This window comes from Candidatus Poriferisocius sp., assembly GCF_965214065.1.
GTDB lineage: Bacteria > Actinomycetota > Acidimicrobiia > Acidimicrobiales > Bin134 > Poriferisocius.
The window spans coordinates 56,396-114,066 of the sequence record NZ_CBDCAT010000024.1; the positions used below are offsets into that span (position 1 = coordinate 56,396).

Consider the following 57,671-nt stretch of genomic DNA (forward strand, 5'->3'; position numbering starts at 1 on the left):
ACCACCGGGCGCCCCGAGCGGGCAGCCTCGTCGGTCTCCACCGCGTTCGCCGCGATCACCGCGGTCGGCGCTGTGGAGGTCACCCCCTCGAACAGAGCCGCCGTCACCCACTCCGCGACCTCGTCGTCGATCTTGTGGTCCCGAACCAACAACAGCATCAGCCCGCCCCCTCAGTCGCCTCGGAATCGCTCTGGGGCCCGGCGCTCCCCCCCTCGGCGCCTGCCTCACCGGTATTAGAACCTGCTTCGGGGTCAGCCTCATCGGGGTCTGCTTCGGGGTCTGCTGCCTCGGCGGGGCACCGGTCTTCCCAGCCCGCCGCGGGGGAGGCCCACACGGTCCACGGCTCGCCCTCGACCAGCGCGGCGAACAGGGCGGGGCCGGCCTCGACGGCTACCTGGCCGGTCTCGACGTCGACCAGCTCCAGCTCCAGGGCGGCGCAGCCGGCGGGCTCGAACGCGAACACGGCCAGCTCCCCCGCTGCGGGACCGCCGTGCCACCGCCCGGTGTCCGCGGCCACCCAGACCGTGGACGCGGTGTCGTCGGCGATCCCGGCACCCGGCGGGCGCAGCATCTCGGCGGTGACGATCGTCCCGGCGGGCAAGTCGAAGGCGGCGATCCTTTCGACGCCCAACTCGGCGGGGGCCGCGGCGAAAGCCGCCGCCTCGGCGGGAACCTCGACGGGCACCCACCCGCCGGCTTCCCGACCGGCCTGCCATTCCTCGGTCGTGACGGGCACCGGCGCGCGCTGCACGCCGCCCCCGCCGCCGGTTGCAACCAGCACGACCACGACCGCAACCAGCACACCTGCGGCCCCGGCGAGCCGCAGCTTGAACGGGAGAGGCCAGTCGTTCATCGGACAGCTCCAGCGGGTGTCGGCCACGTGGTCACAGAAGGCACCTTCCTCGTCTCGCACTGGGTTCAAAGGCCCGTCGGGGCGACAGGCCTGCCCGCCTCTTGCAAGCGAGCGGAGAGAACATATTGCAAGCGGGCGGAAGAATGCAAAATCGTCGACCGCACCGGGCGGAAACCACCTTTCCGGTATCTAGGCAGGTCATTGGCTTTTCTTTCTCGCACATCGCTCGAATATGTCAAGCGAGCGAACCTTTTGTGATGTTCCGCTCGCTTCCAGGGCCGCGGAGTTGGGGTGCCCGGGCGGCTCATAGCCCGATGCCCGCACCGCCCGTGGAGACCCCGCGGCCGCGGCTGGTGGCCGACAGGCCCTCGGCGGCGGCGGAGCCGTCTGCGCTGAGGCCGTTGTCGCCGGGGCTGTCTGCGCTGAGGCCGTTGTCGCCGGGGCTGTCTGCGCTGAGGCCGTTGTCGCTGGGGCTGTCTGCGCTGAGGCCGTTGTCGCCGAGTTGGGGCGGGGGTGCGGGCCGGTGGGCGAACTCCCCGAGGTTGACGAGGGTGCTGGCCGACTTGCGCTTCTCGGGCTGGTCGAGGAGGGCTTTGTAGAAGCCCTCGTCCTTGTCGCGCTCGATGGGGTTGGCGTAGAGGTCGGCCTCGACTCTTTTGAGCTCGGTCTTCTTGTCCCTCAGCTCTTGGGCGTGGGGCCAGTCCTGGTGGATTTGCTTCTCGGCTATGGGGATGGACTGGGTGATGCGGTCGATGTCGGCGGCTGTGCCGGCGGCTGTGTCGGGGACCTTGTTGACGGTGTTGGCGACGCGGGTGGCGGGCCGCAGCCGGCCCGCCGCGATGTCGCGGCCCTCTATGGTGAAGCCGATGCCTGCCTCTGGCGGGCCGATGCGCACCTCGACGGCCCGCATGTCGTCGTCGACGACGTGGCGGGCGGCCACTTCGAGGCCGGCGACCTCGGCGACGCGGGTGTCGGCGTCCTCCCGTCGGTGGTAGACGGCTTCGAGCTCGCAGCGGAGCTGCTCGTCGGGCGAGTCGCCGCTGCCGGCGGGCAGGCTGCGGCCCGGGGTGACCCGGACCGACCCGGCTGTCTGCGCGGGAACGGCGAGGGGTTTGAGGGCTTCGAGCTTGGCTCGCTTCGCCGGCAGGGACTGGTGCCAGAACTTGAGCCGGGTGGAGGTGCGCCACCGCTCGATGTCGTGGGCCTCTTGGAGCAGCTCGAGCTCGCGTATGTCGTGGGTCAGCTCGGCGCGCCGGACCACCCTGGGGTCGCCGGAGGACACGGCCATGGCCGCGGCGAAGTCGTCGGTGCCCATCGCCTCGCCGCTGTCCTCGTATTCCATGGTGCGCCCGTGGTGGCGCCCCGACAGGAACTGGGCTATGAACTGCGCCTTGGAGTCCAGCGTCGAGTACATGAAGGTGTCGAAGCTGCTCTCTTGGCAGTACCTGATGACCTGAACCTCGTCGAACTGGTTGCCCGACCGCACGATGCGCCCCTCGCGCTGCTCCATGCTCGCCGGCGTCCACGCCGGGTCGAGGTGGTGCAAAGCGGCGAGCCGGGTCTGGATGTTCACGCCGGTGCCCGCCTTGGCGGTCGAGGCGACCAGCACGGACACGTCGCCCTGGCGGCACCGGCGGAACAGGGCGTCTTTGGCGGCGGGGCTGTCGTGGTCGTGGACGAACTCGATCTCGGCGCGCGGCACCCCGCGGGCCTCCAGCTCGGCGCCCAGCGCGTCGTACACGGTGAACGCCTTGTGCTCGCCGGGCGTGCCGAGATCGCAGAACACGATCTGGCACGCGCCCGGCGCCCGGTGCTCGGTGCCGGTGGCGGGGTCCAGGAACCGCCGCCGCGCGTGGGCGTCTCTGATTCGGGCGACGCGCTCGGCGCAGGCTTGGACCTTGGAGGGGCTGGGCTGGTCGACGCCGACGAGGCGCAGGTCGAGGGTGGCTTTGCGCCCGTCGTTGCAGATGCTGAGCATGTTGTCCCACTGGGGGTTCTCGCCCAGGTTCTCGGAGCGCCGCTGGAGCCACTCCTGGTACGCCACCATCCGCGGAGAGCCGGGCACCAGCACCGTCTCGGGTGCGCTGCCGGCGATCGCGGGCCGGTCGAGGTCCAGGTCGCCGGCGGTCTTGATGTCGCAGCACAGCGACAGGAGCCCGGCCAGCTCGGGTAGGTTCTTGTAGGCCCGCAGCCGGCTCTTGACCTTCCAGTCTGCGCCCCGCGGCGACGGCTCGGCGCGCAGGACGGACTCCGCGAACGCGGCGGCCCAGGAGTCGAACGACCACAGCCGGCGCTGGCGCAGCAGCCCGGGCTGCAAAAAGCGCTGCATCACGTATATCTCCCAGGGCGCGTTGGTGACCGGCGTGCCCGTCGCGAACGTCAGCGCGCCCCGGTTGACGCCGAGCTCGCGGTTGCGGGCCCGCAGCGCGAACGCCTTGACCTCCATGGCCTGCGCCCAGATCGACGGGCTGGACTGCGCTAAGTCGCGGTTCTGGCTGACCAGCGGCAAATTCTTGAAGCAGTGCGCCTCGTCGATCATGACGTAGTCCACGCCGAGCTCCTCGAATGCGACGCCTTGTTGGTGCCACAGCGCCATCTGGCGGTGGGCGAGGTCCCTGTTCTCCTGGCGCCGGTTCTCCAGCACCTGCTCGATGACCTTCTGGCGGGCCTTGGCCGCGCCAGCGGCGGCTTCGCCGTCGCGCTCGCCACGCAACTGGGCCTCGAGGTCTTCGATGCGCTGCGCGTTGAACGCGGCGACGGCGCTGGGCGATGCGGGCAACCGGTTGAAGAACGACAGGGGGATGACGATGGCGTCCCAGTCGCCGTTCATGGCCCTGGCGATGAACTCCTTGCGCCGGCGCTGGCCGGTCGGGGTGGCCCCGCCGTCGGGCATGAGGATCGACGCGTTCGGGTACAGGGTCTGCATATCCCGGCAGAACTGGGCGACGAGGTGGTTGGGGACGGCGATCAGCGGCTTGGCGCAGATCCCCAGCCGGCGCATCTCCATCGCCGCGGTGGCCATGACCGCGGTCTTGCCCGCCCCCACGGTGTGGGCCAACAAGACGTCGCCCTCGTGCAGAATGCGGCACACCGCGGAGGCCTGGTGGTCGCGGAGGGTGAACGAGTCGATCAGCCCGGCGGGGTGGCCGAGCCACTCCGGCGGGTACTGGGGGGCTATGAAGCAGTTGTAGGTGTCGTTGTACAATGCGGCGAGGCGGTCGCAGCGCTCGGGGTCGGTGTCGAACGCCCACCGGCGCAGCTCGGCGTTCCACTTGTCGATTTTGGCGCGGGCCGCGGCTATGGCGGGGTGGTTGGGCTCGCGGGTTCCGTCGGGGGAGGTCTGGGTGATCTCGATTTTCTTGTTGGCCCACGCGGCCTGCAACAGCTTGGGGGCGGGCCGCTCGGAGGTGCCCCACACCGAGACCATGGCCTCTCCCTGGGTGGCCAGGGTGCCGGCGAACCCGATGGCCCAGCCGCTGTCGGGCGAGTAGGACACCTCCACGTCGCAGCTCTGTATGTCCAGGGTGTCGCAGATGAACTCGGCCACGTCCTCAGCGGGCAGCCACGGCGCGCCGCAGCACAGCGCGATGTCCGTCGGCGCGATGTCGGCGGGCACCGCCGCGGCCAGCGCCTCCGCGTTGGGGGCGTACTTTTCGCCGCCGTCTTCGGCTGCGGCCCGCCGGGCCAGGCGCAGCTTGGCCCGCACGTCGCCGCTCAAATAGCGGGGCGCGGCCTCCCACCGGGGCGGCCCGCCCCCGTCGGGGAACGGGTCCAGGTAGGCGACGCCCTGTTCGGCGAGGTCGTCGGGCGACCACTCGAACGAGGTGATGCCGGCCATGTACTCCAAGTCGAGGCGGCCGCGCCGCCCCATCGACGCGGCCGCGGCTTCGGCCAGGGTGGCGACCTCCACCGCGGCCTCGGGCGGCGTGTTGACCCGCCGCGACAAGATGTCGGCCTCGACGCACTCGCCGGTCTCGTGGCTGTAGTCGTCCAAGGCGATCACCCGCAGGTAATCGGGGTCGGCGGGCGACCCGGCCCACCCGGCGAACCCGCCGAGCTTGGGGTACACGCGGCGCAGCCCGCCCGACGCGACGGGCTCCTCGGCGTCGTCGGCGCGGCTGCGCGCTTGGACCTTGTAGTGGCTCAGCGGCCTGCCGGTGTGCGCTATGAACGACCGCCGGCGCGCCGCGAGGGTGTGCCGCAGCCGGTCAAGGTCGGCGTCTGGGAGGTTGGCGGCCTCTGCGGCGGTGAGGTCGCGGTGGGCGTCGCGCATGGCGCACACCAGGGCCAGCTCCAAGCGGGCGCCGATGTTCGACTCGGCCGGGCCGGCGTGCTCCGCGAGCCTCCCCTGCTCGACGCGGGCGAACCGGAACCGGGGCTTTTTGGTGCGGGTTCCGCTCTGGGTCTTCCAGGCGAAGATGCTCCCCTCCTGCGCCCAGGCCGGCCGCTGCCAGCCCGGCGGCGGCTCGCACACCTCGGCGTATCCCGCGTCGGTCTCGAGGGCGGGGGCGGGAAGGCGGCGGGCCAGCTCGATCCTTTCGGCCAGCCGGTCCACTGCCGCCTCCAGGTCGCCTCGCAGGTCGTCGCCGTCGTAGCGGACGACGAGCTGGTCGGCGGCGTAGAGGCCGCCGGACTCCCAGCGGCCCAGCACCAGGTCGGGGTGGTCCGCGTACCACCGGTTGTGCCAGTGCGCCTCGGCGGGGACCTTGGCGCCGTCGTCTGCGGTCCGGGCCGGCTTCATGAACGGCCCGCCGTCGGGGCGGACGGCCTCCACCGTGTCCTTCCACGGGGCCATGAGCCGGTTGGTGTCGGCCTCGATCTCGGCGCTGGTGGGCGCGGCGCCCTCGCCGTCGTGGCCGCGGCGCTGGAACACCACGATGTCGGTGGTCACGCCGGTGCCGGACTGGCGCTCGAACGCCGATCCCGGCAGGCGGATCGCGCCGAGGAAGCAGCCCAGCTCGCCGAGCCTTTGGCGCTGGGAGGGATTGAGGGCGTCGAGCGTCCCGGTGGAGGTGATCGCGATGAGGAGACCACCGGGCCGCAGCGTCCACAGCGCCTTGGCCAGCGCGTAGTTGTGCAGGCTCAGGCCCCGGTCCGCGGAGATCACCGGGTCGTACGGCTTGACGATCCCCGAGAACGGCACGTTGCCCACCGCCAGCTCGAAGCTGCCGGGGAGGGCTACCCCGGCCAGATCGGCGGTGATGACGGTGTGGCCGGGGTGGGCGGCCCTGCAGATCGCCGCGGTGGTCGGGTCCTTCTCGACGCCGGTTATGCGGGCGCCGTCGGGGGCGGTGGCCATGAACACGCCCGGCCCGCAGCCCGGCTCGATAGCGGCGCCCTGCTCGAAGCCGAGCTTTCGGGCCAGCCGCCAGATGGCCTCGGCGGCCATCGGGGAGGTGTAGTGGGCGTTGGGGGTGGTCGCCGACGCCAGCGCCATCTCCTCGCCGTCCAACAGCTCGGCCAGCTTCGGCCCGAACCGCTCGGCCAGCTCCGAGCCGGGCTCGAACAGGCTGGGCACCGCCCCCCACCCCGACCACCGCGCCAGCTCGCGCAGCTCTTCGTCGTTGGCGGGACCGCCCGCCTTGGCGATCTCGATGGCGCGGAGGTTGGCGTTGATCCTCCCTATGTCCCCGCTGGGCGGGGCGTAGTCCCGGCCCCGAAGGCGGGTCAGTACGCCGGTATCGGATAGGCCAGAAGGCCCCTCAGCCCCTCCGGTGCGGTCTGGGTGCTCTTGGTGGCCCTGCGGGCCCACTGGGCCGCCTGGGTGAACACCAGATGGCGCTCCGCTCGGCTGATCCTGTGGTCCAGGGTGTGCTGGAGGTCGGCCACCGTCATCTGCGCGGGGGTCCGCTGGTGCGGGCCGGTCGCCTGCGTCGCCGCCCAGATCACCCCGTCGGCCAGCTCGGCCCGGCCCAGGTACTCCAGACCCGAGATCTCGAACATCTCGCAGTCCAGGGCCGGGTCGTAGGCCGGGTAGTCCACTTCCTTGGGGATCTGGACCCACTCGGCCCGCACCATCTGCGCGGCCTGCCGTTCGATCTCCCGCTCCGCGTGGCGCGTCTGCTGGCCGCCCAGCCCCGGCGGCAGGGCTCGCGTCTGGTGGTCTTTGATCTGGGCCCACATCGCCCAGCACCGGTCCCCGACCTCGTTGAAGTGCGCGGTCACGTGGTCCTGCGTCGCCGTGCCGGCCGGGGTGCGGCGCATCAGCTTGCCCAGGCTGTACGGCGTCCACATCGCCTGCCACTCCCACGCCGCCAGCGCCCATTCCTCCAGCGCCGGCACCGGTTCCAGGTGGCGCAAGGGGGCCACCTCCGGCGCTGGGAGCGTCAGCTGGATCATCGGGGGCCTCCTGGTCGGGGCCGAACAGGCAGAGCTGGTCGGCGCTGGCGCGGTCTCTGCGGACCATTTTACGGGCGCCTGCGACCTATTCTTCCCCCAGCGCGGGGGGCGGGGGCCGGTGAGCGAGGGCGGTGACGCCGATCTGCCCGTCGGCATCGGCCCGCACGGCCACCCAGAACCGGTACCGGCGCTGCGCGCCGCCCGCCGCGGCGGCGTCCACGTCTACGGGCAGCACCGCTATCGGCGCTCCGGGCACCGCCAGGGGCTGGCCGGCCCCGGCGATCGACCACTCGGGGTAGGCCACCGCGGGCGGGTCGGGGCGGAACCCGGCATGGGTCCACCGCCACGGGTCGTCGCCGGCCAACCACGCCCCCAGAAAGCCCACCGCGGTCTGCCACCGCACGTCGCCGGCGGCCGCGGGCGGGATGTCCGCGTACGCCTCGACCGGGACGACCGGGGCTGCCGCGACTGCGGCCGGGGGCCACGGGGCCTGCCATCCCGCGGGGGTGCGGACCACGGTGATCGCGACGTGCTCGCCGCCGGGCAGAGCGGCGGTCACCGCCGCCGCGTCGGCGTCGAGCCATTCCACGCCCGCCACCGCGACGCGCTGGCCGGCCCATTCGTCGAGGCGGGCCTGCGCCACCGCCGCCGCGTTCACCGGCGCCGACGCCTCCTGCGGAGAGGGGCCCTGCGCCGGGGCGGTGACGACTTGCGACGGCGACGAGCACTTGGCCGCCACGACGGTGGCTGTGACGATTGCCAGCAGCGCGGCCGCGGCCGCGAGCGCCCTGCGGAGCCGGGTGGTGTCGATGCTGTTGTTGCCCATGGGGTTCTCCTTCAGTCGATGAACGGGTGCGGATATCCGGCGTCGAGGGCGGCCGCGCCTTGATGCGGGGCTTCGAGCTGGTGCGCGGCGATCTGCTCGACCACCGACGCGGCCAGCCGGGCCGCGTCTGCGGTGGCCGCCAGCGCGGCCCCGCCGCCGTCGGGGCCGCGCAACAGCTCCGACCACTCCTCGACCACGTCGGGGGCCGGGCGGTCGGGCCAGTACGCAAATCCCAGCGCGTTGACCGCCACCTGCGACGCCAGCACGCCCACGAGGCTCTCCCGGGCGTCCTGCCAGCCCGCCGGGCGGCCCAGCGCCGCGCCGGTCTGGGCGACGGCGACCTCCGCGAGCTGCGACGCCCGGCGCTCCGGGTCCTCCTCGGTGCTCGCCACCCCGCCGCCGGCGAAGAGGCGGTCGATGTCGGCGGCCTCCAGCGGCGGCGGGGCCGCGAACCGCTCGTCGGGGGCTGCGGGCTCGGCAAGCTGGCAGGCGTTGTACACCGTCACCGCCCGCAGCCCGCCGAGGCCGGCGTGAAGCGTGACGATTCCCGGCTCCCCTGCCCGCAGGGCGCGCCCGGCGCCCTGCCAGGACTCCTCGGTCGCCCACGCGCCGGTGGGCGCCCCGCCGATGGCGGTGCGGCCTGCCGCCAGCGCGTACCGGTTGATGCCCGACCACACCGTGTTGTTGACCGGGTCGTGCGGCTGGGCCGGCCCGATGGCGTCCCAGCACCCGCTCCAGCGCTCGTCCGCATGGGACCGCTCCGCGCTGGCCGCCAGCGCCGCCGCGATGTGCGCGGCGACGCTCTCGGCCCGCTCCGTCTCATACACCGCAGAGCTCGTGCCCATGGCGCACCTCCTCCTGTTGTGTTCCCGAAAGGTCGACCACGCAGCCCGACGGGTGCAGGCCGAACGCGCCGTCCGCGTCCTCGAACGTCAACATCTCGTATTGCGGGGCGGCCTCGGACCGCCGCGCCTTGACGCCCTCCACGCTGATCCCCAGCGCGTTGTCCGCCTCCAGCACCGGAGGCGGCAGCCACCCGCCGGCACCGCCGGCACCGCCGGCACCGCCGTCGCTGGCCTCGGCGGGTTCCGCAGCCTCGGCGAAGGGGACGGCCTGGGCCAGCCGGGCCCTGATGTTCTCGTGGGCCTCGGCCAGCTCGTCCCGGTCGATGCCGGCGAGCAGGCTCGCGCCCGCGAACCTGTCGAGGGCGTCGACGTCGGGGCTCTCATAGAGCACCTCGTAGGGCGGCACATCCGGCGCCTCCGGGGGGTAGTCGAACAGCCGCCCGGGGCCCTCGGAGGCGGGCTGCCCGCCGCCGTCTCCCGCCACGGCCTCCGCGATGCCCGGGGCCTCGAAAGGCTCCAACTCGCCGGGCGCCTCGCCGGGAGGCCCCGGCGGGCCTTCCGCCTCCGGCCGCGGATCGCCCGCTTCCTCGGGGGCGCCGCCGAGCCAGCGGTCGGCGTCGGCGAGCCGGAACTTGAAGGGCTTGCGGTTGCCGGCCACCGCCATCGCGTAGCCGTCTTCGATCATCCGCCAGCCCGCCGCGGTCGCCACCGCCGACTCGTCGTCATCGTCGTCGGTGAGGGTCACGAACGTCTGCAGCGCCGCCGAGTCCGACGATCCGGGCAGCACGACCTTCACCGCGCAGTTGTCCATGATCGTCGTGGCGTGCTCCCTGCCCCAGCTCGCGGCGAGCTGCGCGGGGGTCTGTATGCCGATGATGACCTGCGCGCGGGACCGGATCGTCGAGATCAGCTTCGGCATGTCGTTCAAGCGGGCGAGATTGGCGAACTCGTCGAGGGCGAACAGCGGGCGGGTGTGGGACACGTCGGGGTCGAGCACCGCGGTCTCAGCGACGTGGAACAGATGGCGCAGCACCGCGCCGAACAGCGCTTCGTGGGTGGACTGCGACGAGTGGTCGGCGATCAGAAACAGCGTGTCCGACCCGCCGTTGACGGTCACGTCCACCGGCACCGGCGCCACCTTGGCGCCGGCTCTGGCCGTCCACTTCAGGCTGCGGGTCAGCTCGTGCGCGGTCGCCTCGATGGACCCCGCGATGCGGGAGTCCTTCTTCGCGTCGCTGGCGAGCTGGTCGAGGGCCTCTTTGGCCTCCGGCGACAGCTTCTTGCGCAGCGCCGCGTCTTCGGCGATCTCGGCGAACACCGACAGCTTCGTCATCCAGCCGACCACCGTCGACAGCTGCGCGCCGATCTCCGAGGCGATCAAAAGCATGTCGCTCAGCGCGGCCTGCACCAGGTTCGGCCACACCGCCTGGTTTCCCTGGCCCGCCGCGCTGGCCTGGCCGGCGAGGAACTGCGCCAGCATGTCGGCGTTCTCGCGGGTCGGGTCGGCGGCCATGTAGCGCACCGGGTCCCACGACACCGGGGTGATCCCGTTGGCGGCCATCCAGCCGTGCAGCCGCCCGGTCGGCTCGAACCCGTACACCCTGCCCTTGGCCCTGCGGTGCTCAAGCGCCAGCTCGGCCAAGTCCTGCTTCACCGACGTTGCGACCACCGGGCCGGGATAGTGCGCCGTGTTCGGCCCCAGGAACCGGCGGGTCTTGCCCGAGCCCGTCGATCCCACCACCAGCACCGGCAAGCCGTCCGCGGCCACCAGATGGCGCCGCCGCCAGCGTCCGATGAGCACGCCCGGGCCCGGGCACCGGTAGTCGTAGGGGGCGGGCACCGGCCACCGCCGCCGGATGAAGTCCCGCTCGGGCCGCTCCGGGTTCTTGCGCCCCGCCAAAAGCCCCGCGGGCGCCCCGGCGGGCATCGACGGCATCGGCCAGCCCGCGGCCCGCCACTCCACCGCCAGCGCGCCCAGCGCCACCGGCACTGCCACCGCCAACACGGCGAACACCGCCAGCCACCACGCGGTCGCAATCGCCGTGACGTCGCCGCCGGCCATCAGCCACGCCACGTCCAAGCGCCGGCCCTGGGCCAGACCCCATACCGCCCGCAGCAGCACCGTGGTGGCGGGCCAGCCCATCGAGCGGCCCGCAGCCCACGTGCCCAGCACGAACGACACGCCCATCGACCACCACAGCACCGGCACCCCGATGGCCGGCACCGCCAGCCACCACATGTTCGGCGCCTCGAACCACCACTCGCGCCCCGCCCCTCCCGCGGCCGGCCGGGTTTCCCGCTCACCCATGGGCGCACTCCCTGATCGGATTCGGACCGGACTCCGATCCCCGCCCGCCCTCGGCCGCCCCGTCGTCTGAGGCGGCGTAGGCGTCGTCGATTGCCTGCGGCGACCAGGGCTTCCCGCCCGCCCAGTGGGCGAACACCGCTCCGGGGCACGCCGGGCGCCCGTCGGGCGCCAGCAGCGCCACCGCCACCTCGCCGCCCGCGGCGGTCCCGATCATCTGCCCGGCCCGCACCGGGCCGCCGGCGTGGCGGCGGGGCTCGATGCCGCACAGCTGCCACGCCCAGCCGTGTTCGTCGGCGACGCTCACGCAGTCTTTCGCCGTCGCAGCGGCGTCGCCGCCAGCCGGCGACGCGACCACTGCGCCCGCGACGGCGGGCAGCGCCAGCACCGGCGACGGGGCCGACCATGCCGGATCTCCGGCGGGCAGGTGGTAGGGCCACCACCGGGGCGCGACCGTGTGCTCGGGCGCCGCCCCGTCGATGTCGGGCGACGCCGCCAACGGCGGCGGGTTCACGGCCAGCGGCCAGCCCAGCCCGGCGCCGGCGGCGAGCCGGGGAAGCTGCGCCCAGCGCGCCGTGTCTCCGGCGAACAGCACTTTGCCCTCGGCGACGACCGGCCCCTCAGAGCCGATGCCGGCCAGGGCGTCCTGCCAGGCGGCGACGATCTCTGGGGCCTCGTCCACCGCCCACGCGCACCGGCCCCCGACGCAGTGGGGCTCCACGTCGGCGCGAAAGCCGCTCAGCGCCGCCCAGCGGGCTACCACCGACGCCATCATCGGCTGCGCCTGCTCCAGCGGCGACCCCTCGGGCACCGCGGCGTGTCCCAGCGGCAGCCCATCGGGCAAAAGCGCCGCCTCGTCCTCGTCGAATTCCGCGACCAGCGCCACGTACTCGGCGGTCACGTCGGCCGCGTACTGCTCGGAGCGGTTGTAAGCCAAGATCGCCCCGCGCGCGTCGGGGCCGGCCAGGCACAAAAGGCGGGCCGCGGTCAGCGCCGCGTCCCATGCGTTGTGCGGGTCGGCTGTGCCGTCGCGGTTGGCGTCTGCGCCGAGTCGGGCCATCGTCGAGGGGAGGATCTGCATCGGCCCGACAGCCCGGTCGCCGGACACGTCGAGGTCCCATGTGCCCGCGTCGGTGTCGGCGACCACCTCGTACTGCGGGTTCGCGCCGTCGAGCGCCGGCCCGACGATCCACGGCGACACATCCCCGAACGCGTTGATGTCCGCTGCGGCTGCGTGGCGCGACTCGATCTTGCCCACGGCCGCCACCAGCCGCCAGTCCGCCCGGTGCCAGCCGCCGCCGTCTTCGTCGCGCCCCTGCGGATCGCCGTCCGCGCCCGCCATCCACACCGCGCCCGACGCCGGATGGCACCACAGCCGCGACGAGTGCTGGTACGCCGCCCACAGCTGCGCTGGCACCCCGCCTCGGCGGGCCTGCTCGGCTGTGCCGGCCGCAGCGCCCGACCCTGCGGTGTCCAAGGCCGCGCCGGCCATGAGCGCCAACAGCGCCGCCGCCGCGGCGAACCACGGCCACCGGCGGCGGACGACCCGCCCGATGCGCCCAGCCGCCCGAACGCCCCGCAGCGCGACCTGGGCGTTGGGGGGCAGGGCCCTGCCGATCAGCTTCGACGCCTTCTTCGCGCTCATCGCCCCGGCCCCTCGCCTTTTGCGGGGTCTGCGCCTGTCCCGGTGCCTGTCCCGGTGCCTGATTCGGCGTCTGCGCGGGTCCGGGTGCCTGGTTCGGTGTCTGATGGGCGGTCCCCGCTGGCGTTTCGCTGTTCCCGCGGGCTGCTGTGGGGGTCTTTGTCGTCGCTTTGGCGGTCTGTTTTGGCCTGCTCGTTGGCTGCGGCGGGGTGCTCGCCGGGCTGGGGTGCGGGCCCGCCCTCGGCGCCGCGTCCGGCGGTTGCCCGGTCGGTCTGCTGTGTTCGGGGCGCGGCGTGCTCGCTGCGGGGCCGGGCCTGGGCGTCGTGGGCGCCGCGGCGGGCTGTTCTGGGGTGGTCCGGCTGTGCGGCGGTCGGCGGGCCGTTGTCGGCTGCGGGCCGGTGTCGGGGTTGGTCGGCGGCGAGCTTGCCGGATGCTCGGCGCGTCGCGCCGCTGGTGCGCCGCTGGGCCAGCGCGGCGTCCGCGGACACCGCCCCCGCGGCCACTGCTGAGGTGCGCACCCGCCGCGACGGGTCCATGGCGAGCTGGTCGGCGCGCGACCGGGTGTTGTCGGGGCGCGCGGCGATGGCCTCTCTGATGTCTTTGCGCTTCGACTGGGCGAGCTGGTCGAGGGCGTCTTGGCGGGTGAGCTTGCTCTGCGCGGCCATGAGCTGGTCGCCTCGGCGGTTGCTGTGGGCGGCCTGGTTCATCCTGTCGGCCGCCGCGGTCTGCTCGGCCTCGCTCATTTTCTTGGGGTCGCGCGCCGCCAGAGCCTGCTGGGCGTGGCGGCGGGCGTGGACCCTTTGGCCCAGCGCGGCGAGCCCTCCGGTCGCGCCGGCGGCCGCGAGCCCTGCGCCGCCGCCGGCTTTGGTCTTGGAGGTGATCGACGACAGCCTGCCCCCGCCGTGCTGCCCGGAGAAGGCGGCGACGCCCGTGGCCCCCGCGGCTGCGACGCCCGATCCGATGGCGCGGGCCTTGGTGGCGGCGTGGCGGGCCGCTCGGGCGGGCGGCTGCCCGCCGAGCAGGTGCGCGGAGAGGTAGCCGCCGGCGAGCAGTCCCGCGGCTGCGCCCCCCGCGCCGGCCAGCGCGGCCCCGCCCCCGCCGCCGGTGGCGCTGCCTGCTGATGAGAGCTTCGCGCCGATGTTGCCCGAGATCTTCGATGCCGCCTCGGGCAGCGCTTTGCGGAGTTTGATGGCCGCGATGGCGACCAGCACCATCACCGCGAACAGGTCGAGCATGCCCAGGTCGGCGTTGGCGGCGCTGATGGCGTCGAGCACCTCGACGGCCAGCCGGAGGAACAGGACGCCCGCGGCCAGCCCGGTGATGCCCTTCAGCAGCATCGACACCCAGCCCTGCACCAGCCTTCTGCCGCCGGGGAATGCGACCGCGGCGGCGACCACCGGCAGGAATCCGAACGCCCCGGCCAACAGCAGCTCCGACGACAGCGCCAACAGAGCAGTCGACAGGATCAAAAACGCCAGGGCGAGATGGCCGACGAGGACGGCCGTGCCGCCGAAGAGGCGGTCCGTGGTCGGCTTTCGGTTGAACGCGTCGAGCAGCGGCCCGTCGGGGTCGCATTTTTTGATCTGCTTGCGGGGGTAGTGGTCGCCCGAGCCAGCGGCGCGGTGCAGCGTGCTGGCGCCGGCTGCGATCTCGCATGGGCCTTGCAGCTCGCGCCCGAAGTTGAGGCGCTGCCAGGGCCGGTGCACCACCGAGTCCATCAGCGGGGAGGTGAGCGCTACGGTGTCCGACCCTCCGGGGGTCTGCTGGTGGGCGCCCTCCAAGACCGCGGCTGTGAGCTTGTTCTTGGTGTCCTGCGCGCCGGCGTAGTAGCCGTCGAAGTTGGCCAAGATGAGGCCGCACACCGCCATCGCCAAGATGGCGAAAGCGGCGTTGCCCGCGGCCTGGGCGTGTCGGCCCCGGATCACCGACCAGCCCGTGGCGATGGCCAGCGTGGTCAAAGCGACCTCCCTCAGCCGCAGGCCGTGCACCAGCGCGGTGTTGAGCGTGTCGGCCACCAGCCTCGGCACCGCTTGGATGACCTGGGTGAGGCGGCCCTCGGACACCCAGTCGAACGCCCACGTCGCGAAACGCAGCGCGACGATGCCGCCCGACCAAGCCCAGGCGATGGCCTGGCCCAAGAACTTGCGGTGGACGCTGAAGGTCCCTCCGCCGTCGAAGTAGATGTTGTAGTTGGTGATGGGCACGCCCAGGGTGGTCTGCGCGGACGTGCTGTCGCCGCTGAACCACGTCTCGGTCACCGACTGCGCGCCGACCCAGTGCTCCGACGCGCTCTCGCACCCCCTGGTGGCCCACTCGGGGTCGTTGGCGGCCAGCAGGTCGGCGCACTCGGCGACGAGCTCCTCCAGCTCCGGGGCGGCCCCCCCAAGCGCCGCCTGCCACTGCCGCCACGACGCGCCATAAGCCCCGGCTCCTGCGCCCGCGTCTGCGCCGTCTTGGGCCGCCGCGGCGCCCGCCGCGGCCCACAGCAGCACCGCCGCCGCGGCGACCACCGCGGCGGCTAAGGCCGAGCCCCGTCGCAGGCCCGCCATCGCCCTACCCGGCCGCTGGGGCCGGCTCGGGTCCGTGCCGGCCCGCCGGGGTCGTGTCGATGGCCGCGGCGGCCAGCGGGTCGGCGGGCAGCGCGACCTCGACCAGGCCGGCCCGGCCGAACAGGTCCCGCCACAGCATGGTCCCGGTCGGCAGGCCCATCAGCAGCCGGGCGGCCAGCGCCGGGTCCACCCCGGCGAGGCGGGCCGCAGCCGCGGCCGCTTCCTCGTTGGCCACGCCGAAACAGGCCACATAGCCCAAAAGCTCGCTCAGCTCGGGCGACGCGGCGAAGTCCGACGGCGACTGCGACGCCAGCCAGATCCCGGCATTGTGCTTGCGCCCGTCCCTCAGCCCCTCGACGACCACCGAGCGGGCCCGATGGTCTCCCAGCAAAGACCACGCCTCGTCCAGCAACAGCGCGGCGAACCGGTCGGCGGAGGCGAAGGTGATCGCCCGCCCGGTCAGCATCATGCCCAGCACCGCGGCGCTGGCGGCCACCTCGGCGGGCGTGTCGGGCTGCGGGTTCAAAGCCAGCCCCGGCGCCCAGAGCACCACCAGGTCTGCGCTCAGGTTGGCCGGGGGCCGGTCGGCGTCGAACAAGACGCCGCCCACCGGGTGCTGGGCCAAAGCGGCGGCCTGCGCTTCGAGCACGGCCAGCTCGCCTGCGGAGCGGTCGTCGCCGGACGCCGCGGTGCGGGCCAGGTCGCCCAGCGGCATGCCCGGATTGTCCGCCGCGGCCAGCGCGAGGCGGGCCGCCGCAGCCCCGTGCGGGTCGATCCGGCCCAGAAACCCCAACAACAGCGTGGCGGTGTCCGCGGCGAGGCGGCCGTCGGCTATGGCCCGCATCGGGTCCAGCGACCCGCAGCCGGGGTCGCGCACATCGATGATCTCCACGTCGAGTTCGGGCGCGGCGGCCCGCACCGCACGGGCGTAGGCCGCGTACTCGCCCATCTCCGAGCGGTCCATCGCCACGAGGGCCCCGTCGGCCATCAGAGCCGACCACATGAGCCGCTTCGCGAACACCGACTTGCCCGCTCCCAACTGCCCCGCGATGCCTATCGACGGCGACCGCGGCTGAGCGCCGACCGCCTGGCCCCTCGGCCCCAGCGTCGGGTCGAACAGCACCGGCACGTTGCTGCCCTTGTCGTCGGCCCAGCCCAACATCATCCCCTGCGGGTCGCCGACCGCCGAGTGCAGGCACGGGCCCAGACCGGCCAGCCCGTCGCTCAACAGGAACTGCCGGTAGTCGCGGCTGACCGGGGCGCGGTGGCGGCGGGGCAGCCACAGCCGCCGGGCAGAGAGCTGGTCGCCCGACGGGGCCGCGATCCTCACATCGCCCCGGGCGGCGAGGCCCGCTAGGCGCTCCAGGCGGGCATTGAGCTGCTCCGCGGCCCGCTCGATGTCGTCGTCGGTGCCGCCGCCGGCCGCCAGCGCGGTGGTGAGCACCACGGTGACCACGAACTCGTCGCTGCGGGTCTCCACCAGCGCCTTGCGCTGCGCCTCGATCTGCTCGGACGCCGCCTGCAAATCGGGCGGCGCCCCCGCCGGATCGCCGCCGTACTCGTCGTATTGGTTCTGCAACCGGCGGTGCTGGTTGCGGGTCTTGGTCACCGCCACCTGGTTGGGCACCACCTCCACGTCGATCAGCCACTCCCACGGCTCGGCCAAAGAGTCCACCGCCCACAACAGCTCGCCGCCGCCGGGCACCCTCCAGGAGTCCGGCAACTGCGACACCACCGCCGAGACGTGGGCCACGGTCTGAGTGCCGGTGCGGGCCACCGCCACCCGCTGCAGCGGCTCTGACCACTCCGCGTCGCCCGCCCGCCACGCCGATGCGCCCTCGGTGAAGCCGCGGCCCACCGTCACCGCATCGGGGTGCGGCTCCAACATCAGGTGCGGGTAGTCGCCCTCGGCGCGCACGCTGGGGCGGTGCGCCGCCCCCACCGCGATGCGGTCCAAAAGCCACCGGGCCTCCGCCGCGGTGGCGGGCCGAAGCGCAACCGCCGATCCCGCCCGGGCGACTATCGCCTCGCAGCGGTCGGCCATCGCGGCGCGGTCCACCCAGCTCGCTCGCGCCGGCGGGCGCCAACCGGCCATCGCCGCCAAGCCCGCCATCCAGCCGCCCTCGTCCTTCGCCGCCGACGCCTCCCCGCACAGCACCATCAGCCAGAACGCCCGGTCGGCCATATCCATGCCGCTGAGCCGGTCGTGCTCCGCGGCCAGCTCCCGGTCCCACGTCCCGGACGGGGACACCTTTGCCATTTGCTCGATCACCTCATCGGCCCCCAGAGCGTCCACCGTGGAGAACAGGCGGAACCGGTCCGCTCCCACCGACGCCACCAAGCGCTGCACCGCGCCCAGCGCGGCGAGCTTGTCCTGCGTGCTGTCCAGCGACCCATACGGCGCCGGGGCCACGCTGAACAACAGCCAAAGCGAGTGGTCCGACCCCACAAAGGCGTTGTCGACCACCGCGTCGGCAGTGCGGGGCACCAGCCGGTCCCTCACCGCCCGCCCCGACACGAACCGCAACCAGCCCGCCGCACCGGCCAACAGAGGCCGGTCGTCGATGCGGACCCTGCGAATCGCCCGGCCCGCCACCAGCGTCAAGGCCACCACCGGAACAGCGGTCCACACCGGGGCGCCCGAGCTCAGCATCACCACCGCCAACAACAGGCCGAACGCGCCCACCGCGAACTGCGCCAGCGTGAACTGCCACGGCAGCGTCAACCCCGGAATACGCCCGATCTCCGTCGGCCGCCGCCGCGGCCCGGTGAACGACTTGATCATCTGCCGGTCCGACATCAGCCGCCCCCGAACTCCGAGATGATCTCCATCCCACCGGTGTCGACAGTGGTCCTGTTCGTCCCGTCGATCTCGTCGCTGACCTTGCCCGAGATCACATCGAGCTGCGCCAACAGAGCCAGCGCCACCGCGCCGGCCACGATCACCCCGATGGTCGCCGGAGTCGACTTGGTCTTCCACGCCGTCACCACCGCCAAAGTCGCGATCACCGCCAAAAACGCCAGCGCCGCCAGAATCCGGATCTGGGTCAGCCAGGTGCCAATGTCCTCAAACATCGAAATCTCCCTTCCAAGTGTCAGTGCCCGCCAAGCCCGGCGCCGGCGGCTCCTGCACCAGGCGGTCGCCGTCGAACGACCACCCCTCGCAGCCCCCCGCCCGACGCAGCCGCCGACGGCGCGCCGCCGCGGGAACCTCCACATCGAGGCGCCAGTCGGCCACGCCGATCGACCCGCCGGCCGCGACAGCCGCCGCAGCCGCCAGCCCGACCACCCCGCCCAAACTGAACGGATCAGCCCCAACCCGCCCCGGACGCTCCACCAAAACAGGCGGCTCCACTTCCGGGCGCGAAAGGCTCTGCTTCACCTCCGACGCCTGCCGCAGCAGATCGCCGAAAGACGCACCGAACACGGGCTTCGCAGTCACAGCCGCCACAATCCCCAACCCCACCGGTCGCAACCGGTCGCAAACCCCCCGCCCCACCGGTCGCAAACCCCGCCCCGAAGCGACCGGTCCCCCCGGGAACGCACCGCGCCAACAGAAGAAACCGCACGCGCAGCCAGCCGGCCGCTGTAGCGCCCTCAGGCTCTGATTCGGCCCGCGCCGCGCCCCTCCGCTACACCAACAGCCGGGGACCCGCGATCCGCCAGCCCCGCCGCAACCAGCCCGGAGGGCGCTTGGAGACCGCCACCCAAGCCCGCCGCGGCGACATCGACATCGCCCTGATCGCCGTCGCCCACGACGCCTCCCTGCGCTGCTCCCAAATCCTCGCCCACGAATGGGGGGACGTGGACGCCCCCCAACACGACGGGCTCGGCCAAATCCACGTCCCGCACCCCACCGCCGCCCAACCAGCCACCGCCCCCATATCCGAGTTCACCGACCAAAACCCGGCCCGCATACGGCCCCCGACGCCGACCCCGGCCAACGCGTCTCCAACTTCTCGGCCAACACCGCCACCCGCAGCACCAGACCTCCGCCCCCCTGGCATCGGGGTGAACGCGCCTGTGGCGGTTTGGGGGTCGGCGCGGTGCCGGGTTGGTCGGCGCAGCAGCCGGGCAATAGCCGGGTGTCGATACCGAGCTGGCAGCGGCAGACGTTGAGAAGGGACTGTTGGTCGGCGGCCGGTTGGGCCCTGGCCGCGATGTCTCGGCTGGCGGGCAGGGCTCCACCTCGTTTTCGGGAGCGCTGGCTGGCGCCGGGGCGGGTTACGATGGTAGGCGTGAGCCGCCGAGACGATGTGTTGGTGAAGTACGGGGCCGCGATCCGGGCCGCAGCTGAGCGCAACCATGCCCGCGCCATCGCGCTGGTGGGGTCGGTGGCCCGCGGCGAGGACTCCCCCCACAGCGACTACGACTTTTTGGTGGACTTCGAAAAAGGCGTCACCTTGTTCGACATCGGCGGCTTGGAGGCGGACCTCGAAGACCTGCTGGGGGCCCGAGTCGACGTTGTGCCCCGTTCATGTGTGCGAGAGAGCTGCCGCGCGATGCTCGACGACGCCATCCCGCTGTGACCCGACCAGACGACGAGCGGATACACGACGTCCTCGGGGCTTGTGGCCGGCTCGCCGAGATAGCGGCCCGGGGCCGGTCCGCATACGACGGCGACTGGGTTGCCAGAGACGCCGCGAGCTACAACCTCGCGGTCATCGGGGAGGCGCTCGACAGCCTCTCAGACGAGTTCACCGCCCGCCATAGCGACCTTCCGGTGAGGCAGGCCAAGTCTCTTCGCAACAAGCTGGCCCACGAGTACTTCGTCGCAGACCCCGACATCTTGTGGGACACCATCACCCGGGACGTGCCCGCCCTGGCCGCGAAGCTCGCCGCAATCCGCGGCGCCGCCGGCCAATAGCACCGCACAGGGCAGCCGAAACCGCCGCTCGCCCACCGGACGCGGCAGAGGGGACGGCACCGGGGCGCCGTCCCCTCTGGGTCGCCCACGGGGTGGCGGGGCGTCATTCGGGCTCGGTCAGAAGCCGATTTCCATATCGGCGGCGTTGGAGGGGTGCACGAGACGGGACTGCTCGCGCTCTGCGACCAGCGACGGTGCGTCGGTGCGCTGCGCCCAGAACGTGCCCTGGCAGGGTGCTCCCTGGGGCCGGTCCAACAGCACTTGTTCCCAGTCGTCGTCGGCCATGGCCCCGGCCACCTCGTCGGATACCGGCCCGCCCCGCACCAGCCGGGCGACGACCTCGGTGTCGAAGTGCACCTCCCAGCTGGGCTGGTGGGCGCCGTGCTCGTCGGGTGCGGCGGCCACGGTCACCGACCGCCACCCGTCGGCTAGCGGGCTGCCCGCGGGCCGCAGCCGCACCGCGTCGCCGGTGGTGGCCGCTGCGCCCGTGCCGGGCACCATGTGGAGGTGGGAGACCCGGCGGGAAGCCGGCAGAGGGTTGTGGTTCACAGATGCGCTCTTCATGGCGCTCACCTTCTCTCAGCTCACCGGTCGCAACCGGTCGCGACCGTGTGGGGGCCGCGGTCTTTTGCCTGCTCAGTCCAACTCGACGCCCGGAGCGTTGTCGCGGGCGCGGGGCAGGTCGTTTTCCACCAGCACGCTCAGCGACCTGAGGGCCTGGTTGGGAACCCTGGTGCGCAGCATCCCGGCGTCGACCGCCCGGGCGGTGTCGGGGTCGATGGCGACGGTGGCAACCACCGGCGCGCCGATGGCCCGCTCGCAGTCGGAGCGGGTCAGCGCCCGGCCTGCCTCGGCCACCAGCACCACCCCGGTGGGCCGCACCGGCGGGCTCACCGTGCGGCGCAGCGCCAGATAGCAGGCCCGCGTCACGAGGATCGACTGGTCGGACTCGGCGACGATCTTTTGGTGGACGCTGTCGGCGAAACCCTCGGCATGGTCGCGGTCCAAGGTGCCCGCGTCGACCACGGTTGTAGTGCCGTCGGCTTTGAGCCACTCTGCGAGCTCGCCGGCGCGCCTCTGGCTCAACTGCAAACTGCCCCTGGGCAGAAGCGACAGGTTCGGCGACAGCTCAACCATGTCCCGGTCCAGCGCCTCGGTGCCGAGGTCGCTTTGCGTCCACCGACCCAGCCCGGCGTCGGAGACCTCGCTGGTGCCGAAGATCGCCGGCTGGTCCCGGCCCAAGTCCACCAGCCGCACCGGCTCGCCGCGGTCGTGGGACGCCCGCAAAGCGGCCAGCGCGGCGGTGACCGATGTTCCCTGGCCGCCTTTGAGCGACCACATTGAAATCAACATCTCAGCTCTCCTTCCCCGGCCCGCAGCCGGTCGAAGCCAACAATCGGCCACACTGTCGCCCACCCCACCGGTCGGGACCGGTCGCACCGACCGACCGGTCGCAACCGCTCCTGCGCTGTCACAGCCCGCAGTCGAACAGGGGAGGCTGGATCGCGGGAGGCTCGATCAGCCGGTCCAGCAGTCCTATGAGCTCGGCGTGGCGTAGGGCGGCGTTGGCCTGCTCCAAGGCGGTCCCGGCGCCCAAGCCCTCCTCGAGTGCCACCGCCGCGGACCACATGAGCTGCGCGGCCTGCACCGTGGCCGACACCGCCATCTCTGCCCTGACCCCGACCACATCGGGCGCCAGCCGGTCCTCGGAGGCCAGGCGGCCCGCCAGCTCTGAGCCCGGCGGGGCCACCAGAGCCTTTCGCAGCACGGGCAGCACGTTGAACGGGGTCGGGAGCGGACCGCGGATCAGCGCCTGGTTGGCGCCGACGCCCACCTTGGCCACCGCCGCCGCCAGCAGCGCCACCGAGGCGCCTCGGGTGCGAACCGGCCTGTCGAGCGCCTCCTCGGCCACAATCGCGGCGGAGCACTTCTCGACTTTGGCCCGGTACACCCACAGCCCGTCGGAGAGGGTCCGCCAGATGGAGGGCGGCTTTTGGCGGGCCAGCTTTTCCACCGCCCGTTCCCACTCCTGGTCCCTGGCCGGGCCCGCTGCCCACTCAGAGGCCCTCTCGGCGGCGGTCGCCATCCAGTCAGATGCCGCCGCCGACACCTCGGCTTCCGCCTCGGCCAGATCAACGGCCGTCTGCCCGGACCGCTCCAAGACCCCGCACACGCGGGCCAAGTCCGCCGCGGCCCAGCTCACCGCAACCCTCCCGTCACAACGCCGGCGAGCCGCAGCCGCTGGCGCATCGAGCCTTCACGCACACAGTGCCCTAGATGTCGAGGCCCTCGGCCCTGGACTCCGAGCGCCCGATCCCGGTGTCGAGAACGCCTTGTAGGTAGTTCCGCAGCTCCGGGGGGGCGGCCAGCTCGAAGGAGGCGCTGTCGAGGCGGACGAACGCCTCCAGCGGCTCGCCGGGCCGCCACCACAGAGCATTCGGGGACACCGAGTTCGGCCCGGCCAGAAAGCGGACGTAGCCCGCCGCCAGCATCGTCGCCGAGTCGTCTACGAACTCCTCGGTAGCGCTAATCGGGCACACCAGCAGGTCGCGGGCCGTCGGCACCGCCACCACCGCCCCCATCTCGCCCACATCGGGCATCGCCTCCGAAGGGCCCAACAGCAGCGCCGACGTGAACAAGGAATCGCCCGACAGGGCGGTGAACCGCCCCTTCAGCTCGTCGATCTCGGCGGCCACGACCTCCTCGGCCGCCAGCGTGTTCGCCAGAGCCGCCGCCATCACCTCGTCCTGGTCTTCGCCCCATTCGTCGAAGTGGCTTCGGTCCACCGGCATCGTCGCGCCGTCCAAAGCGACCGACAAGCACGAGAACATGCCCAAAGGCAACGGGTCGCCCACCGGGTCGATGTGCTCGATGTGGTTGTGAGACACCACCCGCACCCGCAGATCGCCCTTGACCCTCTCGTAGTCCCCCAAAAGCTCCGACAGCACCTCAGGGGCGAAGTCGTCTAGACGGGTCATGTGCGAATAGACCAACAGCCGCCAATCCTCGGCATCGGCCAGCCGGCACGTCTGGGCCAGGTTCGACAGGCCCAGCACGCAATCCAAGTCCGACACGGTGACGGTGCCCGCAGCCTCGTCGAGCTCGAACTCGCCGAACCGGGCGCCCACCACCCCCTCCACCTCTGACAAGAACCGCCGACGATCATCGGCAGACCACCACGGAGCCCAAGCACAAATCGAAGTTTCCATGGCCGCCACCCTTCACCCCCCAACCGGTCGCAACCGGTCGCAGCAACCCAACCCACCCGCCGAAACCGGTCGCAGCGCCCCAACCGACCGGTTGAGCTACCCCCTTATCGAGGTGACCGGCCAAGGGGGGGTCCTCAAGCTCAACGATGATCAAGAAGCCAATGGGCTATGCCAGCTTCTCGCGCACGCTCTTTCCGAATTCCACCTGCCACACAGCCGTACAAGCTGTTTCCGGGTTGACGGTGATCCCCTTGGCGAGCAGTCGGCTGGCAACCTCCCGTCCCTGTTCTTCGGGGGTGTCGTATTCGAGGGCTGCGAGCACGCTGCGTTCTAGGCTCTCAGCTGTCTCTTGCAGCCACGGGTCGATCTCGGGGACGGCATATTTCCCGGTGAGCATATTGGCCACGGTGAGCGGCCCGGATGAGAGGCCGCGGTCGCAGCGCAACAGGATTCGGCGTCCGTCGTCCAACATGGCGTACTCGGTGAAATCGAAATGCAAAGTGGTTCCCCCACCCTGGCCGGGAGTCTCATTGGCCAGTTCGCAGACCGCGGCCAAAGCGACGACTTCCAGCATTGCTTCTGCTAGTCGAAGTACCGACAGTTGATGTTCACGGCGTCTGTGCACTGCATGTTGGGGCGGACCCAGGATCTTCTCCGATTCACAATCGACAATAGCAAGGACCGCGGCGGGTGTGACGAGCACGAAGATGATGGGGTCGAGGGCGTTTGGGGGCGCCGTTTCGCCCGCCGCTGCAATTTCGCTATGTGCTCGATGACGCCTGCGGGGACAGGGGTGCCTTCGCGGTCGGGAGGCGCTGAGTCCCAACAGGAGCTCGGGGGTCGATCCTGGCTAGTCAGCACGAGTTTCACCACCCGGCTATATGAGGCACCCCTCGGCCAGCGCATCATCGGGGGAAATCCCCAAGGAGGGCTGGCAATCGACAGCTGGCGGCTTACAGTCCCAGGCTGTCGCCGGGTTCGGCGGCTTGGTGGAGTTCGGGGTGGAGGAGTTGGTTGGCGAAGTCGGTCTCCATCAGGCGGTAGATGTTTTGGTGCAGCCAGTAGCGCCAGTCGCGGGGTTTGAGGTTCTTGCAGACCTTGGCGGTGGCGATGAGGTCTTTGTCGTCGTCGACGCCTGATACCCACACCGCGCCGGTTTCCTCGTCGATCTCGTGTGCGCCCCACTCGGACTCGATGGCCCAGCTCGCCGCGGCCATGAACTGGCGGCGGGTGTCGCAGTCCCACCACGAGCACCACTGCTTGGGCTCTGTCGCGGCTGTCTCGAGGTCTTGTTGTTTGACCCGGTTCTGGGCGGGGACGATGAGGCCGCGGAGGTGTTGGACGGTTTGGGTCCATGCCTGTTTTGCCATGTTGCCGCCGTCGGCGGCCAGGGCGATCTCGAAGTCGTGGTCGATGGTGGCCAGCACCGGCGCGCCCGCGGCCTTTTCGACGGCGGCTGGTCCCAGGGCGCGGCGCATGTCTTTCACCATGACCACCCCGGTGGGGGCCACGGTGTTGGGCTCGCAGCGGCGCAGCGCCAGATAGCAGGGCTTTGTGATCAGCACCGACACCCCGGCCACTTGTGCGACGGTGCGGCGCAGCTGGTAGTCGGGGGCCTCGCCGCCGCATTCGGGGTCGAGCGTCCCGGCGTCGGCGATGACCGCCTCAACCTGGGCCGAGCCGACGACCCACTCCAGGATCTCTTGTGTCCGGCGGGGGTCTATGGGGCCGCGGCCGCGGGGCAGGAACCGGAGCGTGTCGGTGACGCGGACCTCCCGGTGGCGAAGCGCCCTGGCGGTCAGGTCGCCCCGGGACCACTCCGCGATGCCCTCCCGGTGGCGGTCAACCCGGAACAGGCCGGCCTGGTCGCCGCACAGATCGACCAATAGCGCCGGCCGGTCCACGGACACCCCGATCGCGGCGAGCGCCGCGGCGGTGCTGGTTCCTTGCCCTCCTTTGAGCGCCCACATGCTGGACAGCATGGCTGGTCTCCTTTCCGAAGACGGTCTAACAACGAGCGGCGCCGGCCCGGCCATCAGCGGGCGGGCCGTCAGATTCCCCCCATGCCGGCCATCGCCGGGGCCTCGGCTGCGCGCCGGGCGTGGGGCTGGTCCAGTTCGGTTTGCGGGCCGGCCATCGCCTCCACGGCCATCTTCGACGCCTCCGCGCACGCCGCCGGCGGTACCCGCATCATCTCCAGGCGGCGGGCTATCGCCTCGCGCGACTCGCCGTCGGCGGCCATGACGAGCGCTGCCCGCGCGGCCCGGTCGGCGGCTTGTCCGTCCCACACCGCCGCCGCGGCCCGGGCGTCTCGGCTGTGGGACGCCCGCAGATCATGCGGCAGGCGTATCAGCTGCTGGCGCGACAGGACCGGCACGGCCCGGCGGACCGCCCACAGGGCGTGACCGGCGCTGGCCAGCCGGTACCTCTCCAGCCGGTACAGGGCCCGCAGAGCGCCCCTGCCGCCGTTGGGGCTGACCCCGAGCCGGATCGACGCATCGGCCAGGCTCATCTCGAACCCGTCGGGGTGGGTGTCGAGGTGTTCGGCCACCAGGCGCAGCATCAGCACCTGGGTGGGGCCCAGAACGCTCGTCCAGTACTTCTCCACATAGCCCGACCGCGACGGCGCCCCTGCCGCCTCGGTGATCGGGTCGCTCCACGGCTCCACCCACACCGACGGCGGCCACCGGTCAAAGCCAGGGTCGCGCTCGCCGCTCACAGCAGCGATTCCCGGGTCGCACCGGTTGAGGGCCATGCAGCCGGCTGGGTCAAAACCACGGCGACACCCTCGCCCACCGCACCGGTCGCAACCGGTCGCAGCGGCCCCGAAGCCCTCAACGAACACCTACACTCCCTTCAACAACCCGGTGTTGCGACGACCGGTTGAATCCGGCCAAGGCACCAGGGTCGAAACGCGAGCAAGAGCGACAAGCAGACGAATGCAATCCGAACAAGGGCAGGAAATCACCGGGAACCAGACCACCATCCAAAGCCCAATCCAACCGACGACAACAACCCCAAACCAGGCCGACGCCAACCCATCACAACAACCGAGCACCAGCAGCGAACAGCGAGCGATTGCCGTCCAGACGTTTGGGGACTGTCACACACGCCGCTTGACAAGGGCGCGTCTGACAGACCTGCCGCCGCCGGGGGAAGCCTCAGTTTCAGGCTGCCTGTGGCGCTGCTGTGGTGGGGGTTGGTCTGCCGGTTTCGCCGAACTCGGGTTCGTCTGTTCTCGCGGGGAGATGGTCTTTGAGGTATTGGGCGGCGGGGGTGTGGAGGGCCTGGAGGCGGCGGGCGTATTGGGCGGCGGTTTCGGTGGTGTCCCATCGGCCTGCGAGCATGAGGCCGATTGTGCCGGTTCCTGCGGCGGCGAGGTCTTGGGCCATGCCGACGCGCAGGGAGTGGGTGGAGATGCCGGCGGGGTCGATGTCGGCGGCTAGGGCTGCTGTTTTGAGGCGCCGGCGGGCGGTGCTGGGCGAGAAGCCGAATATGCGGGCATCGGGATCGAAGCCTTCCGGCCTGAGGCGCACGAGGGCTTGCGCGGCGAACTCGGAGATGGCAACGGCGGCGCCCTTGCCGCCCTGGTCGGTTTTGGACCGGCGAATCCATATGGTGGCCAGGCCTGCGCCGTCGTCGGGGAATTCGATGTCGTTCCAGGTGAGGGCCAGCAGCTCTGAGCATCGCAGCGCTCCGTTGTGGCCCACCGCGGCCAACGCGATGTCCATGTAGGCGCGTCTTCGGGCTTGCTCGGGGGTTTCCAGCCGCCCGCCGGGCTGGTTCCGCCTCGGGACATAGGCGGCGGCCTCGATCAGCAGTATGTGCTCCCAGCGCAGCCCTTGGGCCTGGCGGGTGGTGGTGCCGCACTCGGCGGCGTCGCGGGCAAGGCCGGACAACAGCAGGCGCACCCGGGGGTGGCGGGCCGGGTTGGGGCCGCGGCGTTCGCTGAGCCGGTGGGCTACAGCAGCCAGATAGGTGCGCAAAGTGGAGGGCTTCTTGCCCTCCCAATAGAGGCAGGCCAGCCAGTGCCGGATGGTCTCGACTGTGGGCTTGTGAACCCGGTGGCCGTTCGCGGCCGCCCACCGGGCCCAGCTGCTCCACCCGGTCTCGTAGGTCTTGCGGGTGTTCAAAGACAGCGCCGACGCGTCGGCCCTGCCGATCAGCCTCTCAACACAGCAAACAGCCGCACCGGCTACGGCTTCCGGAACGCTACGCGAGCACATATGACCGGGGGGGGGGGGGGTGATCCATCGCCGAATTCCTAGCCCACACCCACTGTGCAAGTCCAGCCGGAAACAGTGAAAACCCCCAGGTCAGAAGCATGCCACCCGGCGGATAAATGCCTTTATTTCATAGCTCAGAACCAGAGCGTCTGTCAACCCCTCTCCAGACACCACACGGCACAGCCGTAATGCCGGTCAGGCAACAGCCTCGCCGACCAGCCAAAACAGCCGCCGGCCCGGCCGGCCGCGCCCGCCGGGCAAACAGACCTCCACCCGCCGGCATCGCGCCGACCGGCGCGGAACCGGCACCAGCATCCGGCCGCCCCGACACCCACCCCGACAACAACACAGCACCCTGCCCGCTTGCCCCGATCCCCGAATCCCCAGACACCACGGGGTCTCAGCGCCGGCAGACCAAGCGAACACCGCCGGATCCGCAGGGGTCCGAACGCGGCGAATAAAGGCATATATCCGCCGTGTACCAGATCGGGGAAGCAAACCCATGAAACGACGCTCAGCCCACATCGCCGACTTCTTTCGCTCCATGACCGCCAAGCTGCGCGGTGCCCGGAGCGCCCGCAGGGGCGCAGTCCCGGGCCCCCGAACGGCGAAGGGTCTGTCCTTGGTGCTTGTCGCGGTGACGGTGTTCGCAGCCTCGCTGGTGTTTGCCAGCCCGTCGTCTGCCCACGAAGTGTCTCCTGAGCATTCGTGCGAAACGGGGAAGCTCGTCGGCGACCAATGCGAGACCGCCACTGAGGCGACATCCGGCTATTCGTGCGAAACGGGGAAGCTCGTCGGCGACCAATGCGAGAGCCCCAGCGGGGTGGATGCCACTGCCGATTGCCCGTCGGGAACGCTGACAGGCGACGAGTGTCTGCACACCGCCAACCCCACCTACTCCTGCGACACCGGAACACTGAACGGCAACCGCTGCGTCCACACCGCCTCCCCGGTTGAGCGGTGCCCGTCGGGAACGCTGACAGACGACGAGTGCCTGCACACCGCCAACCCCACCTACTCCTGCGACACCGGAACACTGAACGGCAACCGCTGCGTCCACACCGCCTCCCCAGCCGAGCGGTGCCCGTCGGGAACGCTGACAGACGACGAGTGTCTGCACACCGCCAACCCCACCTACTCCTGCGACACCGGAACACTGAACGGCAACCGCTGCGTCCACACCGCCTCCCCAGCCGAGCGGTGCCCGTCGGGAACGCTGACAGACGACGAGTGCCTGCACACCGCCAACCCCACCTACTCCTGCGACACCGGAACACTGAACGGCAACCGCTGCGTCCACACCGCCTCCCCAGCCGAGCGGTGCCCGTCGGGAACGCTGACAGACGACGAGTGCCTGCACACCGCCAACCCCACCTACTCCTGCGACACCGGAACACTGAACGGCAACCGCTGCGTCCACACCGCCTCCCCAGCCGAGCGGTGCCCGTCGGGAACGCTGACAGACGACGAGTGCCTGCACACCGCCAACCCCACCTACTCCTGCCGCACCGGAACACTGAACGGCAACCGCTGCGTCCACACCATCTCCCCAGCCGAGCGGTGCCCGTCGGGAACGCTGACAGACGACGAGTGCCTGCACACCGCCAACCCCACCTACTCCTGCCGCACCGGAACACTCAGCGGCAGCCGGTGCCTGCACACCGCCTCGCCTTCCTATAGCTGTTCGTCGGGGACGCTCAGCGGCAGCCGGTGCGTGACAACCACGACCACCGCCGCTTCTGCCAGATGCTCGTCGGGGAGGCTCAGCGGCGGTCGGTGCCTGCACGTGACCACGGCCGATCCGGGCTGCCCCGTTGGGTACCAGGCCGGCCCCTTCGGCAGCTGCTACAAATACACCTCGCCTTCCTATAGCTGTTCGTCGGGGACGCTCAGCGGCAGCCGGTGCGTGACAACCACGACCACCGCCGCTTCTGCCAGATGCCCCTCCGGGTTCCTGACAGGGGCTTTCGGCATCTGCTACCGCTACACCGCCGCTTCTGCCAGGTGCCCCTCCGGCTACGACCCCCCGTCGCAGGGCATCTGCTACAAGCGCACCCCCGCCGCCGACCCGTGCCCGTCCGGGTACGCCCTCTCCGACGGCCAGTGCTCCCGCAGCACCCTGGCGTCCTCGCGGTGCCCCTCCGGCTACGACCCCCCGTCGCAGGGCATCTGCTACAAGCGCACCCCCGCCGCCGACCCGTGCCCGTCCGGGTACGCCCATTCCGACGGCCAGTGCTCCCGCAGCACCCTGGCGTCCTCGCGGTGCCCCTCCGGCTACGACCCCCCGTCGCAGGGCATCTGCTACAAGCGCACCCCCGCCGCCGACCCGTGCCCGTCCGGGTACGCCCATTCCGACGGCCAGTGCTCCCGCAGCACCCTGGCGTCCTCGCGGTGCCCCTCCGGCTACGACCCCCCGTCGCAGGGCATCTGCTACAAGCGCACCCCCGCCGCCGACCCGTGCCCGTCCGGGTACGCCCATTCCGACGGCCAGTGCTCCCGCAGCACCCTGGCGTCCTCGCGGTGCCCCTCCGGCTACGACCCCCCGTCGCAGGGCATCTGCTACAAGCGCACCCCCGCCGCCGACCCGTGCCCGTCCGGGTACGCCCATTCCGACGGCCAGTGCTCCCGCAGCACCCTGGCGTCCTCGCGGTGCCCCTCCGGCTACGACCCCCCGTCGCAGGGCATCTGCTACAAGCGCACCCCCGCCGCCGACCCGTGCCCGTCCGGGTACGCCCATTCCGACGGCCAGTGCTCCCGCAGCACCCTGGCGTCCTCGCGGTGCCCCTCCGGCTACGACCCCCCGTCGCAGGGCATCTGCTACAAGCGCACCGCACCCAGATACACCTGCACGACCGGGACCCCAAAAGGCACCAAATGCATCACCACCAAACCGGCGACCCTCACCTACACCTGCACTACCGGAACCCCCGACAGCGACAACAAATGCGTTACCACCACCGACGCCGACGCAACCTGCAACACCAGGACGCCAGTAGACGGGAAGTGCCCACACACCCACCCCACCATCACCGGCCTCGACGCCACCGGCAAGTCGCCAGAGGGCGTGGACTACACCGATAACTTCACTGTTGCGCCAGCGACCTCGAACGTGCTGGTATCGGGGGCCGGCTGCGCGCTGTCGGGCACCGCGGGGTCCTACACGCTGACCGTCAGCCGGGCCGACGCTGGCACCCGAACATGCAGCATCGCCGCGGTCGACACCTTGTCCACCACCACGACGGCCACCATCACCTTTGGCGACCCCCCGACTATCACCGGGTTGGACGCCACCGGATCATTGCCGGTGGGTGTGGACTACACCGATAACTTCACTGTTGCGCCGGCGACTTCGAACGTGCTGGTATCGGGGGCCGGCTGCGCGCTGTCGGGCACCGCGGGGTTCTACACGCTGACCGTCAGCCGGGCCGACGCTGGCACCCGAACATGCAGCATCGCCGCGGTCGACACCTTGTCCACCACCGCCACAGCCACCATCACATTCATCGTTCCCCCCACCATCACCGGGTTGGACGCCACCGGCAAATCGGCACAGGGCGTGGACTACACCGATAACTTCACTGTTGCGCCGGCGACCTCGAACGTGCTGGTATCGGGGGCCGGCTGCGCGCTGTCGGGCACCGCGGGGTTCTACACGCTGACCGTCAGCCGGGCCGACGCTGGCACCCGAACATGCAGCATCGCCGCGGTCGACACCTTGTCCACCACCGCCACAGCCACCATCACATTCATCGTTCCCCCCACCATCACCGGGTTGGACGCCACCGGCAAATCGGCACAGGGCGTGGACTACACCGATAACTTCACTGTTGCGCCGGCGACCTCGAACGTGCTGGTATCGGGGGCCGGCTGCGCGCTGTCGGGCACCGCGGGGTTCTACACGCTGACCGTCAGCCGGGCCGACGCTGGCACCCGAACATGCAGCATCGCCGCGGTCGACACCTTGTCCACCACCGCCACAGCCACCATCGCGTTCGGCGAGCCGACCCTGGACCCGTCGCTCGGCGTACCGTCGCGGCCGTCGGTGAGCTGCTCGTCTGACGGTAGGGAGCTCACTGTAAACTGGACCGGCGTCAGAGAAGCGAACGGCTATGAGGCGCAGGAGGACGGCGGCGACCTGCCCGACTGGTCCGGTTCCGAAACGTCGTTCACCGCAGCGTCTATCCCCGGCGGCCACTACCGGTGGCGGATCCGGTCGACCGGTTCGGGATACACCGTGTCGGCCTGGTACAGCTGGGCCGAGGGAGGCTGCCCGGTCTCCGCTCCGTCGGGACTGAGCGTAGTTTGCCAGGCCAGCGGCAAGGTAGCGGTGTCGTGGGACTCGGTCGCGGTAGCGACGCAGTACACCGCGTCCATCACGTCGACCCCGCCGCCCGCTCGCGCCGCAGTGTCACTGGAATCGACCCGGAACCTGGTGCCGTCCGACCTGCACAGCGACCCGCCGACCAGCTTCGAGCTGGAAGCAACCGTGGGCTGGACCTACTCAGTGCAGGTAAAGGCCCAGGCCAACAACAAGTGGTCCAGCCTCTCCGCTTCGGCTGCTGACACCTGCGAGGCGGTTGCGCCGCCCGCGCCGACCGGGGTGGCAGCTTCATGCAGCAACAGAGTGCTGACAGTAACATGGAACTCAGCGGGCACCGGCCTTGCCAAGGCCACCTCCTATAAGGCCCGCATCTTCACCGGCGATCCCACGATCGGACCGATGAGCTGGACCGCGAACACCGCAGGCCACAGCACGACCACCGCCACCGTCCCCGCCACAGGCGAGGGCGACCTGCCCACAACTGGCATCTTCCAGGTAAGGGTCAAAGCCGCCAACACCGCCGGCGACAGCCCCTACAGCGACCCCATAGAAGCCACCTGCGATCCCCTCGCCTTGTCTGCTCCGACTGAACTGGGAGCAGAGTGTCGTGCTGATGGCGTGTTGGAGGTCGAATGGACGACGGCCGTGTCTATTAGTGCGACTCCTACGAGGTTTTTTGATGTGCGGTCCGATGAGGAGACGGTTGGCAGCATCGTCTATGTGCCAGGTCAGGCCGAACTCTTTTATGAGTGGGACCGACCGGAGTCGGCTGAGTCGTACCGGGTACAGGTCCGGGAGCGGGTCTTTGATTCTGGCGAGACAAGGACTTCCCCTTGGACTGCGGTGTCGACGCCCGTGCAGTGTCCGACTTTTGTGCCCAGAAAACTCAGCGTCTCCTGCAACAGCAGCGGCGTGGTGGAAGCCAACTGGGACGCTGTGAATGGCGCAAGATCCTATCGGGTGGACTGGAGGCCCCAGCACGAAGTGGGAAGCGACGAGATCCGCACGACGACCAAGGTTGACCCCACCTGGCAGGAGGACGAGGGTGGCGTCTACCAGCTCGCAGTGTCCGCATACGCAGTCGCAAACAACATGTGGTCGGACTACACGGATCCGGTCAGCGTCACCTGCGATGAGGTGGCGCTTCCGGGGGCGTGGTTGTCGCCTAACTCGAATGAGGACCTGGTGCTGGACCCCGACTCCGTGATCCTGTACACCGAACTCGTTACGCGCTTCTGCCCCACAACCACATCGGAGGAGAAGGCTGTAAGAATCTGCACCGAGAATTGGAACGAGGTCATCGAGGTCAGAGTCGACAACCGGAGTTGGTGGCAGAAGCTGCCCTTAGCACAGTGGAGCGACGGGTACAGCATCGCCAATAACATAAGGACCTTGGGCGGGCTGGTCATCGCTCTCAGAGGAGGGCGGTTGCCGGATGGGACATACACTACGAAGGCCAAGTTCAGTGTGACTAAGGCCGGCTTCAAGCAGGGCAAAGGATACGCCGAGGCCAAGAAAAACGGGTTCGTCTACTTTACGCTGAGTGCACACCCGCCCCAGGTCAACCCGCCAGTAGCGGGCCAGCCGCCGGTGACCGGCTGCTTGCAGCCCGGATATGCATACCGCACTCGAACACTGGACCGGATAACAAAGACTGACGGAAACCACACTACTCACAGGGACATAACCATCCACTACTGCGTGAAGCCGTAGTGAGGCTCCCCCCCCCCTTTGTGGAGACATGCCTTATGCGGAGGAGCTTTGACCGGGAGTTCCGGGATGGGGACACGTGAATTGTCAAGGAGGTCGTCCGGCCGGTGGCCCATCTGGCCCAGGCTCTCGGAGTGAATGAGGGCACGCTGGGAAACAGCGTGCCCGGGAGCGGGCCGGAGGGCTGAGCTGGTCCGGCTCCGCAAGCGGGCCACCGTCGATGATCGCCAGCTCGGCCCGGTGGGCCAGCGCAGCCGAAGTGGTGTGCGTCGACGCCCAGTGAAGGCTACCGCAGCGTCATCGGCCCGCTGCGCATTGACGGCGTGCTGGCCCATACCGCGCTACTCGCCGCCGATCTTGCGCTTGGCGAACCAGGCGGATAACCAGATGCCGCCAGCGCACCCAGAACCAGATCCTGGGCCACCGGGCCGGAAAGGCGACCCGCGCAACGGCGTCCGCAAGCTGCTGCTGATGGGCACCGAGCGCCTCGACACCCGAGGCTGGGACTGCCTGCAAGCCGCCCTCGAACCCTACGACGAGATCGCGCCGACTGTCGGTAAGCCAGTGAGGAAGTCCAGCCCGACTTCAGAGCCACAGATCCCGATCAGGCCGCCGACCGATTGGACGACACCATTTCCTGGTGCAAAGTCCCCGAGATGCACCGAATCGCCCGCACCCTCACCCGATGGCGTACCGAAATCGAAACCAGTGTCGCGACCCGCACCCGCAGCGGACGCACTCAAGCAGCCGACGCCAAAGTCAAAGACATCAAACGTCCGGCCATGGGCTTCCGCAAATTCTCGATGAAAAGCCCCGTGTTCGGTGGAGGCGTGATGATGGATTCACACTGCCAGTGATTCCTGATGTCGACCTTCGAACTCTACGGGTTTGGCCATGCTAAGCGATGTGTGTCGGCAGCGTTGAAGAGCTAGTGGGTGCGCCGAGCCGTCCGCCGCCTCCGATAGGTCGAGGCTCACGATCCCGTCATTGCCAGCCAGGGCATCAGCCACTGCCCTGTCGAGCACTCCGCAGGCGTTCCACGCGTCGTAGCTGCCCCGTGGCGTGGCCTCGTCGCCCTTACCCAAGCGGCCCGCCTCATCCCCCGAGCACCCCGTCACCAGCCTGAACAAGACTTCCTCGAACGGGTCTCGGGTCCAGGATCCTCTGCCGATGGCAGCCCAATAGGGTGAAACACCTCCCCGCGCACCGGAACCAACGGCTCCACCGCCGCCCATACCCCATACACTGCCCGCGGGCCCGAAGCAAGCATGATCGCAACACTTCCACCATGTTCTCGTTATTCGGGTGACACCCGACATCAAAGCTGGACCAACACAAAGACAGGTGGACGGTCACCCATTTGCGCGGGTCCTAACGGGCCCGTGATGCGGCAGGTCGTCTAGGACCGCCTACGGAGAAAGCACAGCGAGGGTCCGCATCCTATGCGGGCACCCTCGCTATCTCCCCAGCTTGGCCTCTGTCCTGTCTTGGGCACCGGGTGGTTCTGCCGATCTGAGAGCCTCTAAGGCCACCATGGACGAGACGCCGAGGATCAACGGACCGGCAAACAGAACCACTAGGAGCCCGAACCCGACCCTGACCTGATCCGGTTCGATTGCTCCTGTGAACCTGTCCAACAGAATCATTCCGTATATGGCGATACCGGTGATGCCGAGACCGCAGACCGGAGCTACCACTACCGCCCATTTCATTCCCAGGCGCTTGAACACCACTGTGCCCGCAATTGCCAGAGCACCAAGCAAGAATGCGATCAAGCCCTCGGCAAGATTCATGCCGCTCACGCTGTAGACGGACACGATGATCCTGCCCGGATAGGACTCAGATGGGCCGCTCAGCGTGAATCGCACCCAAGGGAACATGACGCTAGCCAGAACTGCCGCAGCAGCCCATAACACCGCGCCGTGCATCAACCTGCTGGTGCTTCCCTCCCTGCTCACGGTGCCATACTAGTGCTCCTTGACCGAAACGCCGCAAGGATTATGCAGCCCTCCCGCATCTTCCTCGGCCTGAACCAGAATCCAGAAAGAAGACATCCTCACGCTGGCCTGCGCACTTCTGCATGTCCCTGCGGAACCACGTTCTTGAACGTCTAGTTGGATGGGGCCGGCGGCGTACTCGCCACCCTATCCGAAGGCTCGCTCCATTCGTGCGAGGTACAGGCCGACAAGGCAGTCGTCTGCTGGGGAGAGAATAACGACGGACGGTCGGATGCGCCCTAGCGGCGGGTTTCGATGGGAGCCAGTACCAACTCCTGCGGGTCACATGGGTCACCGGACGGTCTCTTTTACGATCCGAACAGCCACGTCTCGGGACTTCAAATCGAACGTTATTACCTTTCGGTAGATGGTCTGCCATAGCCAGCTCCCCTACGAAGGAAGTCTCCAAGAAGGGGGTGACGATGACGTGCCCGGCGTTATGGCCGTATCCCCCGACTGCTTGCTGGCTGGTCAGCTACTTCTCGATACCCTCCCGGCGGCGGTCAACCCGGAACGGGCCGGCCTGATCGCCGCACAGGTCGACCAATAGCGCAGGACGGTCCACGGACACGCCGACCGCGGCCAGGGCCGCGGTGGTGCTGGTTCCCTGGCCCCCTTTGAGCGCCCACATGCCGGCCAATATGGCTGGTCTCCCTTCCGAAGACGGTCTAACAACGAGCGACGTCGGCCCAGCCATTAGCGGGCGGGCCATCAGAATCCCCCCATGCTGGCCATCGCCGGGGCCTCGGCCTCGCGCCGGGGCCTCGGCCTCGCGCCGGGCGTGGGGCTGGTCCAGCTCGGCTTGCGGGCCGGCCATCGTCTCCACGGCCATCTTCGACGCCTCCGCGCACGCCGCCGGCGGTACCCGCATCATCTCCAGGCGGCGGGCCATCGCCTCCTGCGGCATGCCCTCGGCAGCCATTGCCAAAGCTATCTGCGCGGCCCTGTCGGCGGCTTGTTCGTCCCACACCGCCGCCGCGGCCCGGGCGTCCCGGCTGTGGGACGCCCGCAGATCGTGGGGCAGGCGGATCAGCCGCTGGCGCGACAGGACCGGCACGGCCCGGCGGACCGCCCACAGATCGTGCCCCCTTGCGGCCAGCCGATACCTCTCCAGCCGGTATAAGGCCCGCAGAGCGCCCTTGCCGCCGTTGGGGCTGACCCCGAGCCGGATCGACGCATCGGCCAGGCTCATCTCGAACCTGTCGGGGTGCTCGTCGAGCTGGTCGGCCACCAGGCGCAGCATCAGTACCTGTGGGGCCCAGAACGCTGGTCCAGTATTTCTCCACATAGCCTGACCGCAGCGGCACCCCTGCCGCCTCGGTGATCGGGTCGCTCCACGGCTCCACCCACACCGACGGCGGCACCGGTCAAAGCCAGGGTCGTGCTCGCGGCTCACAGCGACCACCCTGGGGCCGCCCCCGTTAAGGGCCTCGCGGCCCGCGGTGTCGAAATCACGGCCACATTTTGGCCCGCCCCACCGGTCGCAACCGGTCGCAGCCGCTACGGGGGCTGGTCGCAGCGGCCGAATCCCGCTGCACGGCGAGCCGGTCGGCGGCGGCACCCCGACCCGTCGGGATCTGCGATGAGCCGCTCATGGGTGGCATCGAGGGACTCAGAGGCATCCGCAGACGGCCCTGCAGGCCCTCCGGGCGGGAGCTGGAGCAGCGCCGGCAGCCAAGGCGCCAGGGGCGAAAGGCAAGCAGAACCGGCAAGCAGGCCGATGCAATCTGAGTAGACGCAAGAAAGCCCATGCAATCCGAGCAGATGCAAGAAAGCACCAGAAACCAGAGGAGAAGCCGAAGCCCGAACCAACCCATGACGACAACTCCGAACCAGGCCAGCACCAACCCATCATGAGGACAGAGCACTAGCAGCGAACAGAGGGCGATTACCGTCCACACGTTTGCACTGAAGTGCGGCGCCGCTTCGGGCTGCGCCCGAAGCGGCGCTGTGCTCGCCCCCCTCCACGGCAGTTCGGCAAGCGCCTGGGGCGTTGTTTTCGCGGGTTGGCAGCGGCGGCAGGGGGTCTTGTCGCCGAAGGGGTTTGCCAGCGAAGCGGGTGCGTTTGGCGGGGCCGGTTGGGTGTGGGGGTGATGTGTGTGGGGTGTCGGCCCGTGGCTGCGCGCCAGCAGCCGGTGTTGTCTCGGCGCGTGAGCGCTGATGTTCGGCGCACTCCTCGTCGATCCGGGGTTGGCGGTTTCGGTTTCATCTGAGTGGGTGCAGGGGTTTTGGCTGTGGCTCGGCCCGCTGGCGGGACGCCCGGGGCCGCAGCGTTGGCGGGACCGGTCGGAACCTTTATCCGCGCCGAGGAGGTTTGCGACCGGTTGCGACCGGTCGTGTCGGGGACGCTGGGCGGCCATCGACGGGCAGAAGAGGGTGGCCGCCGGGATGTTGTCCATCGGGAAAGTCGGAGTCGCACACGCCGCCTACTACCTGTCGCGTTCTGCTGGGGGGGTCGTGTCGGCCGGCTCGGGCGGGCAGGCCGACTACTACGCCGACTCGGGCGAGCGGCCCGGCGTGTGGGCTGCGGCGGGGGCGATGGGCGTGGTCGCCGGCGAGGGGGTCGCCGCTCAGCAGCTCAAGGCGATGCTGGCGGGCCGCGATCCCGATACCGGCGAGCAGCTGGGCCGCAAGATCAACCCTGGGGGCACGTTCACCGACGCTTTGGGCATCGAGCGGACCCGCAAACCGGTTGGGGCCTACGACCTGACTTTCAGCCTTCCCAAGAGCCTGTCTGCGGCATGGGCGCTGGCCGATGAGCCGGCGCGCCGCGAGATCGAGGCTGCGTGGTCCTTGTCGGTGCAGTCGGTGATCTCCTATGTGCAGGCCAACGCAGTGTCGTCGCGGTCGGGCGCGGGAGGCAGGAATGTCGAGGAAGTCCCCGGCGGGGCGGCTGTGGCCCGCTTCGACCACTTCACGTCGCGGGCCGGCGACCCGCAGCTGCACTCGCATCTGCTGGTAACGAACAGGGTGCTTTGCGGCGACGGTGTGTGGCGCACGCTCGACGGGCGGCGGATTTACGCGTCGGCGAAGGCCGCGAGCATGGTCGGCGGGGCGGTGCTGCGGGCCGAGGTGTCGCGGAGGCTGGGATGGTCGTGGGACCGCATCGACGGCCGGCTCCACGCCGATGTCGCCGGAAGCCCCGAAGAGTTGATCGAGGCGTGGTCGTCTCGGCGTCGAGATGTGGCCAAAGAAGCGGGGCAGAGGGTGCGCGACTTCGAGTCCCGCACGGGACGGGAGCCCACCGCCGAACAGCGCCTCGAGATCTGGAACCGCGCGGCGGTCGCGTCGCGCCGGTCCAAAAAGCTGCTGCCGCTAGAAGGCGACCCGCATGTGCGGTGGCGGGCCGAGGCCGCCGAGCTGGGCATCGACGCCGGGCATGCGGTGGCGGGCTATGAGGCCGCCTCGCGCGTCGAGCGCGATGTCTATGACCGGCCCGAGTTTGTGATCGACGGCCCCCAGCTCGCGCTGGAGGGCGACATGTTGGACTTGCTGGTGGCCGTGGCCGAGGACTCGGCGACGAGCCTGTCGGATGTCGATTTGGACGCGGTGGTGTACGCGGCCATCAACGCCGGTCCCGGCTGCGCTGGGATCGGCCGCGGCGGCGGCGAGGTTGTCGCGGCGACTGCCAGAGCGCTGCGCGACCGGGTGGAACAGCGCCTGGTGCGACACCAGGGCCGGTGGTGGTCGCCGGGCCTCGTCGCCGCCGAGCAGGCCGCCGCGGCGTGGCTCGGGTCGCCGGTCCCGGTGGATGCCGCCGCCGTGGAGCAAATCGAGTTGTCGGGGCTGGGAGAAGACCAGGCCGAAGCCGCCACGGGGCTGATCGGCGCCGACAAGGCGGGCAGCGTTCTGATCGGCCCGGCCGGGTCGGGCAAGACGACTGCTTTGGCCGCCATCGCCGACGCGGTCGGCCACGACCGGATCATCGCGGCTGCGCCGACCGCGGTCGCAGCAGGCACTTTGGGGGCCGCGCTGGGCACTGCGTCGAGCACCGTGGCGCTCATCAACGCTTCGGGCGAACCGATCCCCGAAGGGGGTTGGGTGATCGTGGACGAGGCCGGCCAGCTCTCGACGCGGGACCTGGCCGCCTTGTGCGGCAAGGCCGCGGCCGCGGGGGCGCGGGTGGTGCTGGTGGGCGACCCGGTCCAGCAGGGCTCGGTGTCGGCAGGCGGCATGTTCGACGCCCTCTCCGCGTCCGGTGTGTTGCCGGTGATGACCCTCAACCAGCTGTGGCGGTTCGACGACCCCGCCGAGGCCCGGGCCACCGCCGAAATCCACCGCGGCCTCAACGAAGGGCTCGACTACCACCGCCAGCGCGACAGGATCACCAGCGGCTCCCACGCCGACGCGGCGACAGCCGCGGCCGACTGGTGGGAGCGCCGCTGCGACCGCGCCACGATCATCAGCGTCCCCACCCTGGAGCTGGCCCGACACATCAACGCCGAGATCGCCTGCCGCCGGGCCGACGCCGCAGAAACCGCAGAGGCGGTCAGCGGCACGGGCGATGGGGCTATCCGGATCGGCGATGTCGTGTCCACCCGGCGCAACGACCGGCACCGCCGAGCCAGCGACGGCATGCCGGTGCGCAACGGCGACCGGTGGGTCGTCACCGCCGCCACCGCCAGCGGCGATCTGGTGCTGGAGCACCTGGAGCGAGGCGCAGAGGCGACCATCACCGCCGCCTATGCCGCCAAACACCTCGATTTGGGCTACGCGATCACCCAGACCCGCGCGCAGAGCACCACAGTCGACGCGTCTTTGACCCTCATCGCAGGCTCGACAGGGCGCGACCAGCTCTACGTCGGCCTGTCGAGGGGACGCGCGGAGAACTGGCTCCACATCATCAGCGACCAGCCCGCCGCCGATCCCGAGACCGCCCCCGAGCACGCCGAGCCCGAACAGATCATCGACGCCGTGTTCGCCCGCCGCCACGGATGGGCCACCGCCACCGACATCACCAACCCGGCCATGAGCGCCGACGAGGCCAAAGCCCACCTCGCCGGGATCGCCGCTGCTCCGGGACGGGCCCTGCCAGCCGCCGACGGGCTCGACACAGCCGCGCTGATCGCCCGCCGAGACCTGGCCGGCCAGCGCGCCGGGGCCGACGGCATCGACCACCACATCGCAGACGAGATCGACGACTGGCTCGCCGGACTCCACGAGCCCGACGGCGAAAGCTCCGCACTGCACGACCAGGAGATGATGGAGGCACAAGACCGCCTCCTCGCGCACATCGACCGCCTCGACCCCGCCGCCCCGCCCGAATCCGAGACCGCTGGCCCCGCTCTGGGCGGGCGCCGGCCCACGCTGGGGGCGGTCCGCTCAGCCCGCGGCCTTCTGGACAACGACTTCCGCCTCATCTGCCGCCAAGCCCTCGACCAGATCAAACACAGCAACCAACAAGCCGGGGCCTTCGACAACCCGTGGCTCATCGAGCTGTGGGCCCTCTACCAAAGGGCCGACGCCCACAGCCGCGACCGGCTCGCCCCAGTCGTCGCCGCCATCTGCGACCCCCCAGCCCGCCGGCGCATCGAGGCGCTCACCGGATGCGAGCCCCCCACCGGGCAGGCCGCGGTGTGGGCAGCCGACGTGCGCGCCGCGGTCGCCGCCCGCCGCAAAGCCCGGCACAAAAGCGCTCTCGACGACCTCGCCGACCAGCGCACCGCCCGCACCGCCCGAGCCTGCGGCACCGACCTCGCCCACCTCGCCGAAGCCGACGCCGCCAGCTGGCAGGCCGCCGTCGACGACTGGGCCGAAAGCGGCTGCGCCGCCGCCCACCTCGCCACCGCATGGGAACAAGCCGCCATCGACACCGCCCAAGACCTGTTCAACGCCGACAACAAACCCGGCCCGGCACCTGGCGCCGACCTCCGACCGGCGTGCGAAGCGCCACAACCCAGCGGCGACAGCGACGCGGGCCGCGCCGACCCGGCCCCGCCGACATCAGTGCCGGCCGTCGCCGCCCTGGCCGCCCGCCGACCCGACCCGACCCCGACGCCGCTCCCGGCCCCCGCGGGCGACGCTGGCGGCCCCGACGCCGCCGCGGTGCGAGAAGCCGCCGAGTGGTACCACCAACAGCTCGTCAACAGCCCCGACGCAGCTGAAGCCCGCTCCTACCTCATCGGCCGGGGCATCGGCGAAGACCTCTGGGCCCAATGGCAGCTCGGCTGGGCCCCGGACCAATGGCAGGCCCTCACCGGCCACCTCGCCCGCACCGGCATCGGCGCGCAAGCCGGGATCGCATCAGGCGTTCTGGGCCGCACACGCGGCCGAACCTGGGACTTCCTGCGAGGCCGGGTGGTGTTCCCCATCCGCGACGCCCACGGCACCCCCATCGCGCTCGCCGGGAGAACCCTCACAGACGAAGGCCCCAAATACCTCAACACCCCCAACACCCGCCTCTACAACAAGTCCGAAGCCCTCTACGGCATCGACTCAGCCGCCCACACCATCGCCGCGACCGGCGAAGCCGTCGTCGTCGAGGGCTACACCGACGTCATCGCCGCCCACAAAGCCGGCATCGCCAACACCGTCGCCGCCTGCGGCACCGCCGTAGGCCCCGCCCACCTCCACACCCTCCACACCCAATGCGGCCAGCCCGGACTGCTCGCCATCGCCCTCGACGGCGACGCCGCCGGCACAAAAGCCGCCCACACCATCGCCGAGCTCGCCGACCGGCGCGGCGTCCACACCCGCACCGTGCAACTGCCCGACGGCAAAGACCCCGCCGACCTCGAACCCGACGAGCTGCGCCGAGCCGTCAAACAAACCCTGCCCCACCCCTGGCCGGCCATCAACCATATCGCCCAACTCGACCGCACCCGCTCCTACCGCGAACTCGCCAAAGCCGCCCGCACCGCCGTGCGACAAACCGCCGGCGACCCTCTAGCAGCCGTGCTCGCCGCCCACCACATCGCCATCGCCGCCGACCTCGACCTCCAACAACTCATCGACAACGCCCTCCCAACGCCCGCCCACACCGCAGAACCCGCCGAAGCCGCGGGCCCCGCCCACACCGCAGAACCCGCCGTAGCCGCGCCGACGAATCGATCAATCGACATCGGCCTGTGAACAACAGGCCAGAAAGGAAAACCCATGCCCCCAACAACCCGCACCCGCCTCCAGCCGTTCCTCACCCCCACCGGCGCTGTGGCCACCATTGAGACGCTCCGCACCGGCGACACCGTTTTGGTGTGGGCCGACGCCAACCCCGAAGCGCCCAAGCGCGCATGGGGCGCGGTGGCCCCCTCGAACTCGAGATGGCCGGCGCCGGCACACCGGGACGACTTCAAAGTGGAAGAGGCCGTCATCTGCCGCCTCGACCAGCAGTGGCACACCACGTCGGCCCGGCGGGGAATCACCCTGGGCACAGTGGTGTCGTCTCGGCCCCACCACGGCGACGGCGCACCCGCATGGCCTGACGGCACCGTGGATGTCGCCATGTGCCGAGCCGACATCGCAGACGGCCTCACGCTGGCCTGCATCGACATCGATCACGGCGCGCCGTTCAACCTCGACACCGACGAGTGGAACCTCACCGACGAACAGCTCAAGCACTTCAACGACGCCGCCCGCCTCACAGGCCGCCACCTCGCGACGGTCCCGTGGCCGCCGGCGGTCGACGCCCTGGGCGACCAATACCTGCCCGAGAAGCTGCGCCTGTGGCGTGACAAGGGAGTGCCGCTCCACATCCGCGCCCTGCGGCGCCTGGCCAAAGAACACGGCACCGTCCCCCACCCCGACAACACCGCCGTCCACGACCTTCTGCACCTGCTGCGGCCCGGCGACCAGCTCGACTGCTACACCCGCACCAGCATCGCCACCGGCCTGCCCGCCCACGCCTCTGGCATCGGCGCAGACAGCTCCTACCCCGCCTACGTCGCCGAGGTCGACTCGGCTTGGTGGTACAGCGCCTTCAACCGCGGCGCACCCGCCGGCACCCATCTCGCCACCACCGACAACGCCACCGTGCTCACCGCCATGACCGACGACGACTACCAAGCCTGCATCGCCCTCGCCCAAAACGACAACACCCTCCAGTGCCCCGGGCTCGGCAATGCCGCCGCCACCCTCGCCGCCCTCGAATACCAATACGACGACATCTGCTGCCTCAACGCCGACGCCAACGACCAATTCACACCCATGCCCCTCACCGATGACGACCACTGCGCCAACCGCCAGCCCCGCGCCGCCGCAAACAGCGGCATCGGCCTCTGACCTCAAATAAGTCGAGCGGTACTTGCGATGGAGAGCCGTATCCGGCCGACCGCGGGGCCCAAGAGCCCCGCGGGCCATGTGGTCCAGATCACCAGATCGTCACCCTCTCCTCGGTGAGGTCGATGGCGGTTTGGAACCACGAGACGTCGCTGTCGAGTTGCACGACGGCTGTGTCGCCCTGGTCGCTGGTGTAGGCGACGTTGAGCTGCCACTCCCAGATGCCCTTGCGGGGGACTTCCCAGCGGCACGCCGCCCGCCGGGCCTCCTCGGTCGGCTCGCGGCCGCCCAGCGGGCGCCACACCGGCAGGTCGTCGTCGTCGCACCACGCTGGCGCCACCCGGCGGGCGGGGGCGAACGCCGCGGCCCAATCGGCCTGCTCGCCGGCCGTCCAGCGGTCCCAGGTGGCCAGCGCGGTGGCCAGGGCTTGGGCCGCGCCGACGCCTGAGCGGGCGGCGAGCGCCCGCATCTCCGCGTCGCCGCCGCGGGCCGGGATCAGCTCGCGCATCTCGACGCGCACGCCGGTGGCCTCCCAGTAGCACTCGTGGCCGTCGCGCTGGTCGTTCACGTCGAGGGTGCCCCGGTTGAGCCTCGTGCCGTTCAGCGCCAGCCACATCCATGCCGGGTGGTGGGTGCCGCCCTGCACGTCCGACGCGGCGAGGGCGAAGGTGCCGCCGCCCGCGATCTCGGGGGTGGGCGGGCTGTGGCCCGCGCCGAGATAGGACTCCCACCGCACCCTGCCCGCCAGCGCCGCCAGCCGGCCCGCGCCCCAGTTCGAGTCGCACACCGGCATATCGGGGTCGTCGGGGTCGGGGGTCACCGGGGTCGGGGGGATGGAGGTCGGCACGCAGCCCGGCACCGGGACCGTGGTGTTCTGGCCCGCCGTGTTGTGGGTGGTGTAGGAGCGCGTCACGGTGTCGGGCAGCCCGGCCACGCAGCCCGGCACCGGCGGGTGGTCGGCCTCGCACCGGGAGCCGTGGGTGTGCTCGCCGGGGTCGGGCACGCAGTTGGTGTTCGTCGTGACGCAGCCCACGACGCTGACGGAGGTGTTCTGGCCCGACGAGTTGTGGGTTGTGTACCGGGCGCTTTGGGTGTCGGGCAGCCCGGCCACGCAGCCCGGCACCGGCGGGTGGTCGCGCTCGCACCGGGAGCCGTGTTTGTGCTCGCCGGGCCGGGGCGCGCATCTCGTGGTGTCGCATCCTGGGACCTCGACCGCGGTGTTCTGCCCGTCTGGGTTGTGGGTGGTGTAGGAGCGGGTCTGGGTGTCGGGCAGCCCGGCCACGCAGCCCGGAGGCGGCGGGTGGTCGCCCTCGCAGACAGAGCCGTGTTTGTGCTCGCCGGGCTGGGGTTCGCAGTCGGTGTCCGACTGGTCGCAGCCGGGCACCTCCACGGTGGTGTTGTCGCCTCCCGCGTCGTGGGCGGCGAACGATTGGGTCTGGTCGTCGGGCAGCCCGGGCGCGCAGTCGGGCACCGGCGGGTGGTCGGCCTCGCACACCTCGGGGCCGTGGTTGTGCTCGCCGGTCTGGGGCTGGCAGTCGCGCTGCACGCGCACCCAGAGCCGCTCCCAGGTTTCGGAGTCGGCGTGGGTGTGCCAGATCTGGCGGCGGGTGAGGGTTCCGGGGCGGGGGGTGTGGCCGCAGTTGCTGGGCTCGCCCTGGCCGACCCCGCAGCTGCTGATGCCCCACGACGCGATCACCCATTGGCCCGCGACGAGCTCCTCGTTGCGCCACAGGTTGTGGTGCTCCAGGGTGGCCGTCGGGGAGCGGGCCTCGTAGCAGACCACGTAGTCGTTGTTGTCGAACATCGCCCACGTGCACTCTGGGCTGTGGAATGCGGGGGTGTCTATCGGGTTCGACTGCGTGCCCGCGCCGGTCGGCGGGAACGGCGGGGGCGACGCGTCGTCTGGTCTCTGCGGTCGGACTTGGGCCTGGCACGACCCCGCCGCCCAGTGGGCGGTGCCGGTCGGCGCCTGGTGGGAGTGGGTGCAGCCCGACCCCTCCCGGTCGTAGGGGTAGTAGGTGTGGGTGTGGCTCACGAGCTCCAAGGAGTGGGTGTGGGGGATCTGGCCGGGATACGCGCAGGTTTCCTGGATGCCGTTGCCGTTGCCGTCGTGGGGGAACGTCTGGTGCGGCTCGCCGTGGACGATTGCCGGATGCCCCGAGCAGTCCGTCACCGCGACCTCCGTCGGCGGCTCCGGCGTCGGCCTCGGCGTGGGCTCCGGCGTCGGCCTCGGGGTGGGCTCCGGCGTCGGCCTCGGGGTGGGCTCCGGCGTCGGCCTCGGGGTGGGCTCCGGGGTGGGGCGGGGCGGGCAGCCCCCCGGGAAGGCCTCGGACCCGTCCCAGCAGTGGTCGTGGGCGATGGGGTTGCCGTCGTCGTCCTCGCACTGGTGGGCGGTCGTCAACAAAGCGAACGCGACGAACGCCAGCGCCAGTCGCCATCGCCAGCACCGCCGGAGCCCCCGCCGCCCGCGCTTTGGCATCTAGCAGGGCCTCCAGTCGTAGCGGGCCGTCTGGCCGTTTTCTCCGACGGCGAGCCAGTAGACCTCGCGCAGGTTCTTCGCGGCGTACCTCTGAGAGTCGCACGGGTCGGCGGGGTCGCGGTCGGGCAGGGGGCCTCCCGGCTGGCCGTAGGGGTTCGAGGCTGGCCTGGCGCACCAGTGCTGGACCTGTTCTGTGTCGTGGCCGGCATCGGCCAGCCTTGCCACCAGCTCGTCGCAGCGGGCCTCGAATGGGCGCAGCGGGTCGGGGTCGGTGCCCTCGGGTGCTGTCGGGCAGTCCCACATGGTGTGGGAGCGGTTGACCCCCGAGATGGTGCGGACGTTGCGGGCCAGCAGGCTCTCCAGCACGCACGCCCGGTCCCTGCCGTCGAGCACGACGGGCCCCCACGCCTCGGACAGGTAGATGGAGCAGTCCCTGGCGCCCGCCTCGTGCGATGCCGCCGACTCGGGAACCCAGCCGCGGCCCACCATCTCCGACGCGTGCTCCTGGCGCTCGCGCATGCACTGGGTCATCCAGTCCAGCTCGGCTTGGCCCTCCCCGGCGGGCGGCCACGGGCTGGCCGTCTCGGCCTGCGACCACACCCGCTCGGCCACCGGCCGGCCGTGGCCGTCCCAGTGCCAGCCGGTGCCGCCGCCGCCCCAGGCCTCCGCGGTCGGCTCAGGGGTGGGCAGCACCGGGGTCTCGGTCTGGTCCTCGGGGCAGTCCCAGCCGCCCGAGTCCAGCTCGGCGCAGCCCTCGTCTGGCTGGCCGATCCTCGACGGGACCGGCACTTCGGCCTCCACCGGCTCGAGCTCGGGCTGCGAGACGACGACCACCGGCCCGGTTTCGTGGGTGTGCTCGGCGTCGCCGCCATAGACGCAGGCGTCGTCGGCCCCGTCGCCGTCGGTGTCGGCGGGCTCGGTGTCGTGGGGTTGGCCGTGGACCTCGACCGGCTCGCACGCCAGCGGGTCGTCGGCGACCACCACCGGCTGCTGCGGGGGCGATGCCGGGGTCGGCGTCGCTGCGACAGCAGATGTCGGGACCGGCTCAACTCGGGCCGGGGGGATGGAGCCCGCGCCGGTCCCGCCATCCGCCTGTTCCGCCGCCTCGCCGGGCAGGGCCGGCTCGCCGGCGGGCGACAGGGTCGCCTCAGGCGGTCCGGGCTCGCCGACGCCTCCCGCGATCGGCTCGGCGGCGTCCTTTGCGCCGCATCCCGCCCAAGCGATTGCGACCGCCGCGGCGATAGCGAGTGTCCGAATGCGAATCCTCATAGGGTCCTCCAAGAGTATGTTGCAAGCGAGCGAAGGAAAAATCGTCAACGCATCGCGGCTTCCGTTGTCGTGCGGGGTCCTCTGCCCCCGCCGCTGGCGGCTACAGCTCGAAGCCTTTGAACACTGTGGGAGAGCTGCTCGCACCAGCCTACCCGCGGTCTGAGACAAGACGGCCACAGCATTGGAAGTTGCCGTATTATCAGGGATATTGTGTCACACGCTCAGGGGAGCGTCTTTCCCACCCGCCCCGACGGCCAAACGGGACAGCGGCGCAGCACGGCAAGAAAGCGAGCTGGCCGCATCGTCGTTCAGTCGAGTGCGCCCCCTCAGTGTTTGCAAGCGAGCGGAAAATATGGGCGACTCAAGTTATCTGAGGCCGGAGCCCAAGACAGCCGACGCGGGCCGCCTCGCCGCGACTGTCCCGATGCGGTGTCACAACAGGAGGGCACCGGGCCCAACAGCGAGAGCTGGGCTGTCTAGCCGAAGTTGAGAGTCGCCATGATGTTGTCGGCTACGTTGCATCGGGGAGAGTTCGGCGATTCTGCGTCGTGGGCCTCTCGCCTGCTGGTGCTTGAGCAGAAGCCGGCTGCTGCGGGCTCAAGCACGGCCGACGGCGCGGGTCCATTTCTGGTTGATGCACCACCTGAACCACTGGTCGAGGACTGCTCGGGCGTTGCCGGTGTCCTCGACTCCCGTGTCGCTGAAGAACGCGGCCACGGTGCCGGGCCGATCATTGTTGGGCTTGAGCCTCTTTCGGATGCAGAAGTCGACCCACTCCTCGACCGTCTTGCTCGCCTCGCCCCCGGTGTCGCGGAAGTCCGACGCGCGAAGGCGCCACCGCAGCTCTTCGAGCGTCTCCCCGGCGGCGTTCTTCCAGATCCTCCACCCCGACCTCGGTGCCTGGGCCGCGTAGGTAGCGGCCTCTGTCGGCGACCCCTCGACGTGGCCGTCAATGTCGAACGACCCATCTCCCCGGACAACCGCGGAGTGCTCCTCGCCCTCGGACCGCATCGTCAGCGTTTCCCCCGCCCGGAGCATCCCGGCGTCCAGCAGCGGGAGCACCGCGGCAATTCCCTTGTTCGTCGCGGCGCGTGTCCTCTCCGTCTGCTTGAGCACCCGACCCGAGTCCACCAGCCTTCCCACTTCCCCCTCCGAGCGGCCGACCAGCTTCGTCACAAGCTGGTCCACCTGCTTCGGGGTCAGCCGCACGCTCACCGTTATGCCCCCGCTGTCGAATTCCAGCGATGTGCCGTCAGGCTCCTGCTTTACGGTGACTCCGCTCACCACCACCTCCGTTCAACTTGGAGAGCATTCCTCCTCAGACCCGCGCAGCTACTGCGTTGCTGCCATGCATCCAGTCTACAGAGGAACACCCGGACTCCCCCGAAACCGCTGCACTAGCACGATACCGACAACACACCGCACATGCCGCCTTTCGGCATTCCGCTCGCCCCTGTCTGCGGGGCCGCTTACGGTCATCTCGGGCCGCAGCGGCGCAACCGGCCCCCTCCGCGCCCCAGGCCTGGACAAGGCGGCCCCGCCACAGCCCCCGGCCTACTCGCTGCCAACCTCCTGGCAGCCAACCCCCGACGCCTCCCCCTCCGGTTGGGCGAACTCCCGGCAGTCACCCTCGGAGTCGGTTCTCTGGCCGGTCGACGCCGACTGCTGCGAGATCAGCTGCTCCAGCAAATCGTCAGCTTGGGAATGCGACAGCTCCACGCTCATCGAGAACCCTTGACTCGCCAAAATGAGCGAAATCCCATCGGCCCTGTACTCAACGTCAATGCGGCTCACCAGCGCCACCTCCAATTCACTGGGCACCTGCTTCTGCACACAATCTGCGCACAAACGCCCGAAATGCTAGCTAGTTTCCGCTCGCTTGCAACAGCGTCCTCATAATCGCCCCGGCATTCACCCACAAATGCGGCAATAATCCCTTATATCTCGATATTGCGACGACGCATGTCACCCATTGGCCTGGCCAACGCCCATGACTGCTGCGAATGCCGATAACATTCGCTCGCTTGCAAAGCACGAATGTCCCGCCAAATGCGAACCCGGAAGCACTGTCGCCATGAATTGCCCCCTGAAGAGTTCGGCCTCGCAGAAGAGGCCTCGCGCGTCCTGGCGGGAACCCGCCGAGCGCCGCCCGAACCACCCCAAGACTCCACCACGGGCAGCTCGCCCCGCGCCCGCCACAGACACACCGCCCGCCACCACGCCCCGCGACCTCCCTCCCAGACGGCGCGAAGGCGCGGACGCCCGGCGGGGGGTGCGCGCCGTCGACCAGGGCGGCCTCAGTCCAAACAGATTCCCGCTGAGCGGGTTCGCTCGAGAGGCGGGTGCTCCACGATGTCGTACAGCGCGGGCCGTGCCATCGCCTGGGCCCACACGTCGTCGCCGTGGGACCAGTGCCACCACTCCTTGTCGTAGGGCACGAATCCCGCGGTCGACATGGCGTAGGCGAACCCGCGGCGCAACAGCCGCACACGGGCATCAGCGCTAGGGGCCTCGAATGCGTGGACGGCGGCCTCGGCGTCGAACGAGTCGTAGTCGGTGCCCAGCGCCAGGGGCTGATCGAGCCACGACAAGGTGAGATCAACGGTTCCGCCGGTGGTGTGCGGCGGGCGGCACCCGTCGTCTGACACCGGGGCGACGAACCCGTCTTCGGCGGCACCGTCGCCGTAGAAGCACACCAGCGCCTGCTGCTCGTCGGGAGACCGCCACGCGTCCAGCACCACCAGAGAGAACCCACTCGGCAAAAGCCGCTCGGCCAACAACAGTCGCTTGGCCACATCAGAGCGCACCAGCATCCGGCGCGCCCCCAAGATGCCCAAGTGCTCATAGGCGTCCAACACGTCGATGCCGCGCACCTCCACCAGTGGCTGCGACGAACCCACACAGCGCTGTCGCACAGACGGCAGCCCGAAGGCGGCGGGCATCGGCGGCAGGTGCCGGCACCACCCCAGCCTCTGCTCGGGCACCACCTCCGGCGACATCAACAGCTTTCCCCCTGCCGCGGGCGGCGTTGCAGGCTTCTTGTCATGGACTACAGCATTCTTCGTCATGCGCCAATCCTGTGAAACCCCACCGGTCGCAACCGGTCGCAACTGCCCCGACCGGAGCCGCCAGCGGTCGCAAGGGGCTGCGACCGCCGGCGAAGGCTGCTCGTGGGGGGTCTTCGAGTCTTGTGGGGAATCGTGGGGTCGGACTCGTCGGGGGCCGCTACTCGGTTGATTTGGGGTGGCCGATGTAGACGGCGGTCACCCACACTGTTTTGGTGTCGTCGTCGGGGCAGTACCAGATGCGACCGCCGGCGGTGACCTCGTGCTGCCATTGCTCCAGCACCTTGCCCTCCAGTTGCTTGGCGCCGAACTCTTTTCTGAGCCTGGCCTGGCGGCTGCTGTGGCGGCGGGGGTCGCGGGTGATGTCGTTCCACGCCCGCCGGGTGTTGGCCGAAGCGGTGTTGCACAGCTCGTCCCACTCGCGGGCGGCCTGGTTGCTGGCGAAGCGGATGTCCCATCCGCCCTTCTCCGGGGGCGGGGCCACCCGGTCTTTGCGCTTTGCCATCCGCGCTCAGGCGGCGGGAATGGGAACGGGCTCTCCCGACACCGCGGCAATGGGCTCGCTCAGGCGGCGGCGCAACTCGGGATCGGCCTGGGCCTCGGCGGTCGCCTTCCAGTCCCACAGCGCATAGGCCAACTGCGCTCGGCACTCAGCGCCGGTGTGGGCGGCGAGCGCTTCGCCCACCTCGTTGAGCATGGCGTCAATGTCGTCCTCGTCGAGGTGGGCCAGCCAGCGCAGCCCGTCCATCGACTCGATGAACTCCTCGGTCTGGGAGCGGAACGCCGCAGCTCCTTTTCGGGCGTGCTTTGTGCCCATTGCCAGCCTCCATGCGCGGTTCGCGGTGCAAACACCCTACCCGCACCAACCAACAATGTCAGACCGCACCACACCGGCCTCAAACCGGCCCCGCTTCGACCAGGTGCGCAACGACACCGACTGCCTGACCGCCCCCTGAAACCCGAGTCGGGCCCGCTGGCAGGCGGCGTAGCCTGACGCTGTGACTGCCCCCGATCACCTGTCGCCTTCTGTGGGAGACGCCCGCAGGGCCGCCGAGCGCATCAGCAGGGTCTTGGACCCAGCGGAGGTGCTCGTGTTCGGCTCGGTGGCGCGCGGCTGTGCGACGGCTGGCTCAGACGTGGACTTGGTGGTGATGTTCGACGATCTCGGCGACTACACGCAGCGCCGCGAGCTCGCCCACCAGGCCCGCACTGCCGCGGAGCAAGCAGACGGGTTCGCGTGCGATGCGCGGGTGACCGACCGAGCCGAGTGGCGCGTCCGTACCACACAGTGCCGCTCCAGCTTCGAGGCCCATATCGCCTCCTGTGCCATCACCCTCATGTCCCGGCCACCCAAGTCGCCCATCGACTGGGACAAGAAGATCGGCAAGCCCGCAACCGACGAGCAGCAAGCGGTCGCGATCCTCGCGAAGACCACTCACTCGCTCAACACAATCCTGGCCTACCTGCGCCCGCCTCCCTCTGAGGCCGACGCCCTCGCCGAAGACGACACCGACCGCGCGCACCAAATGCAACACAGCCGGCTGCTCAGCGTCTGCGAGCACGCCCAGATCGCCATGGAAACCTCGCTGCAAGCCCTCATCTGCGCCCGCCGAGCACCCCATCTCGAAAACACCCGCAGCATCTGCGGCCTCATCGACGCCGCCCGCCGCCATCTCGACCCCGCCCAAGCCGCCCTCATCGACGCCACCTTGGGACCGCTCGCCCCCGACCAGATTTCAATATGGCGGCACACCAGCACCTACCCCGCTACCCCGCTGCCCGGTGCCGACCCCAACGCCGCCACCCCCGAGTTCGCCGCGCAGATGGCCGCAGCAGCCGTCCAACTCGCCGCCACCGCCATCTCTCTCATCGAACAAGCCCTCGGCCACCAGCCCGCCCAAGCCCAACAGGCGCTGCGACGATGCGCCAGCATCGAACAGCAGCTACCGGCCCAGAGCCGTGAAGGTCGAGAGCATCCTCCCCGCGGTTAGCAGAAGGCTCGCCGTGGCGGATTCTTGTAGATGCCCGGCAGTCGGGCAAACGACCTGCCGCGCGCAACCGGCGGTCTAGGCGGCGGGGCGGTCGCCGGTGGCGCGGGGCCGGGTGGCGAGCCATTCATCAATCTCCGACGCGGGCCAGCGCACGGCCCGCCGGCCGACGCGGATCGGCTCGGGGAACAGGCCCTCGCGCATAAGCCGGTAGACCGAACTCGTCGAAAGGCCGCAGCGGGCCTCCACCTGCGGTCGGGTCAACAAGATGTCGTGCTGTTCTCCAATGTTGGTTTCCATGCCCGCCACTATGCGACACCCCACCGGTCGCAACCGGTCGCCAACCACCCGAACACCGGTCGCAAGCCGCCACAGCCCCTGTGTGTCGCCTGTTCGACCGGTTGTTCCGGACAGGGGCAACCCTGTCTTCGACCGAGACCGACAGGCCGCCTAGACCTGCCCGGCGGCCTGTTTCCCCGTCAATGCCATCGCAGCCTGTGGATCGTGGGGACTGGCCAGACCGGGGCTCTTGCACCGTCGATCTCGCGGGGTGGTTCGGGGTCAGCGGCTTGGGCGGCTGTTCGGCGGGCTGCTCATGTGTGGTCGGGAATGGGGGTATTCGAGGGTCCTTTCGCGATGAGGTCGGCGATGGTGTGCTCGGCGACGGGGGCGAAGCGCCAGGCGTCGACGCCGACGTTTACCTGCCGGTGCTGTTGGCGCCATTTCTCGTGGACGTGGCCGTGCAGCAGCCAGTCACCGTCGTCTTGGGGGCGCCATTGGTCGTATCTCATGTCGTGGCGGGCGTCGAGCACATAGGGGAAATGGCTGAGCTGCGCAGTGTGCCCGGCGATGGAGTGGGGCTCGGGATTGTCGATGATCTTGTCCATACCGCCGATGCGGTAGTAGTCGGCCCGCTCCCAGCGGTGGTCTCTGTGGCCCTGCCAGCACCGGTCGTGGTTTCCGGGCACGAGGATCTTTCGCCCCTTGAGGCGCGCTACGTGCCCGGCGAGGCCCTGCGCCTTCCCGCCCATCACCAGGTCCCCCAGGATCCACACCTCGTCCTCGTCGGCCACCACATCGTTCCAGCGGGCGACCATCTCCTTGTCCATGGCATCGGCATCGGCGAACGGGCGCCCGCAGTACCCGATGATGTTGGTATGCCCGAAATGCTGATCGGACGTGTACCGCCTGCCCATCGGCTCACGGTCCCATCCCAGGCAACGGGCGCGCCAGCGAATATCCCCCGCGCCGGCAAACCCTGAAGGACGAGCTATTCCTCCAGCCCCGATCGGGGGCGACGGCCCTGTCCGGTTCCGGGATCCGTTGCTCTGGCCTGCTGTGTGCTGGCGCAGCGGTGATAGCGCTGGCGTCTCGTGAATGGGTGAAAACGCTCAAAGGGGGCAAGCCCCGGATGGCATCGCCCAGCGATCCGGTTCAGGCGTGGGCCCGATTGCGGGGCGCTACAGCAGGATCGAGCGCTTTGGGCTGTTGACCATTGGCTGGGGGTCGCGGCCATCGCGATGCGGGAGTCGGAGCGTCTAGCATGAAGCTATGGGAACGCGACGCGATGCCGTCTTGGGAAAGCACCGCGAGGCCATCCGTGCTGCCGCGGCCCGGAACAAGGCCGACTCGATAGCGCTGGTCGGCTCGGTGGCGCGCGGCGACGACACTGACGACAGCGACTGTGACTTTTTGGCGCGGTTCACAGAAGGTGCCTCGCTGTTTGACCAGGCAGGGCTGAAGCTGGATCTGGAGAAGCTGTTGGGCTGCGATGTGGACGTGGTCTCTGTGGGCGGGCTCAAGGACAAGCACAGCGGCATCCTCGCCGACGCCATCTCGCTGTGAGCAGCCGCGACCGCGACCTCTTGGAGCACATCTTGCTCGCCGCGCAGCACCTCGAGATGATCGCTGGTGGCGGCCGGGACCAATTCGAGGCCAGCTGGATGGTGCGAGCAGCCGCGGAGCGCCAACTGGAGATCATCGGCGAGGCCGCCGGCAAGCTGTCCGAGGAATTCGCCCAAAAGCACCCGCATCTGCCGTTGGCCAAAGCGCGGGCGATGCGCAACTTCATCGCGCACGACTACGACGACATAGACCGGAACCTGGTGTGGGAAGCCGTCTGCGCAAGCGTCCCGGACCTGGCCGCCGCATTTTCCGACCTGGCCGACGACACCTAGCAGAGCAGGTGCCAGCCAGGCATCGAACTGTAGCGGCGACACCTCCCCAGCCAGCCACACCGTCGCCTGGTCTCCGCCCAACCGCGCCGCGATCTCCGCGTCGCTGAGCCCCCCAGCGGATAACACATGGATAGACCGCAGAGGCGCTACCAGATTCGACCCGCACAACTACCGGCACACCAATCCGCCTCAGATGTGGGACAAATTGTGGGGCACAACAGCAGAATCTAGAGTCCTAAGCTCATGACCAGGGGAAACGACAAGCCTTCGAATCCTGCCGGGGGCGCTTTTTCTGCGACACACCGCTAGGTGGCCGAGATGATCATTGCGTTCGCCACCGCAAGCTGGGGCTTCGAAGAGAGCGGGTGACGAGAATCGAACTCGCGTCATCAGCTTGGAAGGCTGGGGTTCTACCACTGAACTACACCCGCAGGGTTGGCCACCCATGATATCTGCCCGCATGATATCTGCAACCGGCTACGACACGAGTATTCGGAGGCCCGCCGGTAGAATGCGGACCCTGTGAGGAGCAGCGTCGAGGCCCTAGAGGGCAACCGGGTCAAGCTTTCGGTGGACATAGATCCCGACGAATTCGAGGCGAAGCTGGACGAGGCCTTCCGCAAACTGGCCCACCAGGTCCGCCTCCCCGGTTTCCGTCCCGGCAAAGCCCCCCGGCGGGTGCTGGAGGCTCGGCTGGGTCCCCAGGCGGCTCGGGGGGAGGCTCTCAGCGATGCTGTGCCCGAGTACTACGCCCAGGCGTTGGCCGACCACGATGTGGACGTGATCGCACCCCCGGAGATCGACATCACCAGCGGGGCCGAGGAAGGACCGGTCAGCTTCGATGCGGTGGTGGAGGTGCGCCCCTTGATCGCCATCACCGGCTACGACCAGCTCAAAGCCGAGGTGCCCAGCCCGGTTCCCACCGACGACGAGGTCGGACAGCAGGTTGACCAACTCCGCAAGCAGTTCGGCGAGCTGGCCCCCGTCACCCGGCCGGCCATCGACGGCGACCACGTGACCATGGACATCTACGGGTCGTACAACGGCGAGGAGGTCGAGGGACTTACTGTGGACGGCTACGCATATGAAGTGGGCCAAGGCGCCGTGGTCCCCGAGATCGACGAGCAGCTTCGGGGATCCAAGGCCGGCGACATCTTGGAGTTCAACGCCGAGCACCCCGATCCCGAAGAGGACGGGCTCTTGCGGTTCCGCATCCTGGTCAAAGAGGTGCAGGAGACCGTTCTTCCCGATTTGGACGACGAGTTCGCCCAAGAGGCCTCTGAGTTCGACACTGTCGGCGAGCTGCGGAACGACATCTTCGAGAACATCGCCCTGGCCAAGCGGGCCAACGCCTTAGCCTCGCTGTCCGCCCAAGTGGGGGAGCAGCTAGCCGAGCTGGTGACCGACGACATCCCCGAGGCACTGGTGGACGCCGAGGTGCAGCATCGCCTCCGAACCCTCCAGATGCGCCTGGGCAGCCAGGGCGTCGAGATGGATGCCTACCTTGATGCCATCGGCCAGAGCATCGACGAGATGGCCGAATCGCTGCGGGAACCCGCTCTCCAAGAGGCAAAGACCGACTTGGCCCTGCGGGCGGTAGCCGTCGCGGAGTCCATCGTGGCCACCGATCAGGACGTGGACTGGGAGCTCGCCGGCCTGGCCGCCCAGGTGGGCCAGACCGTCGACGAGCTCAAGTCATCGGTGTTCGAGGGCGAGGAAAGCCGTCTCAAGGGGGTACGATTGGATGCACAGATGCGCAAGACCCGGGAATGGGTGTTGGAGCGGGTCGAGATCAGAGATCCCGACGGAAACCCCATCGAACGTTCTAGCCTGAATCCGGACGACGAGTCTGAGCTTCCCCCCACCACCATCGAGAGCCAAGTCACATGAAACCTCAGAACTACATGGTGCCCGTCGTCGTCGAGCAGACCAACCGGGGCGAGCGCTCGTTCGATCTCTATTCCCGGCTGCTCAAGGAGAACATCATCTTCTTGGGCACACCCATCGACGACACGGTGGCCAATCTCATCTGCGCCCAGCTTCTGCACTTGGAGTCGGAGAACCCCGACAAAGACATCAACCTCTACGTCAACAGCCCCGGCGGCGACATCAATGCCATGTTCGCCATCTACGACACCATGCAGTACTTGAAGCCCGACATAACCACCATCTGCTTCGGTCAGGCGGCCTCGGCCGCCGCGGTGCTGTTGGCCGCGGGTGCACCCGGCAAGCGCCTGGCCCTCCCCCATAGCCGGATGCTGATCCACCAGCCCTATGCCGGGGCATCGGGGCAGGTGTCCGATATCGAGATCGCATCAAGGGAGATCCAGCGGCTCAAAGATCAGCTTGAAGAGCTGCTGGCCCACCACACCGGCCAAGAACTCGACAAGGTCAAGCAGGACACTGACCGCGACTATGTGATGACCGCCGAGGATGCCAAAGAGTATGGGCTCATCGACGAGGTCATCTCGTCGCGTGACGCCGTCGAAACCGCCGGCCCGATCACGGCCATCCGGTAGGGGGGACTGAGGCCGTGGCGAAGTTTGGAGAAGGCGGCGAGCTGCTGAAGTGCAGCTTCTGCGGCAAGACCCAAAAGCAGGTCAAGAAGATGATCGCCGGCCCCGGCGTCTACATCTGCGACGAGTGCATCGACCTTTGCAACGAGATCATCGAAGAGGAGTTGGCCGAGGGCGCCGATGTCGGGTTCAAAGAGCTGCCCAAGCCCCAGGAGATCTACTCCTTTTTGAACGACTACATAATCGGCCAGGAGCATGCCAAGCGGATCTTGTC

43 protein-coding genes, 1 tRNA gene and 1 pseudogene (2 of these 45 running past the window's edge) are annotated in these 57,671 nt (G+C 69.9%); 13 read left to right on the forward strand and 32 right to left on the reverse strand.

Annotated elements, in window-relative coordinates:
• The 12 genes from ACOOGG_RS02280 to ACOOGG_RS02335 form a co-directional block, all read right to left on the reverse strand.
• On the reverse strand, positions 1-158 hold the beginning of the coding sequence (locus ACOOGG_RS02280; protein WP_420431866.1) for an ATPase, T2SS/T4P/T4SS family. Its footprint begins 1,405 nt before the window's first position; the window shows 158 of its 1,563 coding nt (coding positions 1-158); it begins with the start codon at positions 156-158; its stop codon lies off the left edge, out of view.
• The gene (locus ACOOGG_RS02285; protein WP_420431868.1) at positions 158-853 is read right to left on the reverse strand and encodes a hypothetical protein; all 696 of its coding nucleotides are present in this window, start codon (positions 851-853) and stop codon (positions 158-160) included. Before ACOOGG_RS02285 ends, ACOOGG_RS02280 begins: the two co-directional genes overlap by 1 nt.
• 304 nt (positions 854-1,157) lie before the next feature.
• Positions 1,158-6,605, reverse strand: a complete 5,448-nt coding sequence (locus ACOOGG_RS02290; RefSeq protein ID WP_420431870.1) for a helicase-related protein — start codon at positions 6,603-6,605, stop codon at positions 1,158-1,160.
• Positions 6,521-7,192 carry a hypothetical protein gene (locus tag ACOOGG_RS02295; protein ID WP_420431872.1) on the reverse strand — a complete coding sequence of 224 codons (672 nt, stop codon included), beginning with the start codon at positions 7,190-7,192 and terminating at the stop codon, positions 6,521-6,523. Before ACOOGG_RS02295 ends, ACOOGG_RS02290 begins: the two co-directional genes overlap by 85 nt.
• An 85-nt stretch (positions 7,193-7,277) precedes the next feature.
• Complete coding sequence (locus ACOOGG_RS02300) at positions 7,278-8,018, reverse strand: hypothetical protein (protein ID WP_420431874.1); 741 nt, start codon at positions 8,016-8,018, stop codon at positions 7,278-7,280.
• Between the two features lie 11 nt (positions 8,019-8,029).
• Positions 8,030-8,863, reverse strand: a complete 834-nt coding sequence (locus ACOOGG_RS02305; protein WP_420431876.1) for a hypothetical protein — start codon at positions 8,861-8,863, stop codon at positions 8,030-8,032.
• Entirely contained in the window at positions 8,838-11,171 is a 2,334-nt protein-coding gene (locus ACOOGG_RS02310; RefSeq protein WP_420431878.1) for a type IV secretory system conjugative DNA transfer family protein, read from the reverse strand. Before ACOOGG_RS02310 ends, ACOOGG_RS02305 begins: the two co-directional genes overlap by 26 nt.
• Positions 11,164-12,813 carry a hypothetical protein gene (locus ACOOGG_RS02315; protein WP_420431880.1) on the reverse strand — a complete coding sequence of 550 codons (1,650 nt, stop codon included), beginning with the start codon at positions 12,811-12,813 and terminating at the stop codon, positions 11,164-11,166. The genes ACOOGG_RS02310 and ACOOGG_RS02315 overlap by 8 nt, the downstream gene beginning before the upstream one ends.
• Positions 12,810-15,359 carry a hypothetical protein gene (locus ACOOGG_RS02320; RefSeq protein WP_420431882.1) on the reverse strand — a complete coding sequence of 850 codons (2,550 nt, stop codon included), beginning with the start codon at positions 15,357-15,359 and terminating at the stop codon, positions 12,810-12,812. The genes ACOOGG_RS02315 and ACOOGG_RS02320 overlap by 4 nt, the downstream gene beginning before the upstream one ends.
• 4 nt (positions 15,360-15,363) lie before the next feature.
• Complete coding sequence (locus tag ACOOGG_RS02325) at positions 15,364-18,159, reverse strand: ATP-binding protein (RefSeq protein WP_420431884.1); 2,796 nt, start codon at positions 18,157-18,159, stop codon at positions 15,364-15,366.
• A complete protein-coding gene (locus ACOOGG_RS02330) occupies positions 18,159-18,434 on the reverse strand; it encodes a hypothetical protein (RefSeq protein WP_420431886.1) in 276 nt (91 codons plus the stop codon). The genes ACOOGG_RS02325 and ACOOGG_RS02330 overlap by 1 nt, the downstream gene beginning before the upstream one ends.
• Positions 18,427-18,801 (reverse strand): hypothetical protein, encoded by a 375-nt coding sequence (locus tag ACOOGG_RS02335; RefSeq protein ID WP_420431888.1) that lies wholly within the window; start codon positions 18,799-18,801, stop codon positions 18,427-18,429. Before ACOOGG_RS02335 ends, ACOOGG_RS02330 begins: the two co-directional genes overlap by 8 nt.
• Before the next feature lie 251 nt (positions 18,802-19,052).
• Between ACOOGG_RS02335 and ACOOGG_RS02340 the strand changes: the two genes are divergently transcribed.
• The 3 genes from ACOOGG_RS02340 to ACOOGG_RS02350 all read left to right on the forward strand — a co-directional run bounded on the left by ACOOGG_RS02340 (position 19,053) and on the right by ACOOGG_RS02350 (position 20,226).
• Positions 19,053-19,478, forward strand: coding sequence for a hypothetical protein (locus ACOOGG_RS02340; protein ID WP_420431890.1), 426 nt, complete (start codon positions 19,053-19,055; stop codon positions 19,476-19,478).
• Between the two features lie 119 nt (positions 19,479-19,597).
• Positions 19,598-19,888 carry a nucleotidyltransferase family protein gene (locus ACOOGG_RS02345; protein ID WP_420431892.1) on the forward strand — a complete coding sequence of 97 codons (291 nt, stop codon included), beginning with the start codon at positions 19,598-19,600 and terminating at the stop codon, positions 19,886-19,888.
• Complete coding sequence (locus ACOOGG_RS02350; RefSeq protein ID WP_420431894.1) at positions 19,885-20,226, forward strand: DUF86 domain-containing protein; 342 nt, start codon at positions 19,885-19,887, stop codon at positions 20,224-20,226. Before ACOOGG_RS02345 ends, ACOOGG_RS02350 begins: the two co-directional genes overlap by 4 nt.
• A 117-nt stretch (positions 20,227-20,343) precedes the next feature.
• On the opposite strand, the gene ACOOGG_RS02355 is transcribed toward ACOOGG_RS02350, so the two are convergent.
• The 8 genes from ACOOGG_RS02355 to ACOOGG_RS02390 all read right to left on the reverse strand — a co-directional run bounded on the left by ACOOGG_RS02355 (position 20,344) and on the right by ACOOGG_RS02390 (position 27,568).
• Positions 20,344-20,790 (reverse strand): hypothetical protein, encoded by a 447-nt coding sequence (locus tag ACOOGG_RS02355; RefSeq protein WP_420431896.1) that lies wholly within the window; start codon positions 20,788-20,790, stop codon positions 20,344-20,346.
• A gap of 72 nt (positions 20,791-20,862) precedes the next feature.
• The gene (locus ACOOGG_RS02360; protein WP_420431898.1) at positions 20,863-21,579 is read right to left on the reverse strand and encodes a cellulose synthase operon protein YhjQ/BcsQ; all 717 of its coding nucleotides are present in this window, start codon (positions 21,577-21,579) and stop codon (positions 20,863-20,865) included.
• Between the two features lie 118 nt (positions 21,580-21,697).
• Positions 21,698-22,429: a hypothetical protein gene (locus tag ACOOGG_RS02365; protein WP_420431900.1), complete on the reverse strand. Its 732-nt coding sequence runs from the start codon at positions 22,427-22,429 to the stop codon at positions 21,698-21,700.
• Between the two features lie 70 nt (positions 22,430-22,499).
• Entirely contained in the window at positions 22,500-23,435 is a 936-nt protein-coding gene (locus ACOOGG_RS02370) for a hypothetical protein (protein WP_420431902.1), read from the reverse strand.
• A 166-nt stretch (positions 23,436-23,601) separates the two neighbouring features.
• Positions 23,602-24,009 carry a hypothetical protein gene (locus ACOOGG_RS02375; RefSeq protein WP_420431904.1) on the reverse strand — a complete coding sequence of 136 codons (408 nt, stop codon included), beginning with the start codon at positions 24,007-24,009 and terminating at the stop codon, positions 23,602-23,604.
• Between the two features lie 379 nt (positions 24,010-24,388).
• Complete coding sequence (locus ACOOGG_RS02380; protein WP_420431905.1) at positions 24,389-25,417, reverse strand: cellulose synthase operon protein YhjQ/BcsQ; 1,029 nt, start codon at positions 25,415-25,417, stop codon at positions 24,389-24,391.
• A gap of 68 nt (positions 25,418-25,485) precedes the next feature.
• On the reverse strand, positions 25,486-26,190 hold the full coding sequence (locus ACOOGG_RS02385) for a hypothetical protein (RefSeq protein WP_420431907.1): 705 nt from the start codon (positions 26,188-26,190) through the stop codon (positions 25,486-25,488).
• A gap of 412 nt (positions 26,191-26,602) precedes the next feature.
• Complete coding sequence (locus ACOOGG_RS02390; RefSeq protein WP_420431909.1) at positions 26,603-27,568, reverse strand: tyrosine-type recombinase/integrase; 966 nt, start codon at positions 27,566-27,568, stop codon at positions 26,603-26,605.
• A 595-nt stretch (positions 27,569-28,163) separates the two neighbouring features.
• Between ACOOGG_RS02390 and ACOOGG_RS02395 the strand changes: the two genes are divergently transcribed.
• Both ACOOGG_RS02395 and ACOOGG_RS02400 read left to right on the forward strand, forming a co-directional pair.
• On the forward strand, positions 28,164-33,695 hold the full coding sequence (locus tag ACOOGG_RS02395) for a hypothetical protein (RefSeq protein WP_420431911.1): 5,532 nt from the start codon (positions 28,164-28,166) through the stop codon (positions 33,693-33,695).
• Positions 33,696-34,270: 575 nt separating this feature from the next.
• Positions 34,271-34,549: pseudogene (locus tag ACOOGG_RS02400) on the forward strand (transposase); the annotation flags it as partial.
• Between the two features lie 600 nt (positions 34,550-35,149).
• On the opposite strand, the gene ACOOGG_RS02405 reads toward ACOOGG_RS02400, so the two are convergent.
• Entirely contained in the window at positions 35,150-35,650 is a 501-nt protein-coding gene (locus ACOOGG_RS02405; protein WP_420431913.1) for a hypothetical protein, read from the reverse strand.
• A 514-nt stretch (positions 35,651-36,164) separates the two neighbouring features.
• The gene (locus ACOOGG_RS02410; protein ID WP_420431915.1) at positions 36,165-36,920 is read right to left on the reverse strand and encodes a hypothetical protein; all 756 of its coding nucleotides are present in this window, start codon (positions 36,918-36,920) and stop codon (positions 36,165-36,167) included.
• A 1,157-nt stretch (positions 36,921-38,077) separates the two neighbouring features.
• Here ACOOGG_RS02410 and mobF point away from each other — a divergent pair.
• Together mobF and ACOOGG_RS02420 are read left to right on the forward strand one after the other, a co-directional pair.
• A complete protein-coding gene (gene mobF, locus ACOOGG_RS02415; RefSeq protein WP_420431917.1) occupies positions 38,078-42,760 on the forward strand; it encodes a MobF family relaxase in 4,683 nt (1,560 codons plus the stop codon).
• A gap of 24 nt (positions 42,761-42,784) precedes the next feature.
• Positions 42,785-43,906 (forward strand): hypothetical protein, encoded by a 1,122-nt coding sequence (locus ACOOGG_RS02420; RefSeq protein ID WP_420431919.1) that lies wholly within the window; start codon positions 42,785-42,787, stop codon positions 43,904-43,906.
• A gap of 88 nt (positions 43,907-43,994) precedes the next feature.
• Here the strand turns inward: ACOOGG_RS02420 and ACOOGG_RS02425 are convergent, their stop codons facing one another.
• The 7 genes from ACOOGG_RS02425 to ACOOGG_RS02455 all read right to left on the reverse strand — a co-directional run bounded on the left by ACOOGG_RS02425 (position 43,995) and on the right by ACOOGG_RS02455 (position 51,533).
• A complete protein-coding gene (locus ACOOGG_RS02425; protein ID WP_420431921.1) occupies positions 43,995-46,382 on the reverse strand; it encodes a hypothetical protein in 2,388 nt (795 codons plus the stop codon).
• A complete protein-coding gene (locus ACOOGG_RS02430) occupies positions 46,383-47,651 on the reverse strand; it encodes a hypothetical protein (protein WP_420431923.1) in 1,269 nt (422 codons plus the stop codon).
• 597 nt (positions 47,652-48,248) lie between these two features.
• The gene (locus tag ACOOGG_RS02435) at positions 48,249-48,935 is read right to left on the reverse strand and encodes a hypothetical protein (RefSeq protein ID WP_420431925.1); all 687 of its coding nucleotides are present in this window, start codon (positions 48,933-48,935) and stop codon (positions 48,249-48,251) included.
• 270 nt (positions 48,936-49,205) lie between these two features.
• Positions 49,206-49,445: a hypothetical protein gene (locus ACOOGG_RS02440; protein ID WP_420431927.1), complete on the reverse strand. Its 240-nt coding sequence runs from the start codon at positions 49,443-49,445 to the stop codon at positions 49,206-49,208.
• Positions 49,446-49,948: 503 nt separating this feature from the next.
• Positions 49,949-50,719 carry a M15 family metallopeptidase gene (locus ACOOGG_RS02445; RefSeq protein WP_420431929.1) on the reverse strand — a complete coding sequence of 257 codons (771 nt, stop codon included), beginning with the start codon at positions 50,717-50,719 and terminating at the stop codon, positions 49,949-49,951.
• Between the two features lie 157 nt (positions 50,720-50,876).
• Entirely contained in the window at positions 50,877-51,221 is a 345-nt protein-coding gene (locus tag ACOOGG_RS02450) for a type II toxin-antitoxin system RelE family toxin (protein WP_419925436.1), read from the reverse strand.
• Between the two features lie 6 nt (positions 51,222-51,227).
• On the reverse strand, positions 51,228-51,533 hold the full coding sequence (locus ACOOGG_RS02455; RefSeq protein ID WP_419923997.1) for a hypothetical protein: 306 nt from the start codon (positions 51,531-51,533) through the stop codon (positions 51,228-51,230).
• Positions 51,534-51,714: 181 nt separating this feature from the next.
• Between ACOOGG_RS02455 and ACOOGG_RS02460 the strand changes: the two genes are divergently transcribed.
• Entirely contained in the window at positions 51,715-52,707 is a 993-nt protein-coding gene (locus tag ACOOGG_RS02460; RefSeq protein ID WP_420431931.1) for a nucleotidyltransferase domain-containing protein, read from the forward strand.
• 75 nt (positions 52,708-52,782) lie between these two features.
• Here ACOOGG_RS02460 and ACOOGG_RS02465 read toward each other — a convergent pair whose 3' ends face one another.
• Positions 52,783-53,004, reverse strand: coding sequence for a helix-turn-helix transcriptional regulator (locus ACOOGG_RS02465; protein ID WP_420431933.1), 222 nt, complete (start codon positions 53,002-53,004; stop codon positions 52,783-52,785).
• Between the two features lie 293 nt (positions 53,005-53,297).
• Positions 53,298-53,900 (reverse strand): metallophosphoesterase, encoded by a 603-nt coding sequence (locus tag ACOOGG_RS02470; RefSeq protein ID WP_420431935.1) that lies wholly within the window; start codon positions 53,898-53,900, stop codon positions 53,298-53,300.
• Between the two features lie 355 nt (positions 53,901-54,255).
• Between ACOOGG_RS02470 and ACOOGG_RS02475 the strand changes: the two genes are divergently transcribed.
• On the forward strand, positions 54,256-54,549 hold the full coding sequence (locus tag ACOOGG_RS02475; RefSeq protein ID WP_420431937.1) for a nucleotidyltransferase domain-containing protein: 294 nt from the start codon (positions 54,256-54,258) through the stop codon (positions 54,547-54,549).
• Positions 54,546-54,881: a DUF86 domain-containing protein gene (locus tag ACOOGG_RS02480; RefSeq protein WP_420431939.1), complete on the forward strand. Its 336-nt coding sequence runs from the start codon at positions 54,546-54,548 to the stop codon at positions 54,879-54,881. Before ACOOGG_RS02475 ends, ACOOGG_RS02480 begins: the two co-directional genes overlap by 4 nt.
• A gap of 360 nt (positions 54,882-55,241) precedes the next feature.
• Here the strand turns inward: ACOOGG_RS02480 and ACOOGG_RS02485 are convergent.
• Positions 55,242-55,312, reverse strand: a tRNA-Gly gene (locus ACOOGG_RS02485).
• A gap of 91 nt (positions 55,313-55,403) precedes the next feature.
• On the opposite strand from ACOOGG_RS02485, the gene tig reads away from it, so the two are divergent.
• The 3 genes in view from tig to clpX are tightly spaced (at most 14 nt apart) and all read left to right on the forward strand, a layout consistent with a single transcriptional unit that may run on beyond the window.
• Positions 55,404-56,771: a trigger factor gene (gene tig, locus ACOOGG_RS02490; RefSeq protein WP_420431941.1), complete on the forward strand. Its 1,368-nt coding sequence runs from the start codon at positions 55,404-55,406 to the stop codon at positions 56,769-56,771.
• Entirely contained in the window at positions 56,768-57,400 is a 633-nt protein-coding gene (locus ACOOGG_RS02495; protein ID WP_420431943.1) for an ATP-dependent Clp protease proteolytic subunit, read from the forward strand. The genes tig and ACOOGG_RS02495 overlap by 4 nt, the downstream gene beginning before the upstream one ends.
• Before the next feature lie 14 nt (positions 57,401-57,414).
• Positions 57,415-57,671: the 5' portion of an ATP-dependent Clp protease ATP-binding subunit ClpX gene (clpX, locus tag ACOOGG_RS02500; protein WP_420431945.1), read on the forward strand. The gene runs 1,045 nt beyond the window's last position; 257 of the gene's 1,302 nt are visible here — the first part of the coding sequence; it begins with the start codon at positions 57,415-57,417; its stop codon lies off the right edge, out of view.

Coding starts and splice junctions, on each gene's coding strand:
- ACOOGG_RS02285 (WP_420431868.1), bottom strand. CDS start 853: ATGAACGACTGGCCTCTCCCGTTCAAGCTGCGGCTCGCCGGGGCCGCA.
- ACOOGG_RS02295 (WP_420431872.1), bottom strand. CDS start 7,192: ATGATCCAGCTGACGCTCCCAGCGCCGGAGGTGGCCCCCTTGCGCCAC.
- ACOOGG_RS02300 (WP_420431874.1), bottom strand. CDS start 8,018: ATGGGCAACAACAGCATCGACACCACCCGGCTCCGCAGGGCGCTCGCG.
- ACOOGG_RS02305 (WP_420431876.1), bottom strand. CDS start 8,863: ATGGGCACGAGCTCTGCGGTGTATGAGACGGAGCGGGCCGAGAGCGTC.
- ACOOGG_RS02310 (WP_420431878.1), bottom strand. CDS start 11,171: ATGGGTGAGCGGGAAACCCGGCCGGCCGCGGGAGGGGCGGGGCGCGAG.
- ACOOGG_RS02315 (WP_420431880.1), bottom strand. CDS start 12,813: ATGAGCGCGAAGAAGGCGTCGAAGCTGATCGGCAGGGCCCTGCCCCCC.
- ACOOGG_RS02320 (WP_420431882.1), bottom strand. CDS start 15,359: ATGGCGGGCCTGCGACGGGGCTCGGCCTTAGCCGCCGCGGTGGTCGCC.
- ACOOGG_RS02325 (WP_420431884.1), bottom strand. CDS start 18,159: ATGTCGGACCGGCAGATGATCAAGTCGTTCACCGGGCCGCGGCGGCGG.
- ACOOGG_RS02330 (WP_420431886.1), bottom strand. CDS start 18,434: ATGTTTGAGGACATTGGCACCTGGCTGACCCAGATCCGGATTCTGGCG.
- ACOOGG_RS02355 (WP_420431896.1), bottom strand. CDS start 20,790: ATGAAGAGCGCATCTGTGAACCACAACCCTCTGCCGGCTTCCCGCCGG.
- ACOOGG_RS02360 (WP_420431898.1), bottom strand. CDS start 21,579: ATGTTGATTTCAATGTGGTCGCTCAAAGGCGGCCAGGGAACATCGGTC.
- ACOOGG_RS02370 (WP_420431902.1), bottom strand. CDS start 23,435: ATGGAAACTTCGATTTGTGCTTGGGCTCCGTGGTGGTCTGCCGATGAT.
- ACOOGG_RS02375 (WP_420431904.1), bottom strand. CDS start 24,009: ATGCTGGAAGTCGTCGCTTTGGCCGCGGTCTGCGAACTGGCCAATGAG.
- ACOOGG_RS02380 (WP_420431905.1), bottom strand. CDS start 25,417: ATGCTGTCCAGCATGTGGGCGCTCAAAGGAGGGCAAGGAACCAGCACC.
- ACOOGG_RS02385 (WP_420431907.1), bottom strand. CDS start 26,190: ATGGCCCTCAACCGGTGCGACCCGGGAATCGCTGCTGTGAGCGGCGAG.
- ACOOGG_RS02395 (WP_420431911.1), top strand. CDS start 28,164: ATGAAACGACGCTCAGCCCACATCGCCGACTTCTTTCGCTCCATGACC.
- mobF (WP_420431917.1), top strand. CDS start 38,078: ATGTTGTCCATCGGGAAAGTCGGAGTCGCACACGCCGCCTACTACCTG.
- ACOOGG_RS02420 (WP_420431919.1), top strand. CDS start 42,785: ATGCCCCCAACAACCCGCACCCGCCTCCAGCCGTTCCTCACCCCCACC.
- ACOOGG_RS02425 (WP_420431921.1), bottom strand. CDS start 46,382: ATGCCAAAGCGCGGGCGGCGGGGGCTCCGGCGGTGCTGGCGATGGCGA.
- ACOOGG_RS02430 (WP_420431923.1), bottom strand. CDS start 47,651: ATGAGGATTCGCATTCGGACACTCGCTATCGCCGCGGCGGTCGCAATC.
- ACOOGG_RS02445 (WP_420431929.1), bottom strand. CDS start 50,719: ATGACGAAGAATGCTGTAGTCCATGACAAGAAGCCTGCAACGCCGCCC.
- ACOOGG_RS02450 (WP_419925436.1), bottom strand. CDS start 51,221: ATGGCAAAGCGCAAAGACCGGGTGGCCCCGCCCCCGGAGAAGGGCGGA.
- ACOOGG_RS02455 (WP_419923997.1), bottom strand. CDS start 51,533: ATGGGCACAAAGCACGCCCGAAAAGGAGCTGCGGCGTTCCGCTCCCAG.
- ACOOGG_RS02465 (WP_420431933.1), bottom strand. CDS start 53,004: ATGGAAACCAACATTGGAGAACAGCACGACATCTTGTTGACCCGACCG.
- ACOOGG_RS02470 (WP_420431935.1), bottom strand. CDS start 53,900: ATGGGCAGGCGGTACACGTCCGATCAGCATTTCGGGCATACCAACATC.
- ACOOGG_RS02475 (WP_420431937.1), top strand. CDS start 54,256: ATGGGAACGCGACGCGATGCCGTCTTGGGAAAGCACCGCGAGGCCATC.
- ACOOGG_RS02495 (WP_420431943.1), top strand. CDS start 56,768: ATGAAACCTCAGAACTACATGGTGCCCGTCGTCGTCGAGCAGACCAAC.